Origin of the sequence: Streptomyces lucensis JCM 4490 (genome assembly GCF_014650035.1) — a bacterium.
GTDB classification, from domain to species: Bacteria; Actinomycetota; Actinomycetes; order Streptomycetales; family Streptomycetaceae; genus Streptomyces; species Streptomyces lucensis.
Genome location: NZ_BMUE01000001.1, coordinates 113,673 through 171,343, shown reverse-complemented (window position 1 = coordinate 171,343; position 57,671 = coordinate 113,673). Strand labels below are relative to the sequence as shown.

General features: G+C 71.8%; 48 protein-coding genes and 1 riboswitch (2 of these 49 cut by a window edge). Of the genes, 18 read left to right on the top strand and 30 right to left on the bottom strand.

What is annotated here, in order from left to right:
• The 12 genes from IE177_RS00770 to IE177_RS00715 form a co-directional block, all read right to left on the bottom strand.
• Nucleotides 1-522: the 5' portion of a DUF501 domain-containing protein gene (locus IE177_RS00770; RefSeq protein WP_190012707.1), read on the bottom strand. Its footprint begins 84 nt before the window's first position; only the first 522 of its 606 coding nucleotides appear in the window; its start codon is at nt 520-522; its stop codon lies beyond the left edge, outside the window.
• A gap of 97 nt (nt 523-619) precedes the next feature.
• Nucleotides 620-1,096 carry an FtsB family cell division protein gene (locus tag IE177_RS00765; protein ID WP_190012706.1) on the bottom strand — a complete coding sequence of 159 codons (477 nt, stop codon included), beginning with the start codon at nt 1,094-1,096 and terminating at the stop codon, nt 620-622.
• A gap of 102 nt (nt 1,097-1,198) precedes the next feature.
• Nucleotides 1,199-2,500 carry a phosphopyruvate hydratase gene (eno, locus tag IE177_RS00760; protein ID WP_190012705.1) on the bottom strand — a complete coding sequence of 434 codons (1,302 nt, stop codon included), beginning with the start codon at nt 2,498-2,500 and terminating at the stop codon, nt 1,199-1,201.
• A 266-nt stretch (nt 2,501-2,766) separates the two neighbouring features.
• Complete coding sequence (locus IE177_RS00755) at nt 2,767-3,483, bottom strand: transglycosylase family protein (protein ID WP_190012704.1); 717 nt, start codon at nt 3,481-3,483, stop codon at nt 2,767-2,769.
• A 4-nt stretch (nt 3,484-3,487) separates the two neighbouring features.
• A riboswitch (cyclic di-AMP (ydaO/yuaA leader) is annotated at nt 3,488-3,660 on the bottom strand.
• A 185-nt stretch (nt 3,661-3,845) separates the two neighbouring features.
• Entirely contained in the window at nt 3,846-4,886 is a 1,041-nt protein-coding gene (locus IE177_RS00750; protein ID WP_190012703.1) for a LysM peptidoglycan-binding domain-containing protein, read from the bottom strand.
• Nucleotides 4,887-5,027: 141 nt separating this feature from the next.
• Nucleotides 5,028-6,332 (bottom strand): cytochrome P450 family protein, encoded by a 1,305-nt coding sequence (locus IE177_RS00745; RefSeq protein WP_190012702.1) that lies wholly within the window; start codon nt 6,330-6,332, stop codon nt 5,028-5,030.
• Nucleotides 6,333-6,358: 26 nt separating this feature from the next.
• Nucleotides 6,359-7,354, bottom strand: coding sequence for a nucleoside triphosphate pyrophosphohydrolase (locus IE177_RS00740; protein WP_190012701.1), 996 nt, complete (start codon nt 7,352-7,354; stop codon nt 6,359-6,361).
• 147 nt (nt 7,355-7,501) lie between these two features.
• Nucleotides 7,502-8,152: a SurA N-terminal domain-containing protein gene (locus IE177_RS00735; protein ID WP_190012700.1), complete on the bottom strand. Its 651-nt coding sequence runs from the start codon at nt 8,150-8,152 to the stop codon at nt 7,502-7,504.
• A 160-nt stretch (nt 8,153-8,312) separates the two neighbouring features.
• Nucleotides 8,313-9,140 (bottom strand): glycoside hydrolase domain-containing protein, encoded by an 828-nt coding sequence (locus IE177_RS00730; protein WP_190012699.1) that lies wholly within the window; start codon nt 9,138-9,140, stop codon nt 8,313-8,315.
• Nucleotides 9,141-9,282: 142 nt separating this feature from the next.
• Nucleotides 9,283-10,776 (bottom strand): serine/threonine-protein kinase, encoded by a 1,494-nt coding sequence (locus tag IE177_RS00725; RefSeq protein ID WP_268253152.1) that lies wholly within the window; start codon nt 10,774-10,776, stop codon nt 9,283-9,285.
• Between the two features lie 38 nt (nt 10,777-10,814).
• On the bottom strand, nt 10,815-11,456 hold the full coding sequence (locus IE177_RS00720) for a hypothetical protein (protein WP_190012697.1): 642 nt from the start codon (nt 11,454-11,456) through the stop codon (nt 10,815-10,817).
• A 193-nt stretch (nt 11,457-11,649) separates the two neighbouring features.
• A complete protein-coding gene (locus IE177_RS00715) occupies nt 11,650-13,866 on the bottom strand; it encodes an N-6 DNA methylase (RefSeq protein WP_190012696.1) in 2,217 nt (738 codons plus the stop codon).
• Nucleotides 13,867-14,052: 186 nt separating this feature from the next.
• Between IE177_RS00715 and IE177_RS00710 the strand changes: the two genes are divergently transcribed.
• Nucleotides 14,053-14,736, top strand: coding sequence for an Rv1352/Rv1906c domain-containing protein (locus tag IE177_RS00710; RefSeq protein WP_190012695.1), 684 nt, complete (start codon nt 14,053-14,055; stop codon nt 14,734-14,736).
• Nucleotides 14,737-14,941: 205 nt separating this feature from the next.
• Nucleotides 14,942-15,655: a hypothetical protein gene (locus IE177_RS00705; RefSeq protein ID WP_190012694.1), complete on the top strand. Its 714-nt coding sequence runs from the start codon at nt 14,942-14,944 to the stop codon at nt 15,653-15,655.
• Nucleotides 15,656-15,739: 84 nt separating this feature from the next.
• Here the strand turns inward: IE177_RS00705 and IE177_RS00700 are convergent, their stop codons facing one another.
• The 5 genes from IE177_RS00700 to IE177_RS00680 form a co-directional block, all read right to left on the bottom strand.
• Nucleotides 15,740-16,483, bottom strand: coding sequence for a GNAT family N-acetyltransferase (locus IE177_RS00700; protein ID WP_190012693.1), 744 nt, complete (start codon nt 16,481-16,483; stop codon nt 15,740-15,742).
• A 20-nt stretch (nt 16,484-16,503) separates the two neighbouring features.
• Complete coding sequence (locus IE177_RS00695; RefSeq protein ID WP_190012692.1) at nt 16,504-17,220, bottom strand: HNH endonuclease family protein; 717 nt, start codon at nt 17,218-17,220, stop codon at nt 16,504-16,506.
• A gap of 334 nt (nt 17,221-17,554) precedes the next feature.
• Complete coding sequence (gene mfd / locus IE177_RS00690; protein WP_190012691.1) at nt 17,555-21,100, bottom strand: transcription-repair coupling factor; 3,546 nt, start codon at nt 21,098-21,100, stop codon at nt 17,555-17,557.
• A gap of 273 nt (nt 21,101-21,373) precedes the next feature.
• Nucleotides 21,374-23,956, bottom strand: coding sequence for an ABC transporter permease (locus IE177_RS00685; protein WP_190012690.1), 2,583 nt, complete (start codon nt 23,954-23,956; stop codon nt 21,374-21,376).
• Nucleotides 23,953-24,741 (bottom strand): ABC transporter ATP-binding protein, encoded by a 789-nt coding sequence (locus tag IE177_RS00680; RefSeq protein ID WP_190012689.1) that lies wholly within the window; start codon nt 24,739-24,741, stop codon nt 23,953-23,955. The genes IE177_RS00685 and IE177_RS00680 overlap by 4 nt, the downstream gene beginning before the upstream one ends.
• A gap of 663 nt (nt 24,742-25,404) precedes the next feature.
• Between IE177_RS00680 and IE177_RS00675 the strand changes: the two genes are divergently transcribed.
• Nucleotides 25,405-25,887 (top strand): DUF485 domain-containing protein, encoded by a 483-nt coding sequence (locus IE177_RS00675; RefSeq protein WP_190012688.1) that lies wholly within the window; start codon nt 25,405-25,407, stop codon nt 25,885-25,887.
• Nucleotides 25,884-27,524 carry a sodium/solute symporter gene (locus IE177_RS00670; RefSeq protein WP_190012687.1) on the top strand — a complete coding sequence of 547 codons (1,641 nt, stop codon included), beginning with the start codon at nt 25,884-25,886 and terminating at the stop codon, nt 27,522-27,524. Before IE177_RS00675 ends, IE177_RS00670 begins: the two co-directional genes overlap by 4 nt.
• 23 nt (nt 27,525-27,547) lie before the next feature.
• On the opposite strand, the gene IE177_RS00665 is transcribed toward IE177_RS00670, so the two are convergent.
• From IE177_RS00665 to IE177_RS00655, 3 genes are all read right to left on the bottom strand, one after another.
• Entirely contained in the window at nt 27,548-28,435 is an 888-nt protein-coding gene (locus IE177_RS00665; protein ID WP_229815840.1) for an ATP synthase subunit B family protein, read from the bottom strand.
• A gap of 157 nt (nt 28,436-28,592) precedes the next feature.
• Nucleotides 28,593-31,583, bottom strand: coding sequence for an SUKH-4 family immunity protein (locus IE177_RS00660; RefSeq protein WP_190012686.1), 2,991 nt, complete (start codon nt 31,581-31,583; stop codon nt 28,593-28,595).
• Between the two features lie 10 nt (nt 31,584-31,593).
• Entirely contained in the window at nt 31,594-32,604 is a 1,011-nt protein-coding gene (locus IE177_RS00655; protein ID WP_190012685.1) for an SMI1/KNR4 family protein, read from the bottom strand.
• A 263-nt stretch (nt 32,605-32,867) separates the two neighbouring features.
• Between IE177_RS00655 and IE177_RS00650 the strand changes: the two genes are divergently transcribed.
• Both IE177_RS00650 and IE177_RS00645 read left to right on the top strand, forming a co-directional pair.
• Nucleotides 32,868-33,383 carry a YwqJ-related putative deaminase gene (locus IE177_RS00650; RefSeq protein WP_190012684.1) on the top strand — a complete coding sequence of 172 codons (516 nt, stop codon included), beginning with the start codon at nt 32,868-32,870 and terminating at the stop codon, nt 33,381-33,383.
• Between the two features lie 46 nt (nt 33,384-33,429).
• Nucleotides 33,430-33,924 (top strand): SUKH-3 domain-containing protein, encoded by a 495-nt coding sequence (locus IE177_RS00645; RefSeq protein ID WP_190012683.1) that lies wholly within the window; start codon nt 33,430-33,432, stop codon nt 33,922-33,924.
• A gap of 41 nt (nt 33,925-33,965) precedes the next feature.
• Here IE177_RS00645 and IE177_RS00640 read toward each other — a convergent pair whose 3' ends face one another.
• Nucleotides 33,966-35,270 carry a sensor histidine kinase gene (locus tag IE177_RS00640; RefSeq protein ID WP_190012682.1) on the bottom strand — a complete coding sequence of 435 codons (1,305 nt, stop codon included), beginning with the start codon at nt 35,268-35,270 and terminating at the stop codon, nt 33,966-33,968.
• 166 nt (nt 35,271-35,436) lie between these two features.
• Between IE177_RS00640 and IE177_RS00635 the strand changes: the two genes are divergently transcribed.
• From IE177_RS00635 to IE177_RS00610, 6 genes are all read left to right on the top strand, one after another.
• Nucleotides 35,437-36,294, top strand: a complete 858-nt coding sequence (locus IE177_RS00635; RefSeq protein WP_190012681.1) for a hypothetical protein — start codon at nt 35,437-35,439, stop codon at nt 36,292-36,294.
• Nucleotides 36,295-36,510: 216 nt separating this feature from the next.
• Nucleotides 36,511-37,959, top strand: a complete 1,449-nt coding sequence (glmU, locus tag IE177_RS00630) for a bifunctional UDP-N-acetylglucosamine diphosphorylase/glucosamine-1-phosphate N-acetyltransferase GlmU (RefSeq protein WP_190012680.1) — start codon at nt 36,511-36,513, stop codon at nt 37,957-37,959.
• A gap of 155 nt (nt 37,960-38,114) precedes the next feature.
• Complete coding sequence (locus IE177_RS00625; protein WP_190012679.1) at nt 38,115-39,095, top strand: ribose-phosphate diphosphokinase; 981 nt, start codon at nt 38,115-38,117, stop codon at nt 39,093-39,095.
• Nucleotides 39,096-39,315: 220 nt separating this feature from the next.
• The gene (locus IE177_RS00620) at nt 39,316-39,912 is read left to right on the top strand and encodes a 50S ribosomal protein L25/general stress protein Ctc (RefSeq protein WP_190012678.1); all 597 of its coding nucleotides are present in this window, start codon (nt 39,316-39,318) and stop codon (nt 39,910-39,912) included.
• 69 nt (nt 39,913-39,981) lie between these two features.
• On the top strand, nt 39,982-40,584 hold the full coding sequence (gene pth, locus IE177_RS00615; RefSeq protein ID WP_190012677.1) for an aminoacyl-tRNA hydrolase: 603 nt from the start codon (nt 39,982-39,984) through the stop codon (nt 40,582-40,584).
• Nucleotides 40,585-40,671: 87 nt separating this feature from the next.
• Nucleotides 40,672-41,175, top strand: a complete 504-nt coding sequence (locus IE177_RS00610; protein ID WP_190012676.1) for a hypothetical protein — start codon at nt 40,672-40,674, stop codon at nt 41,173-41,175.
• 125 nt (nt 41,176-41,300) lie between these two features.
• On the opposite strand, the gene ppc is transcribed toward IE177_RS00610, so the two are convergent.
• Nucleotides 41,301-44,033: a phosphoenolpyruvate carboxylase gene (gene ppc, locus IE177_RS00605; protein WP_190012675.1), complete on the bottom strand. Its 2,733-nt coding sequence runs from the start codon at nt 44,031-44,033 to the stop codon at nt 41,301-41,303.
• Nucleotides 44,034-44,336: 303 nt separating this feature from the next.
• Between ppc and IE177_RS00600 the strand changes: the two genes are divergently transcribed.
• Nucleotides 44,337-45,344, top strand: a complete 1,008-nt coding sequence (locus IE177_RS00600; protein WP_190012674.1) for an acyl-CoA desaturase — start codon at nt 44,337-44,339, stop codon at nt 45,342-45,344.
• Entirely contained in the window at nt 45,341-46,018 is a 678-nt protein-coding gene (locus IE177_RS00595; protein WP_190012673.1) for a TetR/AcrR family transcriptional regulator, read from the top strand. The genes IE177_RS00600 and IE177_RS00595 overlap by 4 nt, the downstream gene beginning before the upstream one ends.
• A gap of 6 nt (nt 46,019-46,024) precedes the next feature.
• On the opposite strand, the gene IE177_RS00590 is transcribed toward IE177_RS00595, so the two are convergent.
• Together IE177_RS00590 and IE177_RS00585 are read right to left on the bottom strand one after the other, a co-directional pair.
• Entirely contained in the window at nt 46,025-46,384 is a 360-nt protein-coding gene (locus IE177_RS00590) for a VOC family protein (RefSeq protein WP_190012672.1), read from the bottom strand.
• A gap of 2 nt (nt 46,385-46,386) precedes the next feature.
• A complete protein-coding gene (locus tag IE177_RS00585) occupies nt 46,387-47,211 on the bottom strand; it encodes a trans-aconitate 2-methyltransferase (protein ID WP_190012671.1) in 825 nt (274 codons plus the stop codon).
• An 89-nt stretch (nt 47,212-47,300) separates the two neighbouring features.
• On the opposite strand from IE177_RS00585, the gene tamR reads away from it, so the two are divergent.
• Nucleotides 47,301-47,798: a MarR family transcriptional regulator TamR gene (tamR, locus tag IE177_RS00580; protein ID WP_190012670.1), complete on the top strand. Its 498-nt coding sequence runs from the start codon at nt 47,301-47,303 to the stop codon at nt 47,796-47,798.
• Here tamR and IE177_RS00575 read toward each other — a convergent pair.
• Complete coding sequence (locus IE177_RS00575; protein ID WP_190012669.1) at nt 47,757-48,530, bottom strand: LuxR C-terminal-related transcriptional regulator; 774 nt, start codon at nt 48,528-48,530, stop codon at nt 47,757-47,759. The genes tamR and IE177_RS00575 overlap by 42 nt on opposite strands.
• 306 nt (nt 48,531-48,836) lie before the next feature.
• On the opposite strand from IE177_RS00575, the gene IE177_RS00570 reads away from it, so the two are divergent.
• On the top strand, nt 48,837-49,292 hold the full coding sequence (locus IE177_RS00570; RefSeq protein ID WP_190012668.1) for a GNAT family N-acetyltransferase: 456 nt from the start codon (nt 48,837-48,839) through the stop codon (nt 49,290-49,292).
• Between the two features lie 3 nt (nt 49,293-49,295).
• On the opposite strand, the gene galK is transcribed toward IE177_RS00570, so the two are convergent.
• The 3 genes from galK to galT are packed head-to-tail and all read right to left on the bottom strand — an operon-like array spanning nt 49,296 to nt 52,483.
• Nucleotides 49,296-50,462 (bottom strand): galactokinase, encoded by a 1,167-nt coding sequence (gene galK / locus IE177_RS00565; RefSeq protein ID WP_229815839.1) that lies wholly within the window; start codon nt 50,460-50,462, stop codon nt 49,296-49,298.
• Nucleotides 50,463-51,425: a UDP-glucose 4-epimerase GalE gene (galE, locus tag IE177_RS00560; RefSeq protein ID WP_190012667.1), complete on the bottom strand. Its 963-nt coding sequence runs from the start codon at nt 51,423-51,425 to the stop codon at nt 50,463-50,465. It lies immediately after the preceding gene.
• Nucleotides 51,422-52,483 (bottom strand): galactose-1-phosphate uridylyltransferase, encoded by a 1,062-nt coding sequence (gene galT, locus IE177_RS00555; RefSeq protein WP_190012666.1) that lies wholly within the window; start codon nt 52,481-52,483, stop codon nt 51,422-51,424. Before galT ends, galE begins: the two co-directional genes overlap by 4 nt.
• Nucleotides 52,484-52,662: 179 nt before the next feature.
• Between galT and IE177_RS00550 the strand changes: the two genes are divergently transcribed.
• Both IE177_RS00550 and IE177_RS00545 read left to right on the top strand, forming a co-directional pair.
• Nucleotides 52,663-54,354: a sodium:solute symporter family protein gene (locus IE177_RS00550; protein ID WP_190012665.1), complete on the top strand. Its 1,692-nt coding sequence runs from the start codon at nt 52,663-52,665 to the stop codon at nt 54,352-54,354.
• Between the two features lie 21 nt (nt 54,355-54,375).
• Nucleotides 54,376-54,729 (top strand): hypothetical protein, encoded by a 354-nt coding sequence (locus tag IE177_RS00545; RefSeq protein ID WP_190012664.1) that lies wholly within the window; start codon nt 54,376-54,378, stop codon nt 54,727-54,729.
• Nucleotides 54,730-54,866: 137 nt separating this feature from the next.
• On the opposite strand, the gene IE177_RS00540 is transcribed toward IE177_RS00545, so the two are convergent.
• A complete protein-coding gene (locus tag IE177_RS00540) occupies nt 54,867-55,553 on the bottom strand; it encodes a helix-turn-helix transcriptional regulator (RefSeq protein WP_190012663.1) in 687 nt (228 codons plus the stop codon).
• 220 nt (nt 55,554-55,773) lie between these two features.
• Nucleotides 55,774-57,671, bottom strand: the 3' portion of a protein-coding gene (locus IE177_RS00535; protein ID WP_190012662.1) for an outer membrane protein assembly factor BamB family protein. The gene runs 82 nt beyond the window's last position; only the last 1,898 of its 1,980 coding nucleotides appear in the window; its start codon lies off the right edge, out of view — the gene reads right to left on this strand; its stop codon occupies nt 55,774-55,776.

Below are 57,671 nucleotides of genomic sequence, written 5' to 3'. Positions count from 1 at the left end.
CGGCGGCCCGCACGGCGTGGCGCACGGCCCCTTGCTCCACCACTCGGGGAGCATCGCGATCGCCTCGTCGCCGAGCGGGTTCACGCCCGGGCCCGCGGCCAGCGAGTGGGCGACCAGGACGTGCAGGCACTTCACCCGGTCCGGCATGCCGCCCGCGCTGGGGAAGCCCTCCAGGACCTCGATCTCGTCCCGGCGCCGGATGTAGTCCTCGTGGGCGGCGCGGTAGGCGGCGGCCAGCTCCGGGTCCCTCTGCAGCCGCTCCGTCATCTCCTTCATGACGCCGTTCGCCTCCAGCGTGCCGATCGCCGAGGCGGCGCGCGGGCACGTCAGGTAGTACGTCGTCGGGAAGGGCGTGCCGTCGGGCAGCCGCGGTGCGGTCTCCACGACGTCCGGCAGGCCGCACGGGCAGCGGTGCGCGATGGCCCGCAGACCCCGCGGCGGACGGCCGAGCTGCTGCTTGAAGGCCTCGACGTCCGCGTCGGTGGGCTCGGTGCGCGGGGTGGGCGGCGGGGGCGTTTCCATGACTGCTTTCAGAGTGGCTTTCTGTCGGTTGCCGGCCGGAGGCCGGTCACTGGTCGGATCCGGTCACTGGTGCGGGCCGGTCACTGCGGGGGACCGGTCACTGGTCGGAGGCGTCGGACTTGTCCACGCCGTCCCAGACGTTCGCGTACCAGGGCCGGTGGGCGGCCCTGAGGTCGGTGCGGGACTGCCTGGCCGCGCCCGGGTCGATGACGACGTACCCGGTCTCGCCGGGCTTCACGTAGTGCAGCCGGCGCCGGATCTGCTGCTCGGCGTAGGCGTCGTCCTGCCAGCGCGCCTTGGTGTCACGCAGCTGTTCGACCCGTTCGCGGGCCTGCTCCTGCTGCCGCTGCTGGTCGGCGATCTCGGCCCGCTGGGAGACGTACTGCCGCATCGGGTAGGCGAGCGCGACGATCAGCGAGCACAGCACCAGCGCGAGCAGGGCCGCGCGGCCGGTGAGCCGGGAGCGGCGGGCCTGCCGTTTGGTCTGGGAGCGGTAGACCCGGGCCGCCGTCTGCTCGCCGAGCAGCCGCAGCCTGGTCGCGGTGGAGAACCGGTCACGGTCCTTCACGGCCATCTTCCCGCCTCCCGTTCACACGCGCGTACGTCCCCGCACACGGTACGGGACCGGGTGCGGGGACGTACGTACGACTGGCTGGGACTCGGCCCGGCCTGGGGCTCAGCCCTTGGAGACCTGGGTGTTCCCCTTGTAGCGCGGGAAGGCGCTGCGGCCGGCGTACACCGCGGCGTCGTCGAGGATCTCCTCGATGCGCAGCAGCTGGTTGTACTTGGCGACGCGCTCGGAGCGGGCCGGGGCGCCGGTCTTGATCTGGCCGCAGTTGGTGGCGACGGCCAGGTCGGCGATGGTGACGTCCTCGGTCTCGCCGGAGCGGTGGGACATCATGCACTTGAAGCCGTTGCGCTGGGCCAGCTCGACGGCGTCCAGGGTCTCGGTCAGCGAGCCGATCTGGTTGACCTTGACCAGCAGCGCGTTGGCCGCGCCCTCCTCGATGCCGCGGGCGAGGCGCTCGGGGTTGGTGACGAACAGGTCGTCGCCGACCAGCTGGACCTTGTCGCCGAGCTTGTCGGTGATGATCTTCCAGCCGGCCCAGTCGTCCTCGAACAGCGGGTCCTCGATGGAGACGAGCGGGTAGGCCGCCACGAGCTCCTCGTAGTACTCCGTCATCTCGGCGGCGGAGCGCTCCTTGCCCTCGAAGAGGTAGGAGCCGTCCTTGTAGAACTCGGAGGCGGCGACGTCGAGGGCGAGGGCGATCTGCTCGCCGGGGGTGTAGCCGGCCTCCTTGACGGCCTCGAGGATGAGGTCGAGGGCCTCGCGGTTGGAGCCGAGGTTCGGGGCGAAGCCGCCCTCGTCGCCGAGTCCGGTGGACAGGCCCTTGCTCTTCAGGACCTTCTTCAGCGTGTGGTAGACCTCGGTGCCCCAGCGCAGCGCCTCGGAGAAGGACTCCGCGCCGATCGGGGCGATCATGAACTCCTGGATGTCCACGTTGGAGTCGGCGTGCGAGCCGCCGTTCAGGATGTTCATCATCGGCACCGGCAGCAGGTGCGCGTTCGGGCCGCCCAGGTAGCGGAAGAGCGGCAGGTCGCTGGCCTCGGAGGCGGCGTGGGCGACGGCGAGGGAGACGCCGAGGATGGCGTTGGCGCCGAGGGAGCCCTTGTTGTCGGTGGCGTCCAGGTCGAACATGGCCTGGTCGATCAGGCGCTGCTCGGTGGCGTCGTAGCCGACCAGCTCCGGGCCGATCTGCTCGATGACGGCGAGGACGGCCTTCTCCACGCCCTTGCCCTGGTAGCGGCCCGGGTCACCGTCGCGCAGCTCGATGGCCTCGAAGGCGCCGGTGGAGGCGCCGGACGGAACGGCGGCACGACCCGTGCTGCCGTCGTCGAGGCCGACCTCGACCTCGACCGTGGGGTTGCCTCGGGAGTCCAGGATTTCCCGGGCTACGACGACGTCGATGGACGGCACGAGCATCTCCTTCTTGGATGTGACGCTGGAAGTGCGGGGCGTTGTGCCTTACGGCTGAGCCTTGCGACTAGAGCCTAACCGTCCCAGAGGCGTCGGCCACCGACCGACCGTCTCGTGGACAGGGGAACCGTACCTATTGTTCACGAGCGGAACAAAGGATGGGTGCAGGAGGCACGCAGAAAGGACCCCGCCCCGGCGCGTACGGGGGAGAACGCGCCGGGGCGGGGGGACCGTGGGGACGGGGGCGGACCGGGGGCCGCTCGCGACTACTTGAGGTGCAGCTGCTGACCCGGGTAGATCAGGTTGGCGTCCTCGACGATGTCCTTGTTCAGCTCGAACAGCTTCTTCCAGCCGCCCTGGACGTGGTGGGCGGTGGCGATGGAGCTGAGGGTGTCACCCTTGGCGACCTTGTACTCGCCGTCGCCCTTCTTGACCTTCTTGCCGGTCGGGGTGGTGACGGTCTTGCCCGCGGCCGGACGCTCGGCGGAGCGGGAGGCGGCCTGCTGGCCGGTGGAACGGGTGGCGGTGCCGCTCGACGAGGTGCTCTTCGGCGTCGTGCTCTTCGGCGTCGTGCTCTTCGACGGAGCGCTGGGGGCGGAGCCGTTGTAGGGGGTGCTCGACAGGCCCTTGCCGCAGACCGGCCAGGCGCCCTTGCCCTGGGCTGCGAGGACCTTCTCGGCGACGGCTATCTGCTGGGCCTTGGTGGCCTGGTTGGCCTGCGCGGCGTACTGCGTGCCGCCGTAGGCGGCCCAGGTGGAGGCGGAGAACTGCAGGCCGCCGTAGTACCCGTTGCCGGTGTTGATGGACCAGTTGCCGCCGGACTCGCACTGGGCGACCGCGTCCCACTGGGAGGCGGTGGCGGCCGAGGCGTTGCCGGCCGCCATCAGCGGGGCGGCGACGGCTGCGCCGGTGACGCCGGCCAGCGCGACGGCGCGGACGGCCTTGGACGGACGACGGTGCTTGCCCTTGCCGGAAAACAGCATGGATCAATCCCCTCACCGACGCCTGCGAGGTGAGCTGTCGGGTTCGGGCCGGTTGAGTTGCCCGGCCGCACTCACGCTTGGCGCGAGTGCGGCTTCACCCCGAGCCGCGGCCGGCACTGCTGCCGGCCCCGGCGCTTACCTTGGGTCCCCCGCTCCTGCCTACGGCGCTTGACGCGACGACTGTTCCCGGGCGACCGCTGGCAGGACTCGGCGTTGCGGATGCCGGGGCTCGTGGTGACGAGCGGCCTTGACCGTAGACACGCGATCCGCGGAATTTCAAAGACGATCAGGGCTTCTGAGACTCATCCCACACTTTCACCAAACCGGACATTAGCCGCCAAGTGGGACGTCAACTTCCGTCACTATTCGCCCTTTTCGGTGTCGACGTCCAGGGTCTGACCGGCGGAGATGTGGTTCGGGTCGGAGCCGATGGCCTTCTTGTTCTCGGCGTAGAGCGCACGCCATCCCCCGTCCACCTCAAGGGAGTCGGCGATCCCGGCGAGGGAGTCGCCCTCGCGGACGGTGTAGGTGGCGGGCTCGCGGGACGCGTGACGGCCGGACGAGGCCAGACCCTGACCGCTCGTCAGGCTCTCGTCCGCACTCTCGCCGCGGTGGCGTCCGCCGCTGGCGAGGGCCCCCGTGTCGACGAGACTCCAGGAGCCCGCACTCTGTTCGGAATTGTCCGTGTTGCCCGTGTCGGGAGCAGGCGTGGACGCACTGTCACTCCCCTGCGAGCTCCCCGTGCCGGAAGAGGGCGACTTGTCCGACTTGGTGTCATCGGTGCCGGCCGAACCGGCCTCCGCGTCGGCATCCTCACCCTTGCCCTTGCCCTTGCCCTTTTCCTTGCCGGGGTTCGGCTTGGCGGTCGAATCGCCGGAGGAGCCCGCGGGCGAGCCCGAGTCGGAGCCGGAGGTCGAAGAACCCGGCACTTCGGGCGAGTCGGAGTTGTCGCCTGTTCCGGACGGATCGCCCGAATCGCCCGTGTCGCCGCCGCTCCCGACGCCCGTGTCGATGTCCACGGAGCCCGAGTCGGAGGTGAGACCGGACAGCAGGGCGCAGGTGGCCCACGGGGTGGTGCCCTGGTCGTCGAGGATCTTCTCGGCGACGGCGATCTGCTGCGAACGGCTGGCCTGTTCGGGGCTGTCGGCGTACTGCGCGCCGCCGTACTCGTCCCAGTCGTCCTGCGAGATCTGCAGGCCGCCGTAGTAACCGTTGCCGGTGTTCGCGCTCCAGGCGCCACCGCTCTCGCACTCGGCCACCTTGTCCCACGTGGTGCCGTCGGCCGCGTTGGCGCTCGCGGCGCCGAGCAGCGGGATGGCGATGGCGGAGCCGGTCACCCCGGCCGCGACGAGAAGTGCCGGAGCCTGACGGGGGCGACGGTGACGACCGTTCCCGGAGAGCATGCGGAAGCCTTTCGTGCGACAGCAGGGCAGCGCGGCGGATGGTGCCGTCACCGCGCTGATGGGTGAACGTATAGGCACACGATCACTTGTCACAAGTTCATGCCGCACAGATCACGTGAAGATCACAGTGTTGATCGGGCGTCAGATTTGCCGCTCCACGGCCGTGTCGGGCACCGGAGTGAACTCCACAGGCAGGGTGCGCAGGCCGCGCATGATGAGTCCGCCGCGCCAGCGCAGCTCGGCCGGATCGGCGGCGAGCCGCAGGTCGGGCAGGCGGGTGAGGAGGGTGGCGAGCGCGGTCTGGCCCTCCAGACGGGCGAGCGGCGCGCCGAGGCAGTAGTGGATGCCGTGGCCGTAACCGAGGTGCTGGTTGTCCCGGCGGGCGAGGTCCAGCAGGTCGGGGTCGGCGAAGCGCGCCGGGTCCCGGTCGGCGGCGGCGAGCACGACGAGCACCGGGTCGCCCGGCGCGATGTCCTGGCCGCCGATGGCGAGCGGTTCGGTGGCGAACCGCCAGGTGGCCAGCTCCACCGGCCCGTCGAAGCGCAGCAGTTCCTCCACGCCGGTCTCCAGCAGGCCCCTTTCCCCTCTGGCCAGCGAGTCCTGCAGCAGGTGGCGCTGCCCGGGGTGGGTGAGCAGGGCGAAGGTGCCGTTGCCGATGAGGTTGACGGTCGTCTCGAAGCCGGCGAACAGCAGGATGAACGCCATGGCGGCGGCCTCGTTCTCGGTGAGGTGCTCACCGTGGTCGGAGGCGCGGATGAGAGCGGAGATGAGGTCCTCGCCGGGCGCGGGCTCGGCGGGCAGCGCCGCGCGCTTGCGGTGGATCAGCTCGGCCAGGTAGCCGCGCATCCTCTTCACCGACCGCGCGACGCCGCCGCGCGGACCCGAGCCGTGCCGGATCATCATGCCCGCCCAGTCCCGGAAGTCGTCCTGGTCCTCGCGCGGGACGCCGAGCATGTCGCAGATGGCGTAGATGGGCAGCGGGAAGGCGAACTCGTGGATGAGATCGGCCGAGCCGCGCCGCGCGAACCGGTCGATGAGCTGGTCGGTCAGCTCCTGGACACGGGGCGCGAACTCGGCGACCCGGCGGGGTGTGAACGCCTTGCTGACGAGACGGCGCAGCCGGGTGTGGTCCGGCGGATCGATGTTCAGCAGGTGCGTCATCAGCTCGGCCTTGCGCTCGCCGGGGATGCCGGTCTTGCCCTTGGCGTGCGCGGGCTCGTCATGATGTGCCGGGTTCTTGCTCAGCCGCTGGTCGGCCAGGGCCTGCTTGGCATCGGCGTACCGGGTGACCAGCCAGGCCTCGACCCCGCTGGGCAGCCGCGTGCGGTGCACGGGCGCGTGCTCGCGCAGCCAGGCGTAGGCGGGGTAGGGGTCGGCGGCGAACTCCCAGGTGAAGAGGTCGGGCGCGCGGTCCGGGCCGGTCGAGGGGCGGGGCTGGTCGGTCACCCCTCGACGGTATCCGGCCCCGCTCGTCACCCCTGCTCCGGTGCCTCCCCCTCCGCCGCGCGTATCGCGTCCCGGTAGGCCCGTGCCGCCGCCCGCAGCGCCGCTTCCGGGTCGACGCCGAGGGCCTCGGCACGCACCGCCAGCGCGAGCAGTTCGTAGCCGACGCCCTCGCCCGCCGGCAGGGGAACGTCCAGGGCCGCCGTGCGGGCGCGGGACGCGAGCTTGGCGGCGAGGGCGAGACCGGGCTGGCCGAGTGGGACACCCTCGGTGACCGAGGTGCGCCGCTTCTCCTCGGCCTTGGTCCGCAGCCAGTGCTCCTTGACCTCTTCCGGGGTCTCGGCCGTCTCGTCGCCGAAGACGTGCGGGTGGCGGTGGATGAGCTTGGCGACGATGCCGCCGGCCACGTCGTCGACGGAGAACGGCGCGTCCGGGTCCTCCTCGGCGATGCGGGAGTGGAAGACCACCTGCAGGAGTACGTCGCCCAGCTCCTCGCGCAGCTCGTCGCGGTCGCCGGCCTCGATCGCCTCGACGAGTTCGTAGGCCTCCTCGATGCCGTACTTGGCCAGGCCCCGGTGGGTCTGCCGGGAGGACCACGGGCACTCGGCGCGGATGCGGTCCATGACCTGCACGAGGTCCAGGAGGCGGGCGCCGGGCAGGTCGTAGGAGGCGGGGAGCAGTTCCAGCTCCGGCATGGCGACCCGCCCGGAGCCGGCCAGCCGGGCCAGTCCGTCGGTGAGCGCGGGCTCACCCTCGCCCGTCGCCACGACCACCACCGTCCGCCCGCCGGCGCAGGCGCCCACCAGCTCCTCCGCGGTGGGGGACGCGTCCCGCACCGCTATGCCGGCCTCCCGCAGGTACGGCAGCTGCGGGTGCGCTCCGTCCGCGCACAGCACGGCGTCGGCGGCGCGCAGGGCCTGCCAGGCGGGCCAGGACAGCAGGCCGGGAGCGACACGGTGGCTGGTGGTCAGCAGGACGATGCGGCCGGGTGCGGGGGCGGGGGCTTCGGAGCTGGATGCGTTCACGATCCGAACGTAACCCACGGCGCGAAGGAGCGGATTCGGTTGTCCACAGGCACAGGACTATCTCGTGATCGTATGACCGGAACCCTGCCGACTTCACCGCCGTGCCGTCGCGGCGCCCCGCCGGACCTCGCGCAGGCCTTCGCGGCGCTACGCCGTCACCGGACTGCCGCCCGCCGTGGCGGCCTCCCGCACCCAGGGCGTCTTGGCGTCCACCCGGCTGCTCCTGCGCACGTCCCAGGAGCCGTAGCGCGGGTTGAGGTCGACGTGGAGCTCCTTGGACGCCTTGGACAGGGCCTTCCAGAAGGCGGGCTGGGAGGGGTCGGTGCCCAGCCTGGACGCGAGCTTCTGCGCCTCCAGCTGCAGGCGCAGGTTGTCGTCGAGGCGGGAGGGGGCGATGCCGTACTTCTGCAGCCAGGCCGCCTGGAGTCCCTTGGCGCCGCCGGCCTGCTGCTCCAGGCCGGCGCGCATCTGCTGGATCTCCTTGCGGGTGACCGAGACGCCCTCGTCCCGCGCGGCCCGGTGCAGCACCCGGTCGAGGACCATGTTGTGCAGGGTGTCCCGGGTGAGGCTGCTGGTGGAGGCGAGGACCTGCTGGTACTGCGTGTCGTCCGACACCGCGGCCCGCTGGGCCCTGCGGATCTCGTCGACCCGGCTCTCCAGTTGCGAGACGGTGATGCGCTGCCCTCCCACGACGGCCGCCGCGCCCGGGTGCGCGTCGTTTCCGCACGCGGTGAGGACGGGCGCCGCGGCGGCGATCGCGGCGGTGAGGACGAGCGCGGTGCGACGGCGGCGGTGCAAGGGAACCTCCAAGGGAGATTGTGCGACGGTGCACAAAGTCTTGCGGTGATCGATGGTAGGCAGTGGGCAGGCTGCGGCCAACCCATTCGACCAACGATTCGCGCACGCTTCGGGCACCGCCGCGCTCCACCGGAAGGCGTTCGGGGGCGCGGGCCCCGGATCAGCCGGTGATGGCCACCGGGGCGTCCCAGGCGTCACGGTCGACGGTGAGCGTCACCCCGCCGTGCGCCTCCTTGCTGTTCACCATGTACTGGTGGGCACGGCTGTGGCCGGTGAACTGGGTGGACCCCCACGGCCAGTCCGTGGTGGTCGTGTTCTTCTTGTCCCACAGCGCGTACCAGAGGTTGCCCGGCAGGTCCGTCCGGTCCCTGGCGGTGGCGACGGCCTTGGCGCTGGAGCTGGTGAAGCCGTAGTAGCCGGCCCGGTACGTCTTGGCGCGCAGGCCCTTGTCGAAGGCGCGCACGTACGTCAGCACGGCGTCGTTGCACGCCTTGTCCGTGACGTCGTACGCCTCCATGTCGAGGTAGATGGCGCTGCCCGCCTTCATGCCGAGCCCGGACGCCTTGCTCACGGCGTCGGCGGCGTCCTTGGCGCCCAGGGAGGCGGCGGTGGAGGCGGTCAGCTTCTCCGGGCTGTGGCCGGACTGGCAGGGCGGCTGGGCGCCCACGTATATCGGGATCAGCTTCCAGCCGAGGGAGCTGACCGACTTCACCCAGGACGCGGTGAGGTTGGGCTGGAGGCAGCCGCGGTTGGTGCCGCCCACGTAGACGGCGGCGGCGCCGTAGAAGCCGGTGTGCCAGGCCTTCATCGTGGACAGCGGGGGCGCGGTGCAGGTGTCGAACGCGCGGCCCGTGAAGGTCTTCTGCGCGGGCCAGGTGGTGGCGGCCATGGAGGTCTGCGCCGCGATGCCGCCCCCGGCCACGACGGCCGCGCCGGCCACGGCCCACGTGATGTACCTGCGCTTCTTCGACTGCCGATGGCCGGCCATGTACCCCACCCCTGTTCGAGCACGGCGCCGAACGCGCGTGCGTGCCTGGCGAAAACGAGACGCAAGGTACCGAGCGCCGTCCACGCCTACGGAAAACCCCGGCCCTTGAAGTCCACAAGAATCTCTCAGGACACGGCAAAATCTACCCGCGCACCTGTCCCAGCCACTGCAGGGTGCGCCTGATCTCCATGGCCATCGGATGACCGGGGCCGTGCAGCCGCTCCACGTCCATCAGCAGCCGGGCGAGCGCGTCGTGCGCGGCCGGCCGGTCGCCGAGGGCGAGCAGCAGGTGGCCGATGCGCCGGCGCACCTCGTGGGCGAGCTGCGGATCGCCGGAGACGTACTGGTTCTCGTAGTACGGCAGCAGCGCCCGGTACTCGGCGAGCGCCGCCGCCGGTTCGCCCAACTGCTCCAGGCACTGCGCGGCCTCGTAGCGGAAGCGCAGGGACTGCGGGTCGGCCTGACCGGCCTCGGCGGCGCGCTCGTCGGCGAGGCGGCGCAGTTCGGGCAGCGCGCGCCGGTACTGGCCGTCGTCCATGAGTGTGGCCGCGTACTGCTTGCGCAGGGTGCGCACCACCGGGGAGTGCTCGCCGTGCTGTTGCGCGGCCGCGGGCAGGATGGTGCCGAGGATGTCGACGGCCTGGGTGATGCGGCCCTCCCCCAGCAGACGCTTGACCTCGTCCACCGCCGCGGCGACGTCGGGCTTCTCGGCCACCGGCGGCGCCGGCGCGACCGGGGCGGGCTGCGGCGCGGGAGTGCGCGCGCGGTCCGGCCAGGGGGCGTGCGGGCGCAGGAAGGGACGCGTGGGGTCCAACGGCGCACCGGTGGGCGTCCCGCGCGCGGGCAGGAGCTGCGCCAGGTCCTCGTACACCTCCTGCGCGGACGCCGGCCGGTGCTGCGGGTCCTTGGCGAGCAGCCGCAGGACGAGGGCCTCCAGGGCCTCGGGGACCTCGGGACGGATCCGGCGCACGGGCAGCGGCGGCTCGTACAGGTGCCGGTGCAGCACGCCGAGCGCCGTGGACCCGGCGAACGGCACGTCACCGCTGAGCAGTTCGTGCATCAGCACGCCCAGCGCGTACAGGTCGGTGTACGGGCCGACCGCACCGCCCATCGCCTGCTCGGGCGCCATGTAGGCGGGCGAGCCGATCGGCGAGCCGGTGTGGGTGAGGCGGGTGGTGTCGGTGTCCATGACCGATGCCACGCCCAGGTCGAGGACGGTGACCGTGCCGTCCTGCTTGACCATCACGTTGCGCGGCTTCAGGTCGCGGTGGACGATCGGCACGGCGTGCACGGCGCTCAGCACGGCGCACAGCTGCGCGGCCACCGCGACCGCCCACTGCCACGGGTACGGGTCGTGCTCGGCGAGGTGGTCGGAGAGGTCGGCGCCGTCGACGTACTGCATGACGAGGAACAGTTCCTCGCCCTCGCTGCCCGCGTCGTGCACGGTGACCAGGCCGGGGTGGTCCACCTGCGCGGTCACCCGGCACTCGCGCATGAAGCGGCGGCGCAGCTCGTCGGCCTCCTGGCCCGCCACCTTGTCGGGGCGCAGCAGCTTCACCGCCACGCGCCTGTCGAGCCGCTGGTCGTACGCCGTCCAGACCTGGCCCATGCCGCCCTGCCCGATGAGCGTGGACAGTTCGTACCGGCCGCCGACGACACGTCCTGTCGCCACGGTCACCTGCCGCCCTCGTGGCCGCCGTCCTGCCGGCGCAGGTAGTCGCTGAGCTCGTCGAGCTCGGCGCGCACCTGGTCGATGCGGGCGGGCGCGGGACGCTGCGGCTGCTGGGGCGGCAGGGGGCCGTGGGGGTGGGGCGGCACGGGGCCCTGCGCACCGGGCGTGCCGGGCACCGGCGTCTGATGCGCCGGCGGCCGGGGTATGTACGGCTGCGGCGCGGGCTGCGTCACCGCGTACGGCGGCGGGGTCTGCGGATAGCCGTACGCGCCGCTCGGCACCGTCGACGCCCCGGGGGGCGCGTAACCGGCATAAGCCCGATGCCCGTTGTGCAGCCGTATGTCCACGGTCAGGTAGTACGCGCTGGCGAGGGCGCCCAGCAGCAGGACCAGCGCGAGGGCCACATCGCCCCGGTGGTCGCTCTCCTTCACCGAGCCGACCACGGCGAAGCACACGATGGCCATCGGCAGGCTCATCCAGGCCGCCGTCCAGTTGAACCACCGGCCGCGCAGGAAGGCCACCCGGAACAGGGGCAGGCACGCGAGCAGGCCGCACGAGAGGAAGCCGGCGGCGGCGAACAGCACGCGCAGGGTGATGACGGTACTCGCGCTGCGGGTGGGCGGCGGCGCGCCGTGGCCGTACATGACTGCTCCTGGACCGGGTGATGCCGATGGGACGGACGTGCGAGCGACGGGTTCGATGTCGGAGTTCGAGCGTATAGGCCGACACGGACAAGCGGTCCCGGGTTGCACCGAACCGTTGTCGTACTGATCACTTCATCCGGCCGCGCGGGTAACCGGCGTCACACCGGGAGCCCCCGGCATCCCCCCTTCCGGCTCAGTCCGGCGCCACCGTCCCGTCCGTCAGGCCGTCGTACATCCCGCGCACGAGCTGCTCCCCCAGCCGGCTCGCCAGGCGCAGCGCCCGCTCGAACTCGTCGAGGGCGCGGAAGCGGGCGCCGTAGCGCCGCTGCTCGTCCAGCGGAAGCCGGGGCAACTGCAGACGGCGCACGTCCAGTCGGGTCGCGGTGGAGGCGTAGCTGCTGGCCTGCCGGTTGTTGGCGGTGCCGCGCAGGAACCCGGCGAGGAACCACGGGTCGAGCGCCGTGCGGTCGGGGCGCAGGAGCACGAGGCTGCGCCCCAGGGCGGCGCCCGCTGTCACGTCGTCGATCACGCGCGTCACCGAACCACCGCCCAGCACCGGTACGACGACGTCGCCCGGCTCGGTCAGCACGGCCTCCTCCTCGCTCTCCGGGAGCGTGCCCGAGGGGGCCGTCGCGGCGAGGACGTCGTGGTCGGTGAGGACCGGCACGCGCGCGTGGCCGCCGTTTCCGCCGGTGCGCAGCACCAGGGCGCCGCCGCGCGCGAGTTCGCCGACGGTGGTGAGCGGCCAGCGGGCGGGCGGTGCCGGGTCGGCGGGGGGCGGTGTGAGGTCGGCGGTCAGGCGCAGGGTCGCACCGAGGCGGTCGCGCACCGCCGTGAGCTGCTCCGCCCCGTCGGCGACCGCCGGCGGCGGCAGGTGGCGGGCCGGGGCCAGGTCCACGTCGTCGTCGAGGAGTTCGATGACCGGCACGGAACGGGCGAGTCCCGGCCGCTCCTCCAGCCGCCCCCCGCGCGCGAAGCCGCGCCAGGCGTCCAGCACCGCCTCGCGCACCGCCTCCCAGTCCGGGCCGCCCCGGCCCTCTCCGGCGAACCTCCCGGTGTCCACGAGGAGCACCTCGGGCGCGGCCGGTGTCCGGTCGGGCCGGCGCAGCACCCACACGTGCAGCGGGATGTTGTACGGCGGCGCCGCCCCGACCGGCAGCGCGACCACCGCCCGGAGCGCGCCCCGGCGCAGCAGGTCGGCGCGGATCCGGCGCCCGGAACGGCGGGAGGCGGCGGCCGGCGGCATCAGCAGGACGGCGGTGCCGCCGTCGGCCAGCCGGGCCAGTGCGTGCTGCACCCAGGCCAGCTCGGACTCGGTGCGTGCCGGGAAGCCGTACTCCCAGCGGGGGTCGTAGGCGAGTTCGTCGTGGCCCCAGTTGCGCTCGTTGAACGGCGGGTGGCACAGCACCGCGTCCGCCCGCAGTTCCGGGTAGGCGTCCGCGCGCAGGGTGTCGCCGGCGGCGCCGCGCACGGCGGCCCGGGAGTGCAGCGCCAGCCGCAGCGCGGTGAGCGCGGCGAGGTGGGGCGCGCCGTCCTGCGCGTACAGCTCCTGGCCGGGGCGGGCGTCGACGGCGCGCAGCAGGGCGCCGGTGCCGCAGGCGGGGTCCAGGACGCTGCGGGCGGGGCCGGCGAGGTCGGCCATGAGCCGGGCGAGTTCGGCCGGGGTGAGCGTGTACTGCCGGGGGTTGGCGTCCAGGTGCCGGCCCAGCAGGAACTCGTAGGCCTGCCGGGCCCCCACTTCGGCGGCCAGCTCGGCGGCGCCGCGCAGGAGAGGGGCGGAGGGGAGGAGCTGGGGGCCGGAGGGGGTGCGCAGGGCGGAGGCGGCGGGGCCGGCGGAGGCGCTGTGGCCGGTCGGGGTCGGCGTGCTGTGAGCGGGCGGCGCGCCGGGGTCGTCGTGAGCGGCGGATGGAGTGTGAACGGCTGTTGGGGCGTTCACAGAGCGCTGCCCCGTCGATGTATTCACAGCCGGGTCGGAAGCCACCGCCTTCACACCCGGGTTCGCCAGGCCGGCCGCGGCACCGAAGCGCGGCGCCAGGACCTGCTCCAGCGCGCCGGGCAGCATCGCGGCCAGCCGCTCGTCGGAGCCGGCGCTCACGTCGAGCCAGACGGTGGGGCGCTCATGGATCAGCAGCAGCACGCAGCCGGTGTGCACCAGGGCCGTGAGCGGTCCCTCGGGGTGGCCGGCGAGCTGCTGCCAGACGCGTTCGCGCAGCGGTACCTCGGCGAGTTTGCCCTGCTTGCGGAGCCAGGCCTCGACCTCGGTGAGCGCGAAGGCGGGACTGGTCTCGGTGCCGCCGACCGGCTTGGGGAAGTCGGCGTGCCGGCGACGCCAGTTGCTGACGGCGGCCCGGCCCACTCCGGCGAGCCGGGCGATACCGGCGGCGGTCACTTCTGTCGCGTTGTCCTGCACCGGCCCCGCTCCCCTCGTCCGTGTGTGCATTGAGCATACCGACGCACGCAAGATCCCCGACTTCACGGCGTGTACACACTCACACCTGTGAACAATGTTGACTCGGTTCACAAGCTCTGTTCTTATTGACCCAGCGAACGAGCGGCCACCGGAGGGGGCTGGCCGCCGCGTTGGGAGGGATTCGCCATGGGCATGAAGGGCAAGATCGCGCTGGGCGCCGTCGTGGGAATCGCCGTCATCGGAGCGGTGTCCGCGAACGCCGGCAGCGACGGCAAGGACGCCGGTTCCGGCAGCGGCAAGGGCTCTTCGGCCTCCGCCGAGCACAACTCCGCCAAGAAGGACTCGGGGGGCGCGAAGTCGGCCGACGAGAAGGAGGCCGCCTTCGCCGGCGACGGCGAGTACCAGGTCGGCTCCGACGTGAAGCCGGGCACGTACCGCACGACCGGCAACACCGACGGCCTGTGCTACTGGGAGCGCGCCAAGGACGCCAAGGGCGAGATGGACTCGCTGCTGGCCAACGACAACGTCACCGGCACGAGTTACGTGACCATCAAGGCCACGGACAAGCTGTTCAAGTCCACCGGCTGCGAGGACTGGGAGGCCGTCGACCCGAAGGCGAAGGGCACTCGCGCCTCCTCGATGGACGGCGACGGCGGCATGTTCAAGGTCGGCACGGACATCGCGCCGGGCACGTACCGGTCCACCGGGAACTCCGACGACTCCTGCTACTGGGAGCGCACCAAGGACGCCGGGCAGGGACTGAACTCGATCATCGCCAACAACAACGTCAAGGGCAGCGCCGTCGTCACCATCAGCCCGTCGGACGCCTACTTCAAGACGACCGGCTGCGGCGACTGGAAGAAGGCCTGACCGCATCCCCCGTCAGGGGCGCGCCGCGCGCCGGGAACCCACCCCACGTCAAGGGCTCCCGCGCCAAGGACTCCCACGTCAGGAGCTCCCCGCCGGGGAGCGGCCGGGTGGCGCCCCGCCCGGTACCGGGCGCCACCCGGCCGACCGCTCGTCGCACCTCTCTGAAACACTTCCCCGTCCCCCGTAACACCCTGAAGGACCTTTCATGCGTCTCACGACCCGTGTCGTCACCGCGCTCGCCGTCGCGGCACTCCCCCTGGCCCTGTCCGCCTGCTCCTCCGGTTCCTCCTCCGACGCCGGCAGCGGCGCGAGCGTCAAGTCGGACAAGGCGAAGGACCCCAACGCCGGTCTGCTCACCGGTACGCAGCTGAAGAAGGCGCTGGCACCCGCGTCGGCCTTCCCGTCCGGATTCACGATCGAGGCCGACGGCGCCTCGGACAGCGGGGGCGAGTTCCTCGCCGTCTCCAGCCGGAAGACCGCCAAGCCGGACTGCACCAAGCTGGAGGGCACGGCCTGGATCCAGGTGACCGGTTACGAGGGAGGCGTGTCGTTCGCGCAGGACGACTACGTGAACAAGGACAAGACCGAGGAACTGGCGCAGGAGATCGACCAGTTCCAGGGCACCACCGCGAAGACGGTGATGAAGCAGCTGCAGACCGTCGCCGCCGAGTGCGCGACGTTCACCGACACGGACGCGCACGCCAAGGTGAAGGTCACCGGCCGGTCCACGACCGGTCTCGGTGACGAGGCGTACACGCTGACGCTGACGAGCGGCGCCTGGGAGAGCGGCACCACGCTCGTCGCGGCCCGCTCCGGCAACTCCGTGGTCACCGTGCTGTCCACGGCCGGCAGCGACGACGGCGCCGCGACCGCGAAGAAGCTGACCGGCCAGGTCCTGCAGTCCCTCAAGGCCAAGTAGGCCGCGGGACGAGCACGGCGGGCGGGGCCCCTGATCCACGGAACGGGGCTTCGCCCGCCGACGCCGTACGGGGCCGTCCCCGGGTCACAGCGGGTGGCGCATCCACACGTTGGGCTCGACGTAGACGGCGTACCCGCGTTCCGGTTCGCAGCGGACCGGGACCAGCGCACCGGGCACCTCGACGTCGCCGGCGGTGTCGAAGGGCAGTCCCGTCCAGCGGCGCCACTCCTCCAGCGAGGCCCCGACGGTCATGGAGGCCGTGGCGATGGAGTCGATGCGGGCGCCCGCCCGGGCGTGCACGCGCAGCCACGGGTCGGCGGGCAGGCCGTCGGGGCGGACCCGGTGGGCGTACTCGGCGATCGGGGTGTGCGGTTCGCGGTGCTTGGCGTTGGGGCGGACGGGGGCGACGACCTCGCGGAAGCCGCGGGCGCGGGCGTTGGCGCGCATCGCCGACAGCAGGACGGCGGAGAGGCCGTGGCCCTGGGCGTGCGGGGCGATGGTGACGGAGATGGCGCTCACCGTGTCCGGGCGGGTGCCGTGGCGCAGGTCGGCGAAGGCCCAGAGCAGGACCTGGTCCCAGCCGCGCGCGGGCAGGGCGCGCCGGCCGTCGGCGTCGAGGGCGAAGGGCACGCTGTAGGCGTGGGCGACGACCTCGCCGCGCTCGTCCTCGGCGAAGAGCGCGTATTCGGGCAGTTCGGTGGGGATGCGGCCGTAATGGGCGTTGCCCACGGGGTCGTTGGTCACGAACTCGGGCCATGTGTCGGCCATGTCCAGTACCGCCTGCAGCCGTTCGGGCCGCTCGGCGAGGCTGCTCACCTTGACGTCCATGCCGGACACGGTAGTGCTTCTCAGCGGGCCCGGAACCGCCCCGGAGCCTCGGTCGGGTTGCCGCCCGAGGGGAGCTTCTGGCCGGGGCAGCCGGCGAGGACCTTCTTCATGGCGGCCTTCTCGGCGGCGGTGACCCACAGGCCGTACTTCTTCTTGACCGCGACCTGCGCGGCGACGTAGGTGCAGCGGTAGCCCTTGGCGGGCGGCAGCCAGGTGGCCGCGTCGCCGTCTCCCTTGCCGCGGTTGGTGCCCGCGTCCACCGCGATGAGGTTGAGGGGGTCGTTGGCCAGCGCTATGCGCTTGCCGGGCTCCCAGTACTTGGCGCCCTTCTGCCAGGCGTCGGAGAGGGCGACGACATGGTCGATGTCGACCTGGCTGCGGCCGCGCCGGTAGACGACGACCTTGCCGGAGTACGGGTCCGGGTCGAGCCGGCCGTAGGAGACCCTGCAGGTGCCGCCGGTGTACCTCACCTCCTCCAGGTCCCGTTTGAGTATGTCGTCGCGGGTATCGCAGGAGTTCGAGTCGGTGTCCGCCCAGGCGGTGCCGAACCGGTCGCGGGAGTAACCGGTCTTCGGGGCACGGCCCTTGACGGTCAGTGAGCCGACGGCGGTCAGCGCCGGTCCCCCGCCGCCGGTCTCCTCGGGCCCGGAGGCCCCCTTGGTGTGCTCGGCCTTGCAGCCGGCCACCGCGACCAGCACGGCCACGGCCGTGGCCGCCCCACCCCTCAGACGCCGCACGGTGCGCCCCCCTCACCCGATCCGGTCCACACTCGGCCCAGGACGGATCGCTCCGCCCCCTCCCACGGTAGCCGCTCCTCCGTTTCCGGCGGGCGGCGTGTGCGAGGGGACTTCCGCCACGGCCCGAGGCCCCGCGACCGCAGGACCTACGCCCCCAGGCCCCAGAACCCACGAGCCCTGGGGCCTACGAGCCGCGGAAGCCACGAACCCCGGGCCCTACGAACCGCAGAGAGCCCACGAACCCCGGGCCCTACGAACCGCAGAGAGCCCACGAACCCCGGGCCCTACGAACCGCAGAGAGCCCACGAACCCCAGGGACTACGAACCCCGGCCCCTACGACCCGAGGACCGAGGCCAGGAACTCGCCCACCCAGCCGAGCAGTTCACGGCCGACCAGCGGCTTGCCGCCGACCTTCGCGGTCTTCGGGCGGGGCACCAGGACCTGGTGCACGGAGGGCTTGATGACCGTGCCCGGGTACAGCCGCTTCAGGCGCAGCTCCTGCGACTCGCGCAGCTCCACGGGCGCGAAGCGGATGTTGGTGCCCTGCAACACGATCTCGCCGACGCCGCACGCGCGCGCGAGCATCCGCAGCCCGGCCACGAGCAGCAGGTTCTCCACCGGCTCGGGCAGCTTGCCGTAGCGGTCGGTGAGTTCCTCGCGGACGGCCTTGATGTCCTCCTCCGAGTTGGCGGAGGCGATGGCGCGGTACGCCTGCAGGCGCAGGCGCTCGCCGGGCGCGTAGTCGTGCGGGACGTGCGCGTCGACGGGCAGCTCGATCTTGACCTCGAGCGGCTGCTCCTCCACTCCTCCCGCCGAAGGCCCCCCTGTCTCCAGCTGCCGCCGGTAGTCGGCGACGGCCTCGCCGACCATGCGGACGTACAGGTCGAAGCCGACGCCCGCGATGTGCCCGGACTGCTCGCCGCCGAGCAGGTTTCCGGCGCCGCGGATCTCCAGGTCCTTCATGGCGACGTACATGCCCGCGCCCATCTCGGTGTGCTGGGCGATGGTGGCGAGGCGCTCGTGCGCGGTCTCGGTCAGCGGCTTCTCCGGCGGGTACAGGAAGTAGGCGTAGCCCCGCTCCCGTCCCCGGCCGACCCGGCCGCGCAGCTGGTGCAGCTGGGACAGGCCGAAGTTGTCGCCGCGCTCCACGATCAGCGTGTTGGCGTTGGAGATGTCGATGCCGGACTCGACGATCGTGGTGGACACCAGGACGTCGAACTTCTTCTCCCAGAAGTCGACGACGACCTGCTCCAGGGCCGTCTCCGACATCTGGCCGTGGGCGGTGGCGATGCGTGCCTCGGGGACGATCTCGCGCAGTCTCGCCGCCGCGCGGTCGATGGACTCGACCCGGTTGTGGATGTAGAAGACCTGGCCCTCGCGCAGCAGTTCGCGGCGGACGGCGGCGCCGATCTGCTTCTCCTCGTACGGCCCGACGAAGGTGAGGACGGGATGCCGCTCCTCCGGCGGCGTGGTGATGGTGGACATCTCGCGGATGCCGGTGACCGCCATCTCCAGGGTGCGCGGGATCGGGGTCGCGGACATCGTCAGCACGTCCACGTTGGCGCGGAGCTTCTTCAGCTGCTCCTTGTGCTCGACGCCGAAGCGCTGCTCCTCGTCGACGATGACGAGGCCGAGGTCCTTGAACTTCGTCTCGGAGGAGAACAGCCGGTGGGTGCCGATGACGACGTCCACCGCGCCCTCCTTCAGCCCCTGCAGGACGGCCTTGGCCTCGGTGTCGGTCTGGAAGCGGGAGAGTGCCTTGACGCTCACCGGGAACTGCGCGTACCGCTCGGAGAACGTGCCGAAGTGCTGCTGCACCAGCAGGGTCGTGGGGACGAGCACGGCGACCTGCTTGCCGTCCTGTACGGCCTTGAAGGCGGCGCGCACCGCGATCTCGGTCTTGCCGTAGCCGACGTCGCCGCAGATCAGGCGGTCCATGGGGACCGACTTCTCCATGTCCTCCTTGACCTCGGCGATGGTGGTGAGCTGGTCGGGGGTCTCGGCGTACGGGAAGGCGTCCTCCAGCTCGCGCTGCCAGGGCGTGTCGCCGCCGAAGGCGTGGCCGGGGGCGGCCATGCGGGCCGAGTACAGCTTGATCAGGTCGGCGGCGATCTCCTTGACGGCCTTCTTGGCGCGCGCCTTGGTCTTCGTCCAGTCGGCTCCGCCGAGGCGGTGCAGGGTGGGCGCCTCGCCGCCGACGTACTTGGTGATCTGCTCCAGCTGGTCGGTGGGGATGTACAGGCGGTCGCCGGGCTGGCCGCGCTTGGCGGGCGCGTACTCGACGACGAGATACTCGCGGGTGGCGCCCTGGACGGTGCGCTGCACCATCTCGATGTAGCGGCCGACGCCGTGCTGTTCGTGGACGATGTGGTCGCCCGGCTCCAGGGTGAGCGGGTCGATGGTCTTGCGGCGGCGGGCCGGCATGCGGGTGCCGTCGCGGCCGGCGGCCTTCTGCCCGGTGAGGTCGGTCTCGGTGAGGACGGCCAGCTTCAGGGCGGGGTCAACGAAGCCGTAGTCGATGCAGCCGCAGGAGACGTGCACCAGGGAGGGGGTCAGCTCGCCGAGGTGGGCGTCGAGGCGGGCGGCGATGCCCTCGCCGCCGAGCACCTCGACGGTGCGGGCGGCCGGGCCGTGGCCCTCGGTGACGTAGACGGTGCGCCAGCCCTCGGCGAGCCAGCCCTTGGTGTCGGCGAGGGCGCGGGCGGTGTCGCCGCGGTAGGTCTCGGTGGCGTGCATGCCGAGCTTGAGGGTGTCCGCGTCCAGCTCCAGGTCCGCGGCGAACGGCGACACCGACCACCACATCATGTCCAGCTCGCGCGCGCGGTCGCGGACGTCGGCGATGGACCACAGGGAGGCCGCGCCGACGTCGATGGGGGCCTCGCCGCCGCCCGCGGTGGCCGCCCACGAGGCCTGCAGGAACTCCTGCGAGGTGGCCACGAGGTCCGCGGCGCGGGTGCGGACCCGCTCGGGGTCGCAGACGACGGCCATGGCGCCCTTGGGCAGCACGTCGAGCAGCAGTTCCATGTCGTCCACCAGGACGGGGGCGAGGGACTCCATGCCCTCCACCGCGATGCCCTCGGCGATCTTGCCGAGGAGTTCGCCGAGCTCCGGGTGCTGTTCGGCGAGGGCGCGGGCGCGTGCGCGTACGTCGTCCGTCAGCAGCAGTTCGCGGCAGGGCGGGGCCCACAGGCCGTGTTCGGCGACCTCCAGGGAGCGCTGGTCGGCGACCTTGAAGTAGCGGATCTCCTCGACGTCGTCGCCCCAGAACTCGATGCGCAGGGGGTGTTCCTCGGTGGGCGGGAACACGTCGAGGATGCCGCCGCGCACGGCGAACTCGCCGCGCTTCTCGACCAGCTCCACGCGCGCGTAGGCGGCGGCCGCGAGGGCCTCCACGACATCGTTCAGGTCGGCGGTCCGGCCGGTCCTCAAGGCCACCGGTTCCAGGTCGCCGAGGCCCTTGACCTGTGGCTGGAGCACGGAGCGCACGGGTGCGACGACGACGGAGACCGGGCCGGTCTCGGGGTCGTCCTGGCTGGGGTGGGCCAGCCGGCGCAGTACGGCGAGGCGGCGGCCGACGGTGTCGCTGCGCGGGCTGAGCCGCTCGTGCGGGAGGGTCTCCCAGGAGGGGTACTCCACGACGCCCTCTTCGGGCAGCAGGGAGCGCAGGGCCGCGGCCAGGTCCTCGGCCTCCCGGCCGGTGGCGGTCACCGCGAGGACCGGGCGGCCGGCCTCGCGGGCGAGGGCGGCGATCGCGAAGGGGCGGGCCGCCGGGGGGCCGACGAGGTCGACGTGCATGCGGTTGCCGTCCGCGGCCGCCTTGACCGCTTCGGCGAGGGCGGGGTCCTTGACGACGGCGTCGAGCAGACCGTGCAGGCTCATGTGGGCTATTTCCGTCCAGGGGTGGGCAGCGCAAGCAACCCGGTGCGGGGGGGCGGCCGGGGATGTCCAGCCTACGACGCGGCCGACGTCCGCGCCGGGGCTGTGGACAACCCCCGCCGGGGCGGCCGTGGACGCCCCCGTCCTCCGGTGGCCCGGTGCCGCGAAGCACCCGGTGCCGGGGAGTCCTCGAAGACTCCCCGGCACCGGGTGTTCCCCCGCAACCCCCGTGTGCGGTGGTCGTGACGCCGGCGGACGCGCGCCGCCGGCCCGTCGTCAGTCCGTCGCGATGGCGTTCAGCACGTTCATCCGGCCCGCCCGGAACGCCGGGACCAGCGCGGCGAACAGGCCGACGAAGGCCGAGCCGACGAAGACCGCGGTGATCGTCGGCCAGGGGATGTCCAGGACCTTCAGGCCCTCCAGCGCGAGGAGCTTCTGGGCGGTGGCGCCCCAGCCCATGCCCAGGCCGAGGCCGAGCAGCGCGCCGAAGACGGCGATCACGACGGACTCCAGGCGGATCATGCGGCGCAGCTGGCGGCGGGAGAGGCCGATGGCCCGCATGAGGCCGATCTCCCGGGTCCGCTCGACCACGGACAGCGCCAGGGTGTTCACCACACCGAGGACCGCGACGATGATCGCGAGCGCCAGCAGTCCGTAGATCATGTTGAGCAGCTGGCCGATCTGGTCCTTGAGTGCCTTCTTGTAGTCGGTCTGGTCGCGCACCGTCACGCTCGGGTCCTTGTGCAGGGCCGTCTTCAGCGCCTTGTAGGCCGCGTCCTGCTGTCCGTGCTCGGCGGTGGCGAACACCAGCAGGTCCAGAGGCATGTTCTTGGCGGGCACGTACTTGGCGACCGTGGAGATGGACGCGTACATGGCGCCCTTGTCGACGACGGCCTCGTCGCTGGTGATCGCGCGGACGGTCAGCTTCGCCGTCGAGCCGCCCTTGAAGTGGACGGAGACCGTCGAGCCGAGCGTGATGCCGTGCTTGTCGGCGTAGCCCTCGAAGACGGACATCGAGTCGGGCCGGTAGGCGTCGGCGAGGTTGCCGGCGACCGTCTTGGTGCGCACGTCCTGCGCGTAGGTCGGATCGGCCGCGTTGATCTCCTCCTTCTCGGAGACCTTGCCGTCCGGGGTGGTCAGGGTGGCGTCCAGGAGCTTGTACTCGGTGACCCGTTCCAGGCCCGGCGTGTTCTTGACGGCACGCACGGCCTGCGGCTTGATGACCCCTCCCTCGACATCGCTCTGGACGATGAAGTCCGTGCCCACGGTCTTGTCCAGCTCGTCGGTGGCGGAGGCCACCATCGAGGAGCCCACCACGGACAGGCAGGCCACCAGGGCCAGGCCGATCATCAGGGCGGCGCCGGTGGCGCCGGTGCGGCGCGGGTTGCGCAGGGCGTTGCGCTCGGCCATCCGCCCGACCGGGCCGAAGATCCGCAGCATGGCCAGGCCGAGGACCCGGACCAGGCCGCCGGCGAGCAGCGGGCCGATGACGACGAAGCCGACGAGGGTGAGCACCACGCCGAGGCCCAGCCAGCCGGAGCCCGCCTTGGCCTCGTCGGCGTTCGCGGCGACGAACAGGCTCGCGACACCGCCGCCGGTGAGGACCAGGCCGATCAGGGCCCGTACGACACCGGCCCTGGCGTCGGCCGGGGCGTGCGCGTCGCGCAGCGCGGCCATCGGGGAGACCTTGCCGGCGCGCCGGGCGGGCAGGTAGGCCGCCAGGACGGTGACGACGACACCGAGGAGCAGGCCGAGGGCCGGGGTGGTCCAGGCGACGGTCAGGTCGTCGGTGGACAGGTGCATGCCCATGGTGCCCATGAGCTTCATCAGGCCGACGGCGATGCCGACGCCCGCGCCGACGCCGAGCACACTGCCGATCACGCCGAGCAGCAGGGCCTCCACCAGCACCGAGCGGTTGACCTGCTTGCGGGAGGAGCCGATGGCCCGCATGAGGCCGATCTCGCGGGTGCGCTGGGCGACCAGCATGGAGAAGGTGTTGATGATCAGGAAGATGCCGACCAGGAAGGCGATCCCGGCGAAGCCGAGCATCGCGTACTTCATCACGTTCAGCATGCTCTGGAGCTGCTTCTGGTTGGCGGCGGCGACCTCCTTGGCCGTCTGCACCTTGTAGCCGTGGCCGAGTGCGGCGATCACGTTCCGCTTCAGCCGTGCGTCGGTGACGCCCTTGGCGGCGGTGACGTTGACGTTGGTGTACACGCCGGTCCGGCCGATCAGGGTCTGCTGGGCGGTCTTCGTGTCCAGGTAGAAGATCGCCGCGCCGGGGTTGGTGACGGTGAAGGTGGCGACGCCGGACACGCGCGCGTGGTGCGTGCCGACGACGGTGATGATGCCGATCTCGTCACCGATCTCCAGGTGGTGCTTGTCGACGGTGTCCGCGTCCACCATGACCTGGCCGGGGCCCTTGGGGGCCGTACCGGAGGTGATCTTCATGGTGCGGGCGTCGTTGCCGTTCCAGCTGCCGACGATGGTCGGGGCGCCGCTGCTGGGCGAGAGCTTGTCGAGGTCGTGGTCGACCACGGTCGCCGAGGTGGAGAACACGGTCCCCTCGGCCTTTTGGACGCCCTCGGCCCCCCGCACCTCGCCGACCACGGAGGCCGGCATCACCGGCGGCCTGCCGGTGCGCGAGGTGGTCTCGCCGGTGTCGGAGGCCTCCTTGGCGCTGACCTGCACGTCCGACGCCGTTGCCTGGAAGAGGTTGTCGAAGGTCGTGTTCATCGTGTCGGTGAAGACGAGCGTCCCGCAGACGAAGGCGACCGACAGCAGCACCGCGACGGCCGACAGCGCCATGCGGCCCTTGTGCGCGAAGAAGTTGCGCATCGAGGTCTTCAGGACGGTCATGACGTACGCCCCCGGGCGTCGAAGTCCTTCATGCGGTCCAGGACCTGCTCGGCGGTCGGCTGGCGCATCTCGTCGACGATGCGGCCGTCGGCGAGGTAGAGCACGCGGTCGGCGTAGGAGGCGGCGACGGGGTCGTGCGTGACCATCACGATGGTCTGGCCGAGTTCGTCCACCGAGCGGCGCAGGAAGCCCAGGACCTCCGCTCCCGCGCGGGAGTCGAGGTTTCCGGTCGGCTCGTCCCCGAAGATGATCTCCGGGCGGGCGGCGAGGGCGCGGGCGACGGCGACGCGCTGCTGCTGACCGCCGGAGAGCTGGGTCGGCCGGTGCTTGAGGCGGCCGGCGAGTCCGACGGTCTCCACCACCCTGTCGAGCCAGGCCCGGTCCGGCTTGCGGCCGGCGATGTCCATGGGAAGCGTGATGTTCTCGATCGCGTTCAGCGTCGGCAGCAGGTTGAACGCCTGGAAGATGAAGCCGATCCGGTCCCGGCGCAGCTGGGTGAGCTTCTTGTCCTTCAGGCCGGTGATCTCGGTCTCGTCCAGGAAGATCTGACCGCTCGTCACGGTGTCGAGACCGGCGAGGCAGTGCATCAGGGTGGACTTGCCGGACCCCGAGGGGCCCATGATCGCGGTGAACTGGCCGCGGGCGATGTCCACGTCGACGTGGTCGAGGGCGACGACCCGGGTCTCACCGGACCCGTACGCCTTCACGACCTGCCGCGCCCGCGCGGCAACGGCCGTACGCCCTCCAGTGCCCCCGTGCCTGGGAATGGTCACAGCCGATGTCACGGTACGTCTCCTATGTCGGTCGGAAGGTGTGCGGCCGGCGCTCCGGTGTGTCCGGGCGCCGTCCTTGTCACGTCGTCGAGTCTCGCGGCCGGCGGGGTCGCCCCGCGCTGGTGCGAGGCCCCCTCTTTCCGGGGGGAAAACCCCACCCCGGCCGGTGCGGCCGGCCGCCCCCCTGCGGCTTGCCACCCGGTGGCCGGCCGCGCCCGGCGGCGTAAAGCCAGGTTAAGGACAACCCCCGGCCCGGCTCGTCCTCCGCCGGGACGAACCCTCCCCGAGCCGTAGTAAGGAGGTACCCCTAGGGGTTCTCCACCGCCGGGTGGAGCCGGAATCGGGGCCGTCTCCACCCACCGATGCGGCAACTCTCCACCCTGACGCGACGTCAGGGGCAAGTCCGGACCGTACCGGCGGCCGGCACGCCGGAGGGCAAGCGCTTCCGCGGGCTCCGGCGGGCCGGCGCCTCCGCGCGCGGCCCCGTGAACCGCTGGTTAACGGGGGTAACACCCCGGCGTGGGCCTCGGTTTCGGGCAGCAAGCGCATACCGACCGGCCAGTTTGGTGAAAACGCCGCGCGGTGCGCGCCCCACGAGTAGCGTGCGTGGCTCCGCTCGCCCCCCACCTCCCTGCGGTCCGCCGCCACGGACCCGAACCGCGCAAGGAGCCCGGGATGTCCTACGACCCGCCGCACCCCTCGTACCCGTCGCACTCGTCGTACCCGTCGCACTCGTCGTACCCGTCGCACGCGTCGTACCCGCCGCACGCGTCGTACCCGTCACACACCTACCCCTGGCAGCCCGCCCCGCCCGAACAGCCCCGCCCGCCCCACCGGCCGTCCCGCGAACCCATGGGCCGCCACAGCGACCTGCGCGTGCTGCGCAGCGCCTACCGCTGGCAGCGGCGCACCGCCACCCTCACCGCGCTGGGCTACTTCACGCTCTTCCTGATCCTGTCCGCGTGCGCGCCCGGCGTCATGACGAGCACGGTCGCCGACGGCATCCCCGCCGGCCTCCTGCTCGCCCTCCTCCAACTCCCCGTCACCTGGCTCGCGATCGCCCTGTACGAACACACCGCCCGCCGGCACGTCGACCCGCTCGCGGACCGCATCCGCAAGGAGGCCGAACTGGACGCCCGACGAGGAGCGACGCGATGACATCCGCCGCCGGCACCCCCGCCGTCCCGGGCTTCACGGGTTTCAGCGACTCCGCCCAGGCCATGGCCCTGGTCGCCTTCTCCACCGTCGCCACGGTGATCCTGCTGCTGTGCGTCATGGCCGGACCCGACCGCGACGACCTCGACGAGTTCTACACCGGCTACGGCTCCCTGTCGCCGCTGCGCAACGGCCTCGCCATCGCCGGTGACTACATCTCCGCGGCCACCGTCCTCGGCACCGGCGGCGTCATAGCCCTGTGCGGCTACGACGGCGTCGTCCTCGCCCTCAGTACGGCACTGTCGCTGATGCTGCTGATGTTCCTGCTGGCCGAACCCCTGCGCAACGCCGGCCGGTTCACCATGGGCGACGCGCTGGCCCGGCGGCTGCCGGGCCGCAGCGTGCGGATGACGACGTGCGCGGTGACCATCGCCGCCCTGCTGCCGCTGATGCTGGTCCAGCTGGCCGGGACCGGACAGCTCATGGCGTTCATCCTGGGCTTCACCAACGAGTCCCTGAAGACCGGGTGCGTCGTGGGGCTCGGCACCCTGATGATCGCCTACGCGGCGATCGGCGGCATGAAGGGCACCGCGCTCATCCAGATACTGAAGATCGTGATGCTGTTCGGCTCGGGCGCCCTCGTCGCCCTGCTGATCCTGCGCCGCTTCGACTGGGACCCGGGCGCCCTGTTCACCGCGGCGTCACGGCAGAGCGGCGCCGGGCCGGCCTTCCTGCGCTCCGGGCTGGAGTTCGGCACCGGTGCCGGGTCCCGCGTCGACATGATCGCCTCGGAACTGACCGTCGTCCTCGGCGGCGCCTGCCTGCCGCACATCACCATGCGCATGTACACGGCCTCAAGCGCCCGCCAGGTGCGCCGCTCGATGTCCTGGGCCGTGTCGATCGTCGCCCTGTTCGTGCCGGTCATCACCGTGGTGGGCTTCGGTGCCACGGCGCTGGTCGGACGCGGGGTGATCTCCGCGGCCGACCCGCAGGGCAACACCGCGTACCTGCTGGGCTCGCGGGCGGTGTTCGGCGCCGACGTCTCGACGGCGGAGACCTTCCTGTTCACCCTGGTCACCACCGCGATCTTCCTGACCCTGCTCGCATCGGTGGCCGGCATGATCCTGGCCTGCGCCAACTCCCTCGCCCACGACGTCTTCGCGGCCCGCGTGCGGGAGATGCCGGCCCAGCGCGAGATGACCCTGGCCCGCCTCGCGGCGCTCGCCACGGGCGCCCCGACCATCCTGCTGGCCACCATGGTCCAGCACCACAGCCTGCAGCCCCTGGTGACGCTCTCCTTCTGCCTGGGCGCCTCCGCCCTCGCACCGGCCCTCGTCTACGGCCTCTTCTGGCGCCGCTACACCCGCTGCGGGCTGCTGAGCACGCTCATCGGGGGCTCGCTGACCGTACTGCTGCTCATGCCGGGCACCCGGCTCGTCTCCGGCTCCCCGGTCGCGGCCTTCCCGCACGCCGACTTCAACTGGTTCCCGTTCACCACCACCGGCATCGTCTCCATCCCCGCCGGCTTCTTCTTCGGCTGGCTCGGCACGGTGGTCTCGGGCCGCGCGAAGGCGGAACAGCAGCGGCGCCAGTACGAGGCGGTGGAGGGGTGGATCCTCGCGGGGGCGGTACGCAAGTGACGCCTGCCCGGGCCGGGACGCCGCTACTCGGGGGCGGCCCGGCCCGTCAGCGAGATCAGGCTGCTGCGCACCTCGTCCATGTGCGTCCGCACGTCCTCCCAGGCCGCACCGTGCGCGCGCAGCAGCCGTTCCGTCTCCCGCGACACGGCCTGCGCACGCACGCGCGCGTCGGCGACGATCCCGGCGGCACGCTCGTGCGCCTCCTCCTGGCAGCGGCGCGCGGCCTCCCCGGCCTCCCCCAGCTCCCGCTCGGCCCGCGCCAGCGCGGCCTCGGCCAGGCTCTCCCGCTCGGCGTGCCGGGCGTCGAGCGCGACCGCCCGCGCGGCCTCCTCGCGCTCGGCGGCGGCCCGGCGCCCGGCCTGCTCCCGGGACCGCGCGGCGAGCAGGGCGATGGTGCGCTGCCGCACCTCGCGCAACGCCCCGAGGGCCGCCGTCCGCCCCTGCCGCACGTCCCGCCGGGCGCCGACGCGGATGCCGTCGGCCTCGGCACGCGCGGCGAGCAGCCGGCCGAGAGCGTGCTCGTCGGCCTCCGCACGCAGCGCGTCCCCCGCCTCCCGCGCCTCCCTGCGCACCTCCTCGGCGCACGCCTCCGCCCGTGCGAGGCACTCCCACGCCTCACGCCGCGCACGCTCCCCGACGGCCGCCGCCTCGGCGAGCGCCAGCCCGAACAGGCGCCGCGCGCCCTCCCCGAGCGTCTCGTACGACTGCGGCGCGAGCCGGGAGACCACCTCGCGCAACCGCACGGCGTCCGCCTCCATGTCCCTGGCGAGCACGGTCAGCCGCGCCGCACGCTCCCACGCGGCGTCCCGGTCCCGTGACAGCGCCTCCAGGTACGCGTCGACCTGACCGGGCCGGTAGCCGCGGCCCCGAACCGTCGCCAAGCCGTGGGGCGGCATCGATGCGCTGCTCACCCGGACACCCCTCTCCACCGGACCTGCACGACAGGAAGATTTCGCGCACATCCTGATGGATCGGGCACAAAGGTGCATAACGCGACACTCCGCGAACGGAAAACGCCCTCCACGCACGCGTGGAGGGCGCCTTCCACTCACCCCGAGCCGCAGCCCGCTACAGCAGCCCGTCCCACATCTGCTCCAGCAGCACCGACCACCAGCTCTCCGGCGAACCCAGCGCCGCCGCGTCCAGCGATGCCAGCTGCGCCTGGAAGTCGACGGTCCAACGGCCCGCCTGCTCCTGGTTCAGCCCGTACCGCAGGCGCCACATACGGCCCAGCAGCGCCAGGCAGCGCGCAAACTCCGGCAGCCCCGTGTTCACGAACTGCGGCGGCACCGGCGCACCGCCCGGCCCCGCCTCCACCGGCACGGCCACGATGTTCGCCGTCCCGTACTGCACACAGATCGCCTTGCCGAAGTCGGTGCCCATGACGAGGTACGAGCCCGCGTCCGCCGCCGCCTGCACCCCGCGCTCGGCCGCCAGCTCGGCCAGCGTCGGCACCGGGCGGCCCGGCTGCGCCTGCGCCCAGAAGAACGGACCCATGTCCAGCGGCAACCCGGCCACCACCAGCGTGTGCGCCACCACCGGCGGCACACCCTGCCGCGACACCGCCTGCTGCTCGAACCGGAAGACCCCCGGCCCGAACGCCGCAGCCAGCTCCTGCGCGACACCCTCCGGCGGAACCGGCGGCGCCGCCTGCACCGGCGTCAGCGGCGCCCGCACCGGCGCCGGCCGCGCCGGACCGTCCGCCACCTGGTGCAGCTCGCCCTGGTGCGCCAGCAGCTGCCGCATGCCCTGCTGACGGCTCGCGTGGTCCGTGCCGTACGGCGCGATGCTCGCGATCCGCGCCTGCGGCCACTGCTCACGGATCATCCGCGCACAGTAGGCACCCGGCAGCTCGCACGACTCCAACTCCGTGTGCAGCTCCAGCACCTGACCCGGCGGCACGTTCATCGCCCGCAGCTCGTGGAAGATCTGCCACTCCGGATGCGGCGTGCCCGGCGCCGAACGCCGGATCAGCTGCTGCTCCGAGCCGTCCTGCGCCCGGTAGCGCAGCACGGCCTGGTAACCGGGGCCCACCGTCGGCTGCCCCTGCTGCGGATACCCGTACGCCCCGGACTGCCCCGGCACGGGCGCACCCGGCGGCACCGGCTGCGGGGCACCCGGGACACCGGGACCGCCCGCGGGCACACCAGGGGCGCCCGGCACGGGCGGCGGGAAGGACGCGCCCGGGCCGGCCACAGGCGGTGCGGCCAGCACGGTCTCCGCATGATGCACGGCACCGTGGGCACCACCGGGCACCCCCGGCGCCCCGGGAGCCCCCGGACCGGCCGCGGCACCCGGAGGCTGCGGCGCGCCGGGAGCCGCGGGCCCACCCGGAGCACCCGGCACCGCGGGAGCACCGGGAGGGCCGGGAGGGCCGGGAGGGCCGGGAGGGCCGGGAGGGTTCGGCGTGTTCGAAGAACCCGGGACACCCGGGGCACCAGGGGCCCCTGGAGGCTGCGGTGCCCCGCCGCCCATCCGTCCCGGGTCGGCCAGCATCGTGGCCGCGTACGGCACCTGACCGGGAGGCGTGCCCCCCGGACCACCCGCGGGAGCGCCGGGCGCACCCGGCGCCTGTCCCCCGTCCGATCCCCCCGGACCGGCCGGCGCACCCGCACCGCCCGGTACCTCGGGCCCGTCCGGACCCAGCGCCGACACCAGTTGCGTAGGCACATAACCGCCACCCGCGGGCGCAGCCGGAGCTGACGGAGCACCCACGCCCCCGGGCCGCGCACCCGGCGCACCGGGAACACCCGGCGGCGGAGGCGGCGCACCCGCCCCACCGCGCGCCTTCCGCGGCGGCGGCGCGGCCTTGCTCGTCGCGGCGTCCGCGATGTCCCCGGCATGGGGAGCGAGCCGCCGCGCGGCCGCGTCCGGCCCCTCCGGAGCCTGCGGCCCCCCCGGCGCCTGCGGATATCCGTACCCCGGAGCACCCTGCGCAGCGCCGGGAGCCTGCGGGAACCCGTACGGCTGGGCGCCCGGAGGCGGCGGAGGCGGCGTGCCGCCCTGCGGCGCACCCGGAGCAGCAGGAGGCGCGGGCGGCGTGCCCGGCGCCGGCGGACCGACCGGCACACCCGGCGCGGGCGTACCCGCGACGGCCGGAGGCTGCGGCCGGCCGTACGGCGGCGTGCCCGGCGGCGGCACCGGCGCACCACCCTGCTGAACCCCCGGCACACCGGGAGCAGCGGGCGCCCCAGGCGCGTACCCGGCACCGGAAGCCCCCTGCGCCCCCGACGCGTCCGGACCACCGAGCACCGGCGCGACCGCCGTCGGCGGCAGCTGACTGCCCCCCGACATCAACGCCGTCTTCGCCTCCGGCGGCGCCACCGGCGGCCTCGTGCCCGCATCGTCCGCATCGTTCAACTGCGACGCGAACACCGTCGCCGGCAACGGCACCGAACGGTCGTCCTCACCCGGCCCCGCGTTCGTGTCCGTACCCGCCCAGGGCGTCGCGCCCTCAGGCACGTCCGCGGGAACAGGCGCGGGAACGTCCGCGGGAACGTCCGCGGGAACAGGCGCTGGAACGTCCGCGGGAACGGGCGCACCCGGCCCGCCCGGCGCGTCCACGGGCATCCCGGCCTGCGTCTCCGCCAACCCCGCACCCCCGGCGGCGCCGGCCCCGCCCGCGGCGGAACCCGGCTGCGCGACCCCGGCGCCGTCCTCGCCCCCCGGCCGCCGGTCCCCCAGCCCCAGCTTGTCCGCCGCCTCCTGCAACCACTCCGGCGGAGACAACAGGAACGACGTCTGATTCAGGTCCACCCGCGCCGCCGCGGCCGCCGGAACCGCGTCCTCGGGCTCGTCGACACGGCCGTACTCCTCCTCGTACCGGCGGATCACCTCACCCACCGGCAACGCCGGCCACAGCGTCGCCTCCCCGCTGTCCCGCGCGATGACCAACCGCTGCCCGCCCGCATCCGAACGCGGACCCTCCGCACGGTCCTCACCCCACACCACGAAACCCAGCTCGAACTCCCGCACCCGCACCTCACGGTGCTGGTACACCGGGACGTCCCCGTTGATCCACTCCTCGGCGCGCTCCTGCGCCTGCGCGTACGTCACCATCGCCTGCAGCTCACTCCCCCACCGGACCGGAAGACGCCGAGCCGGAAGACACCGGGACGACACGGGCGAAACCGCCGTCCACCATCAGATTCGCCACCGTCTCCAGCTCCGGCGGATTACCCGCTAGCCGCGACAGGAACGCGTCGAAATCCTCACCACACGGCAGCAGCAGCCGCTCCACCCGCTCCGCCGGCGACCACGAGGGATCCACGTCCCGCACGTCGTCGTACGCGCAGAACCACACCGAACCCGACCGCTCGCCCCGCACCTTCACCGCGAGCAGACCACCCTGCACGAACGAGACACCCAGGTAATCCTTCGTCAGATGATCACGCAGGCATTTGTTCACATACACAAGATCATTGACCGCGGCCTCGTCCCGCACCGTGAAGAACGGCTGATCCAGCAGCAGACCCAACTCGGCGATCAGCGCCGCACCCACCGGCGCACACCCGCCCGCCGCCTTCAGGAACGACCGGTAGGCACCCGGAAGCCGGTAGCCGAGATCCTCCTCGACCCCCTGCACCTGCGCCTCCGTCACCGCCACACCCGACTTCGGCAGACCGAAATGCGCCGGCCGCGTCTCCGGCAACGGCCGCGTCCCCCGCTTCGCGTGATCCACCCGCGCCGTCGCCACCCCACCGTGATGCCGCAACAACGCCTTCACCTCGACCGGAACCAACTCCAGCCGCCGCGAACCCGCCACGTGATGCCACGTCCACCCATGCGGCGTCGCCACATCCGGCACCGTGTCCCACAACTCGTGCCCCGACGCCGCCGCCGCCGCGTTCGCCGACACGAAGTCCGTCAGCCGCAACTCATCGACACCGAAACCCTCCGGCGGCTCCGCGATCTCCGCCGCCACACGCGCGTACGCCGAGAAATCCGGGTAACCCCGCTCATCGACCCGTACCCCTCTCGGGTGACGCGCCGCCCGGACCGGATCCGGAAAGTGCACAACCTGCCCGGCATAGGCCGCGTTCGGCGGCGCGGCCTGCTCCCCGAGCCGACCTGTCGTCATGGCGGTAGCCCCCTGCGGCGTTCTCTCTGGCCTCAACGGCGGTGTCGATCGCGAACGGCGACAGCCTATGCGGTACGACCACCCCGGTCACCGGCCCGCCACCACACCACCGGACACCACCCCCCACTTCCGTGACCAGCCGTCACCCCACCGTCACCACCTCATCCGACCAGGGCGTGTCGCACCGCCCCACCTTCCGCACCAGCCACGGCATTTGGCACCCTGTGTCCTTCGGGGTCACACCCTGGGAGGGAACGACGACCATGAACGCCTTGCAGACCGGAGGCAGCCACATGCGGGCCGGCGACCCCCGCATCGACTGGAGCGGCACCGACACAGCCCCCGCACCCGCCCTCCGCCACCGCCGCGACGGCATCCTGCCCACCGTCGCCGCCGCCCTCTCCGTCCGCGGCACCACCCTCACCGGCACCGCCGCCCGCGGCGACCAGCCCCCACCCCTGCACCCCCTCGTCCAGGACTTCCTCGACACCCTCACCAGCGCCCAACGCCACCGCTTCACCGGCCGCTGCGCCGAAACCATCCTCATCTCCCGGCACCTCACCGCCGCCGACGCCGCCCGCAGCAAACGCGCCGCCCGCAAACCCATGACCAACGCCGAAGCCCGCAAAGCACTCAAGAACGCCAAACTCACCGCCCGCCGCATACGAGAAGACGGCGACCCCCTCCACGGCAGCTTCGCCACCCCCTGCCGCGCCTGCACCGCGCTCAGCACCCACTTCGGCGTCCGCGTCGTCGACCCCACCGCAACCGACGACTGACCCCAGGCGTCCTCCAGAACCAGCACACACGACGAACCAAGGGCAGATGCACCCCGACCGCACCTCCACCACGCGCTTCCCCGTACCCGTCGACGCCGCCCTGCGCGCCGCCGGCTGGCAACCCGGACGCTGGGACATAAAGCAGGCCGAGATCTGGGCGGACACCCTGCGCGAACACACCTCACCCGCCGGACACCAGCACACCGTCTTCCCCGCCGCCGTGGAAGCCTGGGCCGAATTCGGCGGCCTCACCATCACCCCCACCGGCCCCGGCCGCCAGATCGCCCCCGCCGCCCTCCACCTCGACCCCCTCCACGGCCTCCACCACGCCCGCACCCTCGGCGACCTCGGCCGCGCCCTCGGCACCGAACTCAGCCCCCTCGGCCAGGAGACCGACACCACGGCCCTCCTCGCCATCGACACCGAAGGCCGCGTCTACACCCTCGACCACACCGGCGACTGGTACACCGGCCCCGACATCGACCAGGCCCTGACCACCCTCGTCACCGGCATCGAACCCGCACGCCTCACCGCGAGCTGACCCCCGGGCCCCAGGCACCGACCCCCGGCCCCCGTGGGCGGCTACACCGCCGGAATCACCGCCGACACCCGGAAACCCCCCGCATCCGTCGGCCCCGACACGAACACACCCCCGAGCGACACCACCCGCTCCCGCATCCCCACCAGCCCGTTCCCACCCGACGGCAACCGCGCCGCCGACGCCGACCCGGCCTCCGGCGGCGGCTCGTTCTCCACCTGCATCGCGATCTCCGACACCCGATGCGCGAGCCGCACATACGTCTTCGCACCCGCCGCGTGCTTGTGGACGTTCGTCAACGCCTCCTGCACCACCCGGTACGCCGTCTGCTCGATCTCCGCCGCATACGACCGCACCTCCCCCTGCACCGACAGGTCCACGACCATCCCCGCCGCCGCCGACTGCCCCACCAACTCGTCCAGCTCCGACAGACACGGCCCCTCCACCGCCCCGTCCCCACCGGCCACCCGCGAAGCCGCCGCCACCGCAGCCTCCGCCAGCGACACCGACGCCACCCGCCGGCCCACGTCCTCCCCCGCCCGCAGCACCCCGAGCATCTCCCGCAACTCCGTCAACGCCTGCCGCCCCATGTCCCCCACCAGAGCCGCGTTGCGCACCGCCTTCTCCGGATCCCTCCGCGCCACCGCCTGCAACGCCGCCGCGTGCACCACCATCAGACTCACCCGGTGCGCCACGACGTCGTGCATCTCCCGGGCGATCCGCGTCCGCTCCTCGCCACGCGCCCACTCCGCGCGCTCCTCCGCCCGCTCCGCGAGCAACTGAAGCTCCCGCTCCAGCGAATCCGCCCGCTCCCGCAGACTCTCCATCAACCGGCGCCGCGCCCCCACGTACAGACCCAGCAGCACCGGCGGAGCCGTCAGCCCCAACGACGTCGCGATCGCCGCGAACGGCACGAACCAGTCACCGAGCGTCAGATCACCCCGCGACATGTCCTGCCGCACCCGCACGAACGTCACGATCATCGTGCCCAGCAACGACATCCCCGCCAGCGCGGCGATCACCCGCCGCGGCACCTCGCACGCCGCCAGCGTGTACAGGCCCACGATGCCCATCAGGAAACCCATCTGGGCCGGCGTGATCGCGATCGCCACCAGCACGACGGCGGTCGGCCACTGCCGCCGCACCAGCAGAACCGAACCCGCGACCACCCCGAACACGATCCCCACCCACAGCGGGACACCCGCGTCCCGGGCGAACGGAATCCCCTCCGCGCCGCACTCCACGGCGGACACCAGCGCGAGACTCCCGTCGAGCACGGCGCTGCGCCACCTGTCCCACCACCATGGGCCGGTCAGGGCCCTGGCGTGGTCTTCCCCCGTCGTGGTCATGCCCCCAGACTACGGGCGACGGGTGCGGCTTTTCCGGTGAGTTTCACCTACCTCCACACACCACACTCCGTAGTCGAACGACCTCGAAACCACCCGGTATCCCTCGAACTGGCGAACCCTTCCCGTTCGACCCCGGAACGAGTCATTCCGCCCGGACGGTATGGGCATGGCACTTGCACCCGGCACACACGCCGACTTCGAGGAGTTGCGGAAGCGAGCGGTCGCCCTGCGACGGGCGGGACTCAGCCTCCGGCAGATCCGGGACGAGCTGAAGGTCTTCAACAACGACATCCTCAACCAGCTGGTCAAGGGGGTGCCGCCACCGGAGTGGACGAAACGCCCACGAGCCAAGGACGACCTGCGGGCGAAGGCCCGGGAGCTGCGACTGCAGGGCTGGACGTACGACCGCATCGAAGCGGAGCTGGGATGTTCCCGGAGTTCCGTGTCGCTGTGGGTACGGGATCTGCCGAGGCCGGAACGCAGGCGCACTCCGGAGGAATCGGCGGCCATTGCCAGAAAGGGCTGGGAGGAGAAGCTGCGCATCCGGGACGAGGAGCGCCGGCGCACCAAGGCAGAGGCCAAGCAGGCGATCGGTGAGCTGTCAGCGAGGGAGCTGTTCCTGGTGGGGGTCGGGCTCTACTGGGCAGAGGGCGCCAAGGACAAGCCGTACGACCGGCGCGAGAGCGTCATCTTCGTCAACAGCGACCCGGGCATGATCAAGGTGTTCCTCGCGTGGCTCGACCTCCTCGGCGTCGAGCGGGAGCGACTGCGGTACACCGTCATGATTCACGAGAACGCGGACGTCACGGGCGCCGAGCAGTTCTGGGCCCAGCTCGCCGACGCGGACGCCTCCGCCTTCTACAAGACGACGCTCAAGAAACACAACCCGAAGACGGTCCGCAAGAACACCGGCGACGACTACCGAGGCTGCCTCGCGATCAAGGTACTGAAAGGCGCCGACTTGTACCGTCGCATTGAAGGCTCTTGGTACGGCATAGTGTTGGGTGCCGACTCGGCAACCTAACCGAATGTCCGGTTCAACCGAGTTTCATCCCCCATGGTGTAACTAGGCAGCACTGAGGGTTTTGGTCCCTTAAGTTCAGGTTCAAATCCTGATGGGGGAGCTGCGCACCCGTTCGGGCCCTGACCTCCCAGTCAGGGCCCGCGCTCATACCCCCCGAAACCCGCCCCGGTATCCTGCGGCTGTCACCCCCACCCACCACAGCCGAAGGGCAACCCCGTGAGCGCCATCCGCCCGGCAGCCGTCGTCGTTCTCGCAGCGGGTGAGGGCACCCGTATGAAGTCGGCCACACCCAAGGTCCTCCACCAGATCTGCGGTCGGTCCCTGGTCGGCCATGTGCTGGCCGCCGCCCGCGAGTTGGACCCGCAGAACCTGGTCGTCGTCGTGGGTCACGCGCGCGAGCAGGTCACCGCGCACCTGACGGAGGCCGACCCGGCCGTGCGCACGGCCGTGCAGGCGGAGCAGAAGGGCACCGGGCACGCCGTCCGCATGGGGCTGGAGGAGCTCGGCGGCGCCGTGGAGGGGACCGTCGTGGTCGTCTGCGGTGACACACCGCTGCTGACCGCGGACACCCTCGCGCGGCTGGCCGGGACGCACCACGCGGACGGCAACGCCGTGACCGTGCTGACGGCCGAGGTCCCGGACGCGACGGGGTACGGCCGGATCGTGCGGGACGAGGCGACGGGTGCCGTCACCGCGATCGTGGAGCACAAGGACGCCACCGACGCCCAGCGGGCGATCCGTGAGATCAACAGCGGGGTGTTCGCGTTCGACGGCCGGCTGCTGGCGGACGCGCTAAAGCGGGTGCGGACGGACAACAGCCAGGGCGAGGAGTACCTGACCGACGTGCTGGGGATCCTGCGGGAGGCCGGGCACCGGGTCGGGGCGTCGGTGGCCGGCGATCACCGGGAGATCGCCGGGATCAACAACCGGGTGCAGCTGGCCGAGGCCCGCCGGATCCTGAACGACCGGCTGCTGACGCGGGCGATGCTGGACGGTGTGACGATCGTCGATCCGGCGTCCACGTGGGTGGACGTGACCGTCACCTTCGGGCAGGACTCCGTGGTCCACCCCGGCACGCAGCTGACGGGTTCGACGCACGTCGCCGAGGGTGCGGAGGTCGGGCCGAACAGCCGGCTGAGGAACACCCAGGTGGGTGCGGGGGCGCGGGTGGACAACACGGTGTCCGAGGGGGCCGTGGTGGGTGCGGGGGCGAGTGTGGGTCCGTACGCCTATCTGCGTCCGGGTACCCGTCTGGGTGCGAAGGGCAAGATCGGGACGTACGTCGAGACGAAGAACGCGTCGATCGGTGTCGGGACGAAGATTCCGCACCTGTCGTACGTGGGCGACGCGACGATCGGTGAGTACTCGAACATCGGTGCCGCCAGCGTGTTCGTGAACTACGACGGCCAGGACAAGCACCACACGACGGTGGGGTCGCACTGCCGGACGGGTTCGGACAACATGTTTGTGGCTCCTGTCACGGTGGGGGACGGTGCGTACACCGCCGCCGGGTCCGTGATCACGAAGGACGTGCCGCCCGGTTCGCTGGCCGTGGCCCGTGGTCAGCAGCGGAATATCGAGGGCTGGGTGGCGCGGAAGCGTCCTGGCAGCGCCGCGGCGAAGGCGGCCGAGGCGGCGTCCCGGCAGGGTGGGGACGAGGGCTGACGGGAAACGGGTGCACCGAACACGGCGTACCGTGATAAGTGCACATCCGCACGAGTGCACCCGCACCCCTACCAGCTGATACGGCCTCTCTTGCCCAGTGCGGGGAGGTCGCCGAGCAGCCGGCTGGCTGAGACAACCTCTGAGGAGACAGTGCTGTGACCGGGATCAAGACGACCGGCGAGAAGAAGATGATGTTCTTCTCCGGCCGCGCCCACCCCGAGCTTGCCGAGGAGGTCGCCCAGCAGCTGGGTGTCGGGGTCGTCCCGACGAAGGCCTTCGACTTCGCCAACGGCGAGATCTATGTGCGTTACCAGGAGTCGGCGCGTGGTGCGGACTGCTTCCTGATCCAGAGCCACACGGCGCCGATCAACAAGTGGATCATGGAGCAGTTGATCATGATCGACGCGCTGAAGCGTGCGTCGGCGCGCTCCATCACGGTGATCGTGCCGTTCTACGGTTACGCGCGGCAGGACAAGAAGCACCGGGGTCGTGAACCGATCTCGGCGCGTCTGATCGCCGATCTGATGAAGACGGCGGGTGCCGACCGGATCCTGACCGTGGACCTGCACACGGACCAGATCCAGGGCTTCTTCGACGGTCCGGTGGACCACCTGTTCGCGCTGCCGCTGCTGGCGGACTACGTGGGGCGGAAGGTGGACCGGTCGAAGCTGACGGTGGTGTCTCCGGACGCGGGTCGGGTGCGGGTGGCGGACCGGTGGTGCGACCGGCTGGGTGCGCCGCTGGCGATCGTGCACAAGCGGCGTGACAAGGACGTGGCGAACCAGGTGACCGTCCACGAGGTCGTGGGTGAGGTCGAGGGTCGTGTCTGCGTTCTGGTGGACGACATGATCGACACGGGCGGCACGATCTGCGCCGCGGCGGACGCGCTGTTCGCGCACGGCGCGGAGGACGTGATCGTGACGGCGACGCACGGTGTGCTGTCGGGTCCGGCGGCGGACCGGCTGAAGAACTCGCGGGTGAGCGAGTTCGTGTTCACGAACACGCTGCCGACGCCGACGGAGCTTGGCCGGGACCTGGACAAGATCACGGTGCTGTCGATCGCTCCGACGATCGCGAGCGCGGTGCGTGAGGTGTTCGAGGACGGCTCGGTGACCAGCCTCTTCGACGAGCAGTGAGGTTTCTGCCGGCCTAGTCCGCGGGTGGTCCCGCGGACCGGCTGAAGATCCTTTTGGGTGCGGCCTCCCTCTGCGAGTAAACTGCTGCAGTTGCTCGGCGAGGGAGGCCGTACTCCGTTGGAAGACGGGTGCGGTGGTCCGTTATCGACGCGCTCTTCGTAGCAGGCCGTTCGTGGCCGGGTGACCACGTCCGTTCCTATTTCTACGAGGAGTGATCCACATGTCCGAGGTGAAGCTCACCGCCGAGACCCGCAGCGAGTTCGGCAAGGGTGCCGCGCGCCGCGTCCGCCGTGACAACAAGGTTCCCGGTGTGCTGTACGGCCACGGCACGGAGCCGGTGCACCTGACGCTGCCGGGCCACGAGCTGCTGCTGGCGCTGCGTACGCCGAACGTCCTGATCTCCCTGGACATCGACGGCAAGACCAGCGAGCTGGCGATCCCGAAGTCCGTGCAGCGTGACCCGCTGAAGGGCTTCCTGGAGCACGTCGACCTGCTGCTGGTCAAGCGTGGCGAGAAGGTCAACGTCGAGATTCCGGTGCACACCGAGGGCGAGCTGGCCCCGGGTGGCAACCTGCTGGAGCACGTCCTGGCCGCGCTGCCGGTCGAGGCCGAGGCCACGCACATCCCCGAGGCCGTGACGGTCTCCGTCGAGGGCCTGGCGGCCGGCGCCTCGGTTCACGCCAAGGACATCGCGCTGCCGAGCGGCGTGACCCTGGCCGTGGACGAGGACGCGGTCGTCCTCCAGGTTCTGCAGGCCCAGGCCGAGGAGACCGCGGGCGAGGAGCAGGCCGAGGGTGAAGAGGCCGCCGAGGCCTGATCCTCGTAGTCGTCGGTTCGTCAGCCGCTGCTCCCGGTGGGGGCGGCGGCTGGCGCGTATCAAGGAGAGATGGACGTGAGCACCCCCGCCAGTGGTCCCTGGCTGATCGTCGGGCTCGGCAATCCCGGGCCGGAGTACGCGATGAACCGGCACAACGTCGGTTTCATGGTGGCCGACCTGCTCGCGGAGCGGATCGGGGGGAAGTTCAAGCGGGCGGGCAAGGCGCAGGCGCAGGTGCTGGAGGGTCGGATCGGTCCGGTGGGGCCGGCGGGCCGCCGGGTGGTCCTGGCGAAGCCGATGTCGTACATGAATCTGTCCGGCGGTCCGGTGAACGCGCTGCGCGACTTCTACAAGGTGCCGGTGGGGAACGTCGTGGCGGTCCATGACGAGCTGGACATCGACTACGGCACGCTGCGGCTGAAGCTGGGCGGCGGTGACAACGGGCACAACGGGCTGAAGTCGATGACGAAGGCGATGGGTGCGGACTACCACCGGGTGCGGTTCGGGATCGGGCGGCCGCCGGGGCGGATGCAGGTCGCGGACTTCGTGCTGAAGGACTTCTCGTCGGCGGAGCGCAAGGAGCTGGACTACTTCGTGGACCGTGCGGCGGACGCGGTGGAGTGTCTGGTGACGGAGGGGCTGGAGCGAGCGCAGAGCGCGTACAACTCCTGAGCGCGGGGGTGCCGCGGGTGCCGCACAACTCCCGGCTTGTCCTGTCCTGACTCTCGCGCGAGTTGACCGGCGGTAGGGGTATGGCCAATGATCCCGGCCATGCCCGCCACAGCCACCACCGCCCGCCAGGCCTCCGTGACCGCGATGCGGTTCGGGCGGGTCGCGGCGATGGGCGTGCTCGCCGTGCTGATCCTCTTCGCCGGGGTGTGGGGTTCCTGGGGGACCGCGCAGCACGTGATGCTGACCAAGGGGCGGGAGCGCGGCACGTTCACGGTGGCCCGGTGCGACGGGGACGTGTGCGAGGGGCCGTTCAGGCCGGTGTCGGCGGGGGCTCGGGCCCGTGGAAGCGCGGTCATCGAGGAGTCGGTCGCGGTGCGGCGGGGGCTGACGTACGACGTGGTGGTGAAGCCGGGGACGGACGAGGTGGTGCGGTCCGGGCCGGCGGGGGTGCTCTTCGCCTGGGTGCCGTTCGGCGGGGCGCTGCTGCTGGCGTCGGTGGTGGTGGCCGGCGGGATGCGGCTGACCCGGGTGGCGTGGCTGCTGGCGGGTGCGGGGGCCGCGCTGCTCACGGCGGCCTTCGTGGTGCTGTGAGGGTCTGACCGCCGGCGGCGCGGGCTGGACGCGGGGACGCCCCCGGGGTCGTGCGACCTCGGGGGCGTCCTTCTTGCTCGGTGCTTGCCCGGTGCTGCGCTGTGCGGTGCCCGGTGCCGTGCCGGTCAGCCGGTGTTGCGCAGGCCCGCCGCCACGCCGTTGACGGTGAGGAGGAGGGCGCGGGCGAGGAGCGGGTCGGGGTCCGTTCCCTCGGCGGCCGCGTCGCGCTGGCGCTTGAGCAGGGCGACCTGGAGGTAGGAGATCGGGTCCAGGTAGGCGTCGCGGATGCCCAGGGTCTGCTTCAGCTCGGGCTGGGCTTCGAGGAGTGCGCCCTCACCGGTGATGCGCAGGACCTCGCGGACGGTCAGCTCGTGTTCGGCCTTGATGGTGTCGAAGACGTGCTTGAGCTCGTCGGGGACGAGGGTGTCGACGTAGTGCTGGGCGATGCGCAGGTCGGTCTTGGCGAGGGTCATCTCGACGTTGGAGATGAAGTTGCGGAAGAAGTGCCACTGTTCGTGCATCTCGCCGAGCACGGTGTCCAGACCGGTTTCCCGCAGCGCCTTGAGGCCGGAGCCGACGCCGAACCAGCCGGGCACGATCTGCCGGGACTGGGTCCAGCCGAACACCCACGGGATGGCGCGCAGACCGTCGAGCGAGACGCCCGAGCCGGGGCGGCGGGAGGGCCGCGAGCCCAGGTGCAGCTCGGCGAGCTGGTCGACGGGCGTGGAGGCGAGGAAGTACGTCGGCAGGTCGGGGTCCTCGACGAGCCTGCGGTAGGCGGCGTGGGCGGCGTCGGAGACGACGTCCATGGCGGCGTCCCAGCGGGCGAGTGCCTCGTCGGACTGGCGGGGTGCGGTGTGCAGGGCGGAGGCCTGCAGGGTGGCCGCGACGGTCAGTTCCAGGTTCTCCCGGGCGAGAGAGGGGATGAGGTACTTGTCGGAGATGACCTCGCCCTGTTCGGTGACCTTGATCTCGCCCTCGAGGGTGCCCCAGGGCTGGGCGAGGATGGCGTTGTGGGAGGGGCCGCCGCCGCGGCCGACGGTGCCGCCGCGGCCGTGGAAGAGGCGCAGGCGTACGCCGTAGCGGTGGGCGACGTCGCGCAGGCGTCGCTGGGCGCGGTGGATCTCCCACTGGCTGGTGGTGATGCCGCCGAACTTGGAGGAGTCGGAGTAGCCGAGCATGACCTCCTGGACGTCGCCGCGCAGCGCGACCAGGCGCCGGTAGGACGGGTCGGAGAGCATGTCCTCGAGGATGGTGTCGGCGGCCTTGAGCTCGTCGGTGGTCTCCAGGAGGGGGACGATGCCGATCTTCGCCCAGCCGGCGTGGAGGTCGACGAGGCCGGCCTCGCGGGCGAGGACGGCGGCGGCGAAGACGTCGTCGGCGCCCTGGCACATGGAGATGATGTAGGACTCGATGACCTCGGGGCCGAAGACCTCCAGGGCCTTGCTCACGGTGCGGAAGACGCCGAGCGTCTTGGCGCCGGCCGCGTCGACGGGTGCCGGGGTGGGCGCGAGGGGGCGGCGGGAGCGCAGTTCCTTGGCGAGGAGTCTGGCCCGGTACTCGCGGGGCATGTCGGCGTAGCGCCAGGACTCCTCGCCGAGGCGGTCGAAGAGCTGGCCGAGGGCGTGGTGGTGAGCGTCGGCGTGTTCGCGGACGTCCATGGTGGCGAGCTGGAGGCCGAAGGCGGCGAGGGTGCGGATGGTGCGGCTGAGGCGGCCGTCGGCGAAGAGGCCGCCGCGGTGTGCGCGCAGGGACGTCTGGACGAGGCGCAGGTCGTCGAGGAGTTCGGCGGTGCCGAGGTAGTCGCGGCCAGGCTCGTGGGGGGTGCCCTTGGCGAGGCGCTGCTTGGTGTTCTCGAGCTTCTGCCGGATGCAGGTGGCCTTGAGCCGGTAGGGCTCCTCGGCGTTGAGGCGCTTGTAGCGGGGGCTGATCTCGGGCAGTTGTTCGAGGTCGCTGCGGAGGGATTCGAGCAGTTCCTCGGTGGCTCCGGCGTAGCGGATGGAGTTGGAGAGCAGGCCGCGCAGCTCGTCGATCATCTCCAGGGCGTCGTTGATGCCGTGTTCGTGCTGGAGGATGAGGACGTCCCAGGTGACCTGGGGGGTGACGTTGGGGTTGCCGTCGCGGTCGCCGCCGATCCAGGTGCCGAAGGTGAGGGGGCGGGTGTCGTCGGGCAGCTTGACGCCGACGCGTTCGAGTTCGGCGGTGAGGTCCTCGAGGACGTCGCCGACGGCGTCGGCGTGCAGTTCGTCGAGGTAGTAGATGGCGTTGCGGGCCTCGTCGGCGGGTTCGGGGCGTACGACGCGCAGTTCGTCGGTCTGCCAGACGAGGTCGATGTTCTCGGCGAGGCGGACGTCGTGGCGGCGGCGGTCGGAGTCGAGGACGGGGGTGTCCAGGAGTGCGGCGATGCGCCGGAGCTTGTTGAGGACCGACCGGCGTGCGGCCTCGGTGGGGTGTGCGGTGAACACGGGGCGGACGTTGAGGTGCTGGACGGTCTGCCGCAGGTGTTCGGGGTCGGCGTCCTTGAGGCGGTCGGCGGTGCGGGCGAGCAGGCCGCCCTCGGCGGCGCGCCGGGCGCGCAGTTCGCGGCCGCGGTGCACCTGCTCGGTGATGTTGGCGAGGTGGAAGTAGGTGGAGAAGGCGCGGACCAGCTTGGCCGCGGTCTCCAGTTCGGTGCCGCGCAACAGCTCGGCGGCGGCCTCGCCGTCCTCGCGGGTGAGGCGGCGGACCTTCTCGACCAGTTCCAGGAGCTCGGGGCCTTCCTGCCGGACGAGGGTCTCACCGAGGAGATCACCCAGGCGGCGGATGTCGGCGCGCAGCTCGCTGCCGGTCGTGGTGGTCTGGTCGTCGGCACTGCTCACAGGTGCGGCTCCTTGCAGTGTTGAAGCTCGTCTGGAAGGGAACCCGGCCGCCTGCCGCGCGGCGTGGGGCCGCATACGGGCCGGAGCGTCCGGGAAGAAACTTCAGCGGACCGCGCTGTCCGACCGACTCCAAGGATAGGTGTCCGTGAGGACGCGCAGGTTCCGGGGCTCTTGCCGCCGCGCGACACGCTGACATACTTACGACGCCGTAGGTTACGGAACCGTAGGGAAGTACCGTCGAGTCCCGTTCGGTCCCGGTGGCCCGGCGCCTGATCTCGACCCTCGACCCCACAGGGGACGCGCATGACCTCAAGTTCCGACGTGATCGAAGAAGCCCACAAGGCCGACGACACACCCTCCTCCTCCGCCACGCTGGGTGGTGAGCAGAAGCGTTCGATCGAGCAGATCACGCTGCTCCTGTTCATCACGGTGCCGTTCCTGGCACTGGTGGCGGCCGTGCCGCTGGCCTGGGGCTGGGGGGTGAGCTGGCTCGATCTGGGCCTGCTGGTCTTCTTCTACTTCCTGGGGTGCCACGGCATCACGATCGGTTTCCACCGGTACTTCACCCATGGTTCGTTCAAGGCGAAGCGGCCGCTGAGGATCGCGCTGGCGATCGCGGGGTCGATGGCGGTCGAGGGCCCGCTGGTGCGCTGGGTGGCCGACCACCGCAGGCACCACAAGTTCTCCGACGCCGAGGGCGACCCGCACTCGCCGTGGCGGTTCGGGGAGACGGTCCCGGCGTTGATCAAGGGTCTGTGGTGGGCGCACATCGCCTGGATGTTCGACGAGGAGCAGACTCCGCAGGACAAGTACGCACCGGACCTGATCAAGGACCCGGTGATCCGGCGGATCTCCCGGCAGTTCGTGCTGTGGACGGTCGTGTCGCTGGCGGCTCCGCCGTTGATCGGCGGGCTGGTGACGATGTCCTGGTGGGGCGCGTTCACCGCGTTCTTCTGGGGTTCACTCGTCCGGGTGGCGCTGTTGCACCATGTGACGTGGTCGATCAACTCGATCTGCCACGCGGTGGGCAAGCGGCCCTTCAAGTCGCGGGACCGCTCGGGCAACGTGTGGTGGCTGGCGGTGCTGTCGTGCGGGGAGTCCTGGCACAACCTGCACCACGCCGACCCGACGTCGGCCCGGCACGGGGTGATGCGTGGACAGATCGACTCCTCGGCGCGGCTGATCCGCTGGTTCGAGAAGTTCGGCTGGGCGTACGACGTGCGGTGGCCGTCACGCTCGCGTATCGATTCCCGCCGCAACTCCGGTGAGGACGGCTCCCGGCGCCGGAAAGAGGCAGCTGAGGCGGCATGATTGACGCCGTGGCGACCGATTCCAGCAGCAACCCGGGCAATGACAAGCAGCGGCGGACCCGCCGGACGCGTATGACCGGTGCCGAGCGCCGCCAGCAGCTGCTGGAGATCGGTCGCACCCTCTTCGCCGCGAAGGGCTTCGAGGGCACGTCGGTGGAGGAGATCGCGGCGAAGGCCGGGGTGTCCAAGCCGGTGGTGTACGAGCACTTCGGTGGCAAGGAGGGACTGTACGCGGTGGTGGTGGACCGCGAGATGCGGCGCCTGCTGGACATGGTGACCGGCTCGCTGACCGCCGGTCATCCCCGCGAGTTGTGCGAGCAGGCGGCGTTCGCGCTGCTGGACTACATCGAGGAGTACACGGACGGTTTCCGCATCCTGGTCCGTGACTCGCCGATCCCCCAGTCCACGGGTTCCTTCGCGTCGCTGATCTCCGACATCGCCACGCAGGTGGAGGACATCCTGGGTCGGGAGTTCAAGTCGCGGGGCTTCGACCCGAAGCTCGCCCCGCTGTACGCGCAGGCGCTGGTCGGCATGGTCGCGCTGACCGGGCAGTGGTGGCTGGACGTGCGCCGGCCGAAGAAGGCGGAGGTGGCGGCGCACCTGGTGAACCTGGCGTGGCACGGCCTGGACGGGCTGGAGCCGAAGCCGCGGCTGATAGGGCACCGCAAGGCCTGACGTGGCTCACCGCGGCTGGAGGAACTCCAGCCGGTTGCCCACCGGGTCCTCGGAGTAGAAGCGGCGGTGGCCGGGGAGGCCGTCGTCCCAGGTGACCGGTGCTCCGTGCGCGGTGAGCCGGGCGGCGTAGGCCTCGATCCCGGCCACCCGCAGGCCCGGGTGGGCCTTCTTCGCCGGGCGGAAGCAGGTTTCGACGCCCAGGTGGAGCTGGACGAAGCCGGCCTCGAACCAGCAGCCGCCGCGTGCGGCGAGCGCCGGCGGCTTGGGGATCTCCGTCATGCCGAGGACGCCGCCGTAGTACGCCCGCAGGGCGTCCTCGGAGCCGGGCGGCGCGGCCAGCTGTACGTGGTCGACGGCGACGAGCACGCTCAGGCCTCCTTCACGGCCACGGCGAACAGCCGCCGGAAGGGGAGCACGGTCCCGTACGCGGCGCCCGGGTAGGCCTCGCGGAGCAGGTCGCGGTACTCGGCGACGAACGCGTCGCGGGCCTCGGGGTCGTCGGCGAGGGCGGTCAGGGCGGGGCGCAGGCCGGTGCCCTTCACCCAGTCCAGGACCGGGTCCGGGCCGTGGAGGACGTGGAGGTACGTCGTCTGCCAGACGTCGGTGACGCAGCCGAGGCGGGCGAGGCGGTCCAGGTAGGCGCCGGGGGTGTGCACGGAGTCCGTGCGGCGCAGGATGTCGCCCAGGCGCGGCTTCCAGCGGGGGGTGGCGGCCAGTTCGCGCATGAGGGCGTGCAGTGGGGCGTCGATGTTGTCGGGGACCTGGAAGGCGAGGGCGCCGCCGGGTTTCAGGGCGGCGATCCAGTCGGCGAAACGGTCGAGGTGGCCCGGCACCCACTGGAGGGTGGCGTTGGAGACGATCAGGTCGTGGGGTTCCTCGGGGGTCCAGGTGCGGGCGTCGGCGTGGGCGAAGTCGAGGCGGCCGCCGCCGGGGGTGGGGCCCTCGTGGTCGACGTGGGCCTTGTCGAGCATCTCGGGCGAGTTGTCGTAGCCGGTGATGCGGGCGGTGGGCCAGCGTTCGGCGAGCAGGACGGTGACGTTGCCGGGGCCGCAGCCGAGATCGGCGATGCGGGGCGGGCCGGCGGGCGGCTGTGCGGGAAGGGCGGGGACGCGGGCGAGCAGGTCGGTGAAGGGGCGGGCGCGGTGTCCGGCGTGACGCAGGTACTGGCCCGGGTCCCAGGTGGGGTTCGTCATGCCCACCACTCTCCTCGGCATATTATCTCGATGTCAAGAGACTCGATCTCAAGAGACTTCACGTCGACACAACCACTACACTGATCTCCATGGAGGACGAGGTCGATCGGCTGGTCGCAGCGTGGCGCCGGGAGCGCCCGGACCTCGATGTGGAGCCGCTGGAAGTGCTCAGCCGGGTGAGCAGACTCGCCCGGCACCTGGACCGCGCGCGCCGGCTCGCCTTCGCCGAGCACCAGCTGGAGCCCTGGGAGTTCGACGTGCTGACCGCGCTGCGGCGCGCGGGCACGCCCTATCAGCTCTCGCCCGGCCAGTTGCTGACCCAGACCCTGGTCACCTCGGGCACGATGACCAACCGGATCGACCGGCTCGCGAAGAAGGGCCTGGTGGAGAGGCTGCCCGACCCGAGCGACCGGCGGGGCGTGCTGGTGCGGCTGACCGGCACGGGCCGGGACCGCGCGGACGAGGCCCTGGCCGGGCTGCTGAAGCAGGAGCGGGCGATCCTGGGCGAGCTGTCCCACGCCCAGCGCGCGGAACTGGCGGCCCTGCTACGCCAGTTGACCGCCCCGTTCGACAACATCCCCGGTTAGCCCCAGGTCCGCCGGCCCCACCCCGGCCCGGCGGGCGAGTGCCACGGCGGCCAGGGTTGAGTGGACGCCCAGCTTGCCGAGGACGTTCTGCATGTGGGTGCGCACGGTGTGCGGGGAGAGGAACAGCCGTTCGGCGACCGCCTTGCGGCCGAGTCCCGCGACCATGCAGCGCAGCACCTCCCGCTCGCGCGGGGTGAGGGACTCCACGAGCCGTTCGCTCTCACTGCGGTGCCTGCGGGCGGCGGTCAGTTCCTTGAGCACGCCGGTGAGCAGGGCGGGCGGCAGATGGGTCTCGTCGCGCAGCACCCCCCGGATGACCGTCAGCAGCCGGGCCAGCGAGCAGTCCTTGGCGACCCAGCCGGAGGCGCCGGCCTGCAGGGCGAGGGCCGCACGGCGCGGGTCGTCCTTCTCGGCGAGGACGACGATCCGTACGCCGGGCTGGGCCGTCCTGACCCCCGTGACCAGCGAGATCCCGTCGACCAGTCCCTCCTCGTCGCCCTCCTGCACGGGCACCGCCGGGCGGGCCCCGGGCAGCGCGCCGCCCAGGTCGGCGTCGGCCAGGAGCACGTCGTACCGGCGGCCCTCGGCGGCCGCGCGCTCCAGGCAGCGCAGCGCGGCCGGGCCGCTGCCGGCGGCGAAGACGTCGACGTCGGGCTCGGCGGCCAGGGCGGCGGCGAGCGACTCGGCGAAGATGCGGTGGTCGTCGACGACCAGGACTCGGATGCGCACCACAACCCCCTTCCCCAGGCTCCGCGTGGAGCAGGGGATACCCAAGGTCCGGATGGCCCCGGCGCTCGGCCGGTCCGGAAAGGCCCGAAAAAGGTACGGAGAACGACGACCGCGCGGACACGGCACCCGGCGGTGGGGACGTCCGCCGCACGGCCGCCGCCGTGCGGAGACTGTTACCCCCACCGCGGGGGCCGTACCCGCCTGTCTCGCCCCCTGATCGGCGCCGGCCCCCACCAGCGCCGTACCTCAGAGTACGGATGCGAGCACGCAGCGGAAGCCGATTGACGGAACTGGCCGTCCGACGCGTTTATGGTGTGCCGCATGTTTCGTATTGAGGCGGAAGTCGACAAGGGCCGACGTGATCTGCTCCGCTCACGGCTGCGGGACACCAACACGGCGGCGTCCGCGGTGCTGGCGGCCCTGCGCGGCACACCCGGCGCCCGCGAGGCCCCGCTCCACGTGTGGGCCCTGGACACGGCCGGCGATCTGGCGGGCGGCCTGGTCGGCCACACCTGGACGACGTGGCTGCACGTCACCTACCTGTGGGTCGACGCCCGCCACCGCGGCACGGGCCTCGGCTCCCGCCTCCTCGCGGAGGCCGAGCGCATCGCGTCCACCGACCGCGGCTGCACGGCGTCCCGCCTGGAGACCTGGGACTTCCAGGCCCCGCACTTCTACCGCAGACAGGGCTACGAGGTGGTCTGCGTGATCCCCGATTACCCCCCGGGCATCACGGAGTACACCCTGACGAAGCGACTGGGATGATCGTCAGCTCAGACGGCGGGCTCCCGGTGAGGGGACGGCTTCGAAGAGCCGTGGGGTCGGGAGGGCGGCGGAGGTGAAGGCCTCCCGGATCGCCTTCGTCAGGGTGTTTGCGTCCGTCGCCTCCGTCAGGACGATCGCCGAGCCGCCGAAGCCGCCGCCGGTCATCCGGGCGCCCAGGGCGCCGGCCGACAGGGCCGTGTCGACGACCAGGTCCAGTTCCGGGCAGGAGACGCGGAAGTCGTCGCGCAGGGAGGCGTGGCCCTCGGTGAGGACCGGGCCGATCGCGCGGGTCTCGCCGGAGCGCAGCAGGTCGACGGTCCGCTCGACCCGGTGGTCCTCCGTGACGACGTGCCGGACCAGGCGGACGACCTCCTCCTCGTCGCCCAGGCGGGCGAGGGCCGCGTCCAGGCCGGCGTAGGGGATGTCCCTGAGGGCGTCGACGCCGAGCAGGGCCGCGCCCTTCTCGCAGCCGGCCCGGCGCTTGCCGTACTCGCCGCCGCTGTGCGCGTGCTTGACCTGGGTGTCGACCACCAGCAGGCGCAGCCCCTCGGCCGCGAGGTCGAAGGGGATCTGCCGCTGGGACAGGTCCCGGGTGTCGAGGAAGAGCGCGTGGCCCTGTTCGCAGCACGCCGACGCCGTCTGGTCCATGATGCCGGTGGGCGCGCCGACGTAGACGTTCTCGGCGCGCTGGCACAGGCGGGCCAGCTTCCAGGGCTGGAGCCCGAGGCCGAAGAGGTCGTTCAGCGCGAGGGCGGTGACGACCTCCACGGCCGCCGAGGAGGACAGGCCCGCGCCGGTGGGGACGGTGGAGGCGAGGTGGACGTCGGCGCCGGTGACCGCGTGGCCCGCCTCGCGCAGGGCCCAGACCACGCCCGCCGGGTACGCCGTCCACTCCCGGTCGACGCCGGGGGCGAGCGTGTCCAGGGACAGTTCGGTGACGCCGCCCCCGATGTCCGCCGAGTGCAGGCGCAGCACCCCGTCGTCCCGGCGGGAGACGGCCGCGACGGCCTGGTGCGGCAGTGCGAACGGCATGACGAAGCCGTCGTTGTAGTCGGTGTGCTCGCCGATCAGGTTGACCCGGCCCGGCGCCGCCCACACTCCCTCCGGCCGGTCGCCGTACAGCTCGGCGAAGCGCTCCGCGACCTGCTGTGCCCCCACTGACGCCCCCATCTACTGCTCCCTCGCGATGCTCTGCGCGAACGTCCACGCGTCCGCGACGATGCCCGCGAGGTCCGCGCGGGACGGGTTCCAGCCCAGTTTCCCGCGGGCGGCGTCCGCCGAGGCGACCAGGACCGCCGGGTCGCCGCCGCGGCGCGGGGCGACCACCTCGGGGACCGGGTGGCCGGTGACCTTGCGGACGGTCTCGACGACCTCGCGGACGGAGAAGCCGCTGCCGTTGCCGAGGTTGCAGATCAGGTGCTCGCCCGGCCGGGCGGCCCGCAGGGCCAGCAGGTGGGCCTCGGCGAGGTCCGCGACGTGGATGTAGTCGCGCACGCAGGTGCCGTCCGGGGTCGGGTAGTCGTCGCCGTAGACGGAGATCGCGTCGCGGCGGCCCTGGGCGACCTGGAGGACCAGGGGGATCAGGTGCGACTCGGGGTCGTGCCGCTCACCGTACGCGCCGTAGGCGCCGGCCACGTTGAAGTAGCGCAGGCTGACGGCCGCCAGGCCGTGGGCGTTCGCCTCGCTGGTGATCATGTGGTCGACGGCGAGCTTGGTGGCGCCGTAGGGGTTGGTCGGCCGCGTCGGGGCGCTCTCCACGATGGGGACCTGCTCCGGTTCGCCGTAGGTCGCCGCCGTGGAGGAGAACACCAGCGTGCGCACGCCCGCCTCGCGCATGGCGCCGAGCAGGGCCATGCTGCCGGCGACGTTGTTCTCCCAGTACTTCTCCGGCTTGACCACCGACTCGCCGACCTGCGAGGAGGCGGCGAAGTGCAGCACGCCGTCGTAGGAGGCGTCGAGCCACTTGGCGGCGTCACGGACGTCGCCCTCGACGAACGCGGCGCCGGCGGGCACGCCCTCGCGGAAGCCGGTGGAAAGGTTGTCGAGGACGGTGACCTCGTGTCCGGCCTCCAGCAGGTGCTGGGCCACGACACTGCCGACGTAACCCGCGCCACCCGTGACCAGGTACTTCATGAACTCGCTACCTCTCGCAGTCGCTCGGCCGCGCGCTCCGGCGGCACGTCGTTGATGAACACGTTCATGCCGGACTCGGAACCCGCGAGAAACTTCAGCTTGCCGGGAGTACGGCGGATGGTGAAGAGCTCGAGGTGGAGCGCGAAGTCGTCGCGCGTGACCCCGTCGAACTCCGCCGACGCGCCGAACGGGGCCTGGTGCCAGGCCGCGATGTAGGGCGTCGGAGGCTCACCCGTGCCGAAGATCCGGTCGAAGCGCCTCAACAGTTCCAGATAGACCTGGGCGAACTCTGTGCGTGCCGCCTCGCCGAGCGCGAGCAGGTCGGGCACGCGACGCTTGGGGTACAGGTGGACCTCGTACGGCCAGTGCGCCGCGTGGGGCACGAACGCCGCCCAGTGTTCACCCTCAAGGACGACGCGCTCGCCGGCGAGTTCCCGCGCCAGGACGTCGTCGAACAGGTTGTCCCCGCCGGTCGCCTCCTTGTGGGCGGCGAGCGAGCGGAGCATCAGCGCGGTGCGCGGGGTGGTGAACGGGTAGGCGTAGATCTGTCCGTGCGGGTGGCCGAGGGTCACGCCGATCTCGGCACCGCGGTTCTCGAAACAGAAGACCTGTTCGACGGCCGGCAGCTGCGAAAGCTCCGACGTGCGGTCGGTCCACGCGTCCAGCACCAGTCGCGCCTGGTCCTCGGTGAGGTCGGCGAAGGAGGCGTCGTGATCGGAGGTGAAGCAGACGACCTCGCAGCGCCCGGAGTCGCCGGCGAGCGAGGGGAAGCGGTTCTCGAAGACGACGACGTCGTACGAGGAGTCCGGGATCTCGCTCAGCCTCCCGTCCCGGGTGGGGCACAGGGGGCACTCGTCGGCCGGTGGGTGGTAGGTGCGGCCCTGCCGGTGCGAGGCGACGGCGACCGAGTCGCCGAGCAGCGGGTCGCGGCGGATCTCGGAGGTGGTGACCGTACGGTCCAGCGGGCGGTGGTCGGCGGCGTCCCGCACGATGTCGTCCCGGAGGTCGTAGTAGATCAGCTCACGGCCGTCGGCCAGCCGGGTCGAGGTCTTCTTCACGCCGGACTCCTTCTAGCCCCCGCACCAATCACTCAACACAATCAAACATAACAGATCACAACCCGACAACACCCGTGGCTCATCACAATCAAACAAAGAACACCATCAGAAGTGTTCAAATCCCGAACGTAAAGGCGTAGGTTCCGCACTGATCAGTTCGCGCAACGAAGCGAGTTCTCATGCAAACCCCCACATACGGCCACACCTACTTGGCGGCGGAGCTACGGCTCCCCACCAACTGGCTGGACTACACGATCCTGGCGATCTACTTCGTCGTCGTGCTCGGCATCGGCTTCGCGGCCCGCCGCTCGGTCAAGACCAGCCTCGACTTCTTCCTCTCGGGACGCTCGCTGCCCGCCTGGATCACCGGCCTGGCCTTCATCTCCGCGAACCTGGCCGCCACCGAGATCCTGGGCATGGCCGCGAACAGCGCCCAGTACGGCGCCTACACCGTGCACTGGTACTGGATCGGCGCCATCCCCGCCATGGTCTTCCTGGGCCTGGTGATGATGCCCTTCTACTACGGCAGCAAGGTCCGCTCGGTCCCCGAGTTCCTGCTGCTGCGCTTCGACCGGGCCGCCCACCTGCTCAGTTCGATCCTGTTCGCGTTCGCCGCCATCCTGATCGCCGGAGTCAACCTCTACGCCCTCGCGATCGTCGTCGAGGCCCTGCTCGGCTGGCCGCAGTGGGTGGCCATCGTGGTCGCCGGCGCCTTCGTCCTCGCCTACATCACCCTGGGCGGCCTGTCCTCGGCGATCTACAACGAGGTGCTGCAGTTCTTCGTGATCCTCGCCGCCCTCATCCCGATCACCGTGCTCGGCCTGAAGAAGGTCGGCGGCTGGAACGGCCTGACCGACAAGCTCACCGCCACCCACGGGCAGAACTTCACCACCGCCTGGGGCGGCACCGGCATCGGGAGCGCCAACCCGCTCGGCGCCAACTGGCTGACCATCGTCCTCGGCCTCGGCTTCGTGCTGTCCTTCGGCTACTGGACCACCAACTTCGCCGAGGTGCAGCGCGCCCTGTCCGCGAAGAACCTGTCGGCGGGGCAGCGGACGCCGCTGATCGCCGCCTACCCGAAGATCTTCATCGTCTTCCTGGTGATGATCCCCGGCCTGGTCGCCGCCGCGCTCATCCCGAACTTCGGCACCGCCGGCTCCGGCTACCAGTACAACGACGCCATCCCCTACCTGATGCAGGAGCTGCTGCCCAACGGCGTGCTCGGCATCGCGGTCACCGGCCTGCTGGCGGCCTTCATGGCGGGCATGGCGGCGAACGTCTCGTCGTTCAACACGGTGTTCACCACCGACATCTGGGAGAAGTACGTGGTGCCGGGCCGCGAGGACGGGTACTACGTCCGCTTCGGCCGCCTGATCACCGTCATCGGCGTCTGCGCCTCCATCGGCACGGCGTTCCTGGCGTCCTCGTTCTCGAACATCATGTCGTACCTGCAGACGCTGTTCTCCTTCTTCAACGTGCCGATGTTCGTCGTCTTCATCGTCGGCATGTTCTGGAAGCGGGCGTCCGCCAAGGCCGGCTTCTGGGGACTGCTCGCCGGCACCGTGACCGCGATGGTCAACTACTTCGTCTTCTACAAGAAGGGCATCATCTCGCTCCCCTCCGACCAGGGCGCCAACTTCGTCTCCGCGATCGCCGGCTTCGTCGCCGGTGCGATCGTCATGTTCGCCGTGTCCCTGTTCACCAGGCCGAAGCCGGCCGAGGAGCTGCAGGGCCTGGTCTACGGCACCCGCTCCCCCGGCATGGCCGAGCCCCCCGCCCCCGGCGACGACGCCTGGTACCGCAAGCCGGCCCTGCTGGGCTGGGGCGCGGTCGTGCTCGCCGCCGCCTGCTACATCCCGTTCTCGTTCTGACGCGGGAGGACCGAGGAAATCATGAGCGAACAGCCCGGACACGCCGACCACCCCGGCCGGCACCACCACTACACCGAGAGCGACCTCTCGCGTGACGTCGCCGACCTGGAGACCAAGTCGGCGACCGCCGCCCGCATCTTCGACCTGCGCCGCATCATCGGCGGCCTGTTCGTCGTCTACGGCGTCATCGTCACGATCGTCGGCATCACCGACTCCCAGTCCGCCATCGACAAGGCGCAGGGCGTCAACATCAACCTGTGGACCGGGATCGGGATGCTGCTGCTGGGCATCTTCTTCCTGGCCTGGCTGAAGCTGCGGCCGACCCCGCCGCCGGTTCCTCCGGAGGGGTTGCCGGAGGAGAAGGAGTCGGCGTAGTCGCCGCCGTGCCCGGTTGCCCGGCCGCGGGGGCGTCGTGCCCGTCCGCGGGTGCGTGGGGGCCGGGCGCGCAGTTCCCCGCGCCCCTGGAAAGGGTGGCCCCCGGCTGCGCGGGGGCGCGCCGGGTGCTGTGGCTGTCAGGCGGGGCCGGTGTCCAGGCAGGGGGCCGCGCGGTCCAGGAGGCCGGTGCGGGCGGCCAGGGCCGCTGCCTCCAGACGGGAGCCCACGCCCAGCTTCATCAGCACCCGCTGCACGTGCGTACGGGCGGTGCTGGGCGCGATGCCCATGCCCGCGGCGATCAGCCGCGTGTCCTCGCCGTCGGCGACCCTCACCAGCACCTCCACCTCCCGCGGAGTGAGCAGGCGCAGCAGCCGCTGGGCCTCGTCGTCGGGCTGCACCGCGGGATTGAGCAGCTCGCCGAACGCGCTCTGCAGCAGCTGCGGTGCCACCGCCGCCTCCCCCGCCCGGGCCTTCATGATGGCCCGCTCCACGCCCTCGATCCGCTCGTCGTGCCGTACGTAGCCGGAGGCGCCCGCGGCGAAGGCCGCCGCGATGCCCCGCGGGGACGGCACCGGGCCCAGCACCAGCACCGCCACCTGCGGCCGGTCCCGCTTGATCTTCACCACCGGATCGAACACCCCCGGCTCGGCCGGTGCCGCCGTGCCCAGCAGGCACACCTCCGGCGCCCGCGCGATCACCAGGTCCGCCGCGCCCGCGGCCGGCGCCGCCGCGGCGAGCACCCGGTGCCCGCGCAGCTTCAGCGCCGACGCCAGCGCCTCCGCGAGCAGTCGGTGATCGTCGACGACCATGAGCCGCACTGCCATAGACCCCCCAGTCCCCCCATGGACGCCCCACTATGGACGCCCACGGTCCGCAACGACAGAGGGCCCCCCGGCACCTCGCCCTTCATGCCCCCGGAAGCTACACGCTTGTTCGACCCCGCGCTGCCCCTATTGATGAGAAGTGCCCCGGATCGATGAAATCCGGGGCACTTCTCGGTAAGTCACCCATTCGGGCGAGGCGGGCGGCGCCGCCGGCGGGCGGTCAGCCGCCCGCGCCGAACGCCACCACCAGGTACTCCTTGCCGTACGCCGAGCTCGTCTTGTGGGCGAACACCGCCGACATGTAGAGGCGGCCCTGCGCGTAGAGGATCTCCGCGTACTCCGGCAGCAGGCCGGTCTCCGCGTCCCGCACGCTCCGGTCGGCCGGGTTCTCCAGCAGCTTGGTCTCCTTGAAGCTGCCGCCGTCGATACTGACGACCTGCCCGCCCTTGTCGTACGGCGGCCGCTTGTAGGCGATCAGGTTGCCGCCGTCCATGCGCAGCGGGGACAGGATGTAGCCGTCGCCGGCCTCGGCGCGCTGGCCGGTCTGCTTGCCGGTGTTCAGGTCGAAGGCGATGATCTCGTTCGTCTTGCTGTACGAGGCGCCCTTGCCGTCGTGCTCCTCGGTCGGCAGGTAGAGCTTGCCGTTGCCGGCGACGATCTGCTTGCAGGCCTCGATGCGCATGATGCCGTCGCAGCGGCCCCCGTAGGTGTCACCGGGCGCGGAGATGCGGGTGAGCAGCTTGCCGGTCCTGGTGTCGATGGAGAAGTAGTCCGAGACGCCGCTGCCGTCGCCCGCGCTGTCGCCGACGTCGGCGGCCACCACCAGCGGGTCGGTGGAGACGACGGAGGCGTACTCGACGCCCGCGGGCATCTTGTACTCGGAGATCACCTTCCCCGTCTTGGGGTCGATGTTCTGGATGTGCAGCTGCCGGTTGTCGTACTCGCCGCACTTGCGCACCGCGACCAGCTTGGCGCCGCCGCCGTAGCCGGCGTCGTAGCAGTTGTCGTCCGGCTTCGGCTGCCACAGGGAGGCGCCGGAGTCGATGTCGAACGCGGCGCCGCCGTTGGTGCTGCCGACCGCGACGGTGTGCTGGGAGACCGTCACGTTCTGGAAGGTGAGCGCGTAGTCACCGGACTTGACCGTCTTCGTCCACAGCTTCTTGCCCGCGTCGAGGTCGATCCCGGCGATCTGGCTGCAGCCCGCGGAGGAGTTCTTCGCCGGCATCTTCGGCTGGAAGGTGATCGCCGTCTTGTTGTCCGTGGTGACGTGGTCGCTGGCCGCGCACACCGGGCCGGGCAGCTTGAGGGTCCACAGCTTGGTGCCCTTGTCGGGGTCGTAGCCGACGATCTCGGCGATGCCGCTCTTGGCGTACACCTTGTCCGTCAGCCACGAGCCCTCGGTGACGACCGTGTCGTTCGCCTTGGGCAGCGGCACGTTGAAGATCATCTTGGACGCGGGGTCGGCGGGCACCTTCTCCTTGCCGCCGCCGGACGTGCCGCCGGAGCCGCCCGTGGTGCCGCCCGTGCCGTTCTTGCCGCCCGTGCCGCCGCTGGAGGAGGCGGTCTCGTGCTTCTTGCCGTCGTCGCCGGAGGACTTGGCGTACCAGATGCCGCCGCCGACTATCAGGGCGATGGCGACGACCGCCGCCACCACGATGAACAGCACGGTGTTGTTGCGCCCGCCGCTCTGCCCCGGCTGGGACTGCATCGGCACGGTCGGCGGCTGGCCCGGGAAGCCGTAGCCGTAACCCGGCTGGGCGGCCTGCATGGGCTGCGTCGGCTGCGTGTAGGGGTTCGGCGGCTGGGCGCCGTAGCCGGCGGGCTGCTGACCGTAGGCCGGGGGCTGCTGGGCGTACGGGTACTGCTGCGCGCCCGGGTAGCCGTAGCCGGGCTGCGGCTGCGGCGGCTGCGGGGCCGGTGCGGGCTGCGGGTAGCCGTAACCGGGCTGCGGCGACTGCGCGGGGGGCGCGGGCGGGGCCGCCGGGGCCTGGGGAGCCGGCGCCTGGGGCGCGGGGGGCTGCGGCGCGGGCGGGCCCGCGGGGGCCGGGGCAGCCGGGGGCGCGGGCGGCTGGTCCGCGGGCGCCGGCGGCTGGCCTTGGGGCGCGGTCTGCGGGGCCG

Bases quoted from the DNA above. Each gene is read 5' to 3' on its own strand.
- IE177_RS00765 (WP_190012706.1), bottom strand. From the start codon at position 1,096: ATGGCCGTGAAGGACCGTGACCGGTTCTCCACCGCGACCAGGCTGCGG.
- IE177_RS00755 (WP_190012704.1), bottom strand. From the start codon at position 3,483: ATGCTGTTTTCCGGCAAGGGCAAGCACCGTCGTCCGTCCAAGGCCGTC.
- IE177_RS00750 (WP_190012703.1), bottom strand. From the start codon at position 4,886: ATGCTCTCCGGGAACGGTCGTCACCGTCGCCCCCGTCAGGCTCCGGCA.
- IE177_RS00730 (WP_190012699.1), bottom strand. From the start codon at position 9,140: ATGGCCGGCCATCGGCAGTCGAAGAAGCGCAGGTACATCACGTGGGCC.
- IE177_RS00720 (WP_190012697.1), bottom strand. From the start codon at position 11,456: ATGTACGGCCACGGCGCGCCGCCGCCCACCCGCAGCGCGAGTACCGTC.
- IE177_RS00710 (WP_190012695.1), top strand. From the start codon at position 14,053: ATGGGCATGAAGGGCAAGATCGCGCTGGGCGCCGTCGTGGGAATCGCC.
- IE177_RS00705 (WP_190012694.1), top strand. From the start codon at position 14,942: ATGCGTCTCACGACCCGTGTCGTCACCGCGCTCGCCGTCGCGGCACTC.
- IE177_RS00700 (WP_190012693.1), bottom strand. From the start codon at position 16,483: ATGGACGTCAAGGTGAGCAGCCTCGCCGAGCGGCCCGAACGGCTGCAG.
- mfd (WP_190012691.1), bottom strand. From the start codon at position 21,100: ATGAGCCTGCACGGTCTGCTCGACGCCGTCGTCAAGGACCCCGCCCTC.
- IE177_RS00685 (WP_190012690.1), bottom strand. From the start codon at position 23,956: ATGACCGTCCTGAAGACCTCGATGCGCAACTTCTTCGCGCACAAGGGC.
- IE177_RS00675 (WP_190012688.1), top strand. From the start codon at position 25,405: ATGTCCTACGACCCGCCGCACCCCTCGTACCCGTCGCACTCGTCGTAC.
- IE177_RS00670 (WP_190012687.1), top strand. From the start codon at position 25,884: ATGACATCCGCCGCCGGCACCCCCGCCGTCCCGGGCTTCACGGGTTTC.
- IE177_RS00660 (WP_190012686.1), bottom strand. From the start codon at position 31,583: ATGGTGACGTACGCGCAGGCGCAGGAGCGCGCCGAGGAGTGGATCAAC.
- IE177_RS00655 (WP_190012685.1), bottom strand. From the start codon at position 32,604: ATGACGACAGGTCGGCTCGGGGAGCAGGCCGCGCCGCCGAACGCGGCC.
- IE177_RS00650 (WP_190012684.1), top strand. From the start codon at position 32,868: ATGAACGCCTTGCAGACCGGAGGCAGCCACATGCGGGCCGGCGACCCC.
- IE177_RS00645 (WP_190012683.1), top strand. From the start codon at position 33,430: ATGCACCCCGACCGCACCTCCACCACGCGCTTCCCCGTACCCGTCGAC.
- IE177_RS00640 (WP_190012682.1), bottom strand. From the start codon at position 35,270: ATGACCACGACGGGGGAAGACCACGCCAGGGCCCTGACCGGCCCATGG.
- IE177_RS00635 (WP_190012681.1), top strand. From the start codon at position 35,437: ATGGCACTTGCACCCGGCACACACGCCGACTTCGAGGAGTTGCGGAAG.
- IE177_RS00620 (WP_190012678.1), top strand. From the start codon at position 39,316: ATGTCCGAGGTGAAGCTCACCGCCGAGACCCGCAGCGAGTTCGGCAAG.
- pth (WP_190012677.1), top strand. From the start codon at position 39,982: ATGGACGTGAGCACCCCCGCCAGTGGTCCCTGGCTGATCGTCGGGCTC.
- IE177_RS00610 (WP_190012676.1), top strand. From the start codon at position 40,672: ATGATCCCGGCCATGCCCGCCACAGCCACCACCGCCCGCCAGGCCTCC.
- IE177_RS00600 (WP_190012674.1), top strand. From the start codon at position 44,337: ATGACCTCAAGTTCCGACGTGATCGAAGAAGCCCACAAGGCCGACGAC.
- IE177_RS00595 (WP_190012673.1), top strand. From the start codon at position 45,341: ATGATTGACGCCGTGGCGACCGATTCCAGCAGCAACCCGGGCAATGAC.
- IE177_RS00585 (WP_190012671.1), bottom strand. From the start codon at position 47,211: ATGACGAACCCCACCTGGGACCCGGGCCAGTACCTGCGTCACGCCGGA.
- tamR (WP_190012670.1), top strand. From the start codon at position 47,301: ATGGAGGACGAGGTCGATCGGCTGGTCGCAGCGTGGCGCCGGGAGCGC.
- IE177_RS00570 (WP_190012668.1), top strand. From the start codon at position 48,837: ATGGTGTGCCGCATGTTTCGTATTGAGGCGGAAGTCGACAAGGGCCGA.
- galK (WP_229815839.1), bottom strand. From the start codon at position 50,462: ATGGGGGCGTCAGTGGGGGCACAGCAGGTCGCGGAGCGCTTCGCCGAG.
- galE (WP_190012667.1), bottom strand. From the start codon at position 51,425: ATGAAGTACCTGGTCACGGGTGGCGCGGGTTACGTCGGCAGTGTCGTG.
- IE177_RS00550 (WP_190012665.1), top strand. From the start codon at position 52,663: ATGCAAACCCCCACATACGGCCACACCTACTTGGCGGCGGAGCTACGG.
- IE177_RS00545 (WP_190012664.1), top strand. From the start codon at position 54,376: ATGAGCGAACAGCCCGGACACGCCGACCACCCCGGCCGGCACCACCAC.
- IE177_RS00540 (WP_190012663.1), bottom strand. From the start codon at position 55,553: ATGGCAGTGCGGCTCATGGTCGTCGACGATCACCGACTGCTCGCGGAG.